Below are 57671 nucleotides of genomic sequence, written 5' to 3'. Positions count from 1 at the left end.
AATTATTGAATTAAATATACCAGTGATTGCTGTAACAGGACGTGATGTTGAAACAGCTAGTAAGCTATTTCAGTCTATTGAAATTCCTATAGCTGGCTTACATGGTTTAGATATTTATTTTGATTCCGACAATTATATTCGTCCAGATTTAAGCAATATTAATTTCAAAAAATTAAAAGAAGATATTATAAAATCTTGTGAAAAATATCCCGATTTATTAATTGAGGATAAAGGACATTCTATTGCTTTACATTATCGAAAAAAACCAGAATTAGAAGATAATGCATTTTATATTATGCAACAAATTAAATATTTCTATCCTCAATTAAAATTAAACAGAGGTAAATTTGTCATTGAGTTATTACCTAAACAGGCAGATAAAGGTAAAGCAATTCAAACAATATTAGACCATCTTAATTTACCATTAATTCATCCAATATTTATTGGAGATGATTTAACGGATGAATCGGGTTTCACTTTTATTAATCAACAATTTGGCACTTCAATTAAAGTAGGTTCTGGTGAAACAGAAGCTCAATATAGATTAAAAGATATTAACAGCGTTTCTAATTTTCTTTTTTTCTTTCTAGAAAAAATAAAAAAGTTATACGTCAAAAATAGTCAAGATCAGAATGGAGAACAAATATGTCTAAATTAATCGTGTTATCGAATCGAATAAGTATGCCATCAGGTAAGGCCTCCGCAGGTGGCCTTGCAGTAGCTGTACAAGACGCATTAAATGACAGTAACGGCATTTGGTTAGGCTGGAACGGTCAGCAAATTACCGATACTGAAGCGCCTGAATTCGATCAGGCATATTCTCATGGAATTGACTACATTACCTGCCCTCTTACACATCAGCAATATGCACAGTACTACTGCGGTTTTGCTAACAAAGTTTTATGGCCTGCCATGCATGATCGAGATGAACTGATCGAATATGATGCTGAAGAATATAATACTTACCAAAGGGTTAACCGTTTATTTGCTGAAAAATTAAAAGAGATTGCTCAGCCTGATGATCTGATTTGGGTACATGACTATCACTTTTTTAGTGTAGCTCGTCATTGTCGTGAATTAGGTATGCAAAATAAAATCGGTTTCTTTTTGCATATTCCTTTCGCAAGCTTAAACATTTGGCGCAAAATTCCAGTTGCACTGCAGTTGGTACAAGACCTTTGCCAATATGATGTAGTTGGCCTACAAACCCAAGCCGATCAAAACACCTGTATGCAAACGTGTATGGGCTTACTTGAAGCTCAAAAAATATTAAGTGACCGAATCAGCTATAAAAAACGTCAAGTACTCATAAAGTCCTACCCTATTGGCGTGCAACCAGAACTTATTCAGCGCCAAGCACAACAGGCATTTCATACTCCCTATGTATTTAACTTTGAAGATATACCACGTCAAAAAACCATTATTGGCGTTGACCGGATTGATTATTCAAAAGGTCTGCTTGAACGCTTCAATGCATTTGCGACCTTCTTGGAAACTAACCCTGAATATCATGGACTGGTACGCCACCTTCAAGTTGCAACACCTTCACGTACAGATATTCCGGCTTATCAACGCTTATACCAACGTTTTAAAACTAAGTTAGAACTGATTAATGAAGAGTTTGCACACGAAGACTGGCGTCCAATTGATTGTTGCTACGACACTGTTCAACATGACAGTCTCATGCATATTTATCGTCGCTCTGATATTTGCTGGATTAGCTCATTACGGGATGGTATGAACTTGGTCGCAAAAGAATATATTGCGGCTCAAGATTCAGAGAACCCAGGTGTGCTGATCTTATCTAAATATGCCGGTGCTGCTGAGCAAATGACTCAGGCCTTAATTGTTGACCCATTAGATCGGGCAGCGATGATGGATACTCTAAAAACCGCTCTAGAGATGCCTAAAGCTGAACGTATTAATCGTTATGAACAGTTAATAGAAGGTCTGGCAGCCACTGACCTTAGCGATTGGAGAAATAATTTCTTGAAAGATCTTGAAAATGCTCCAACCTTTACGAAGACTAAGTTGTCATTACAAGACAAGTATCAACCCACTTATCATGTTTTGTAATGATTTAAGCTTATAGAACATCGAGAAGTTTTTCTCGATGTTCTATCGGTTGGTAAATTGACTTAAGTTATTTTGCCTTTACAAGAGTAAAGCGATTGAGTATGGCAATCATAGTTAATAAAACCGCTACCCCAGATAACACTGTGGTTAGACTGGTCCACTGGCCAATCAAGCCAATTAAGGCGGGACCACTTAATGAACCTGTATAAGCAATCGTTGACACTAAAGATAGTGCCGCAGCCTTCGGCATATCATTTTGGCGTCCAACACGAGAGAACATGACTGGTACAATATTAGAACAGCCTAAACCCAAAAGTGCATAACCCAATACGACAACTTGCCAAACAGGTGCCATCACAATAGTAACCATAGCAAGGGCTGCAACAATTGCACTATAAGTCACAATAGTTTTCTCACCCCATTGTTTTAACAAGAGATGCCCTGCAAAACGACCACTTGTCATACTAAGCGCGAAGAAAGTATAGGCCAGCCCAGCAAAAGCAGGGTTAAGATGATATTTACTGGTCAAATAAATACCACCCCAGTCCATTGCTGCACCTTCTGACAAGAAAGCAATAAAACACATCATTCCAATCAACAGGATCGCACCATTCGGGCGCGAAGTTTTTTTAGGTGCGTCAGTTATTTCAGCTGCACCTTGTTCATCTTGCTCAAATGTTGTTAAAGCAGATGGAATAGCAACAAAGCTCACGACCATTAAAATCATGACCACAGATAGCGTACTCATGAGTGGTGAAAGGCCAATTGCTAGTAGCGTGGTGACGAGCATGGCGCCTATTAAACCACCAAGGCTGCACATACCATGGAAACTAGACATAAGCGCACGTAAGCTGTGTTTTTCCACCACAACTGCCTGCAAATTAATAGCAACGCCAAGGCTGCCTGCTGCTGTACCAAAAATAAATAACGCCACAGCCATCGATACAAGACTATGCCAGATCGTTAAACTTGGTAGTAATACCATTAAGAGTATGGTCGCCATAGCAATTAATGGACGACATCCCCAACGCTTAACTAAAGCCCCTGTCGCAGGCATAGCAATCATTGAGCCGATTCCCATACAAAGCAGCAATAAACCAAAATTTGCATGATTTAGGTTTAAACGTTGCTGTGCATAAGGAATGAGTGGTGCCCAAGCAGATATCGCAAAGCCCAAGCTAAAAAAGCTAAGACGAGTTGCTAATCGTTGTGTGCTTAAGAGAGTAGCTGTATCTAAAACAGCAGGTTTGGAAAATAACATATACGCGAAGCTCACCATAAAACCATTGGCGATCCATACCAACCGATTCCCCATAGAAAAACCCCTGCCTTATTAAGTTCCAGGCAAGGGTTTTTGTTGGCGAAATTATATCCAATTCCACAAAAAAAACATGGGGTCTGATACAAATTTTCTGACTTTTTTGTAACTGCCAAAGCCTTATATAGTAAGGCTTTGAATATATTCAATTTGACATTATTAACATCTAATCATTGACTTCATTTTATTAAAATAAGCAAATAAAAAACCCAGCTTAAGCTGGGTTTTTCACATCATTAAATTTGAGACTGAATATAATTTTGCAGGCCAATCAGTTCAATTAAACACAACTGTTTTTCAAGCCAATAAGTATGGTCTTCTTCAGTATCTGATAATTGTTGACGTAACATGTCACGACTGATGTAGTCGCCTTTTTCTTCACAAAGTTTAATACCTGTCGCTAATTTTTCACGCACATGATATTCAAGTGCTAAATCAGCTTTTAAGCAAGATACAACGTCTGTACCAACATTGATATCTTCACGGTGCATGTTTGGTTTGGCACCTAAAAACAATACACGACGAATGATTGCATCGGCATGAGAAGCTTCTTCTTGCATCTCATGGTCAATACGCTCATAAATCTTGTTTAGACCCCAATCTTCATACATACGAGAATGGATTAAATATTGATCACGGGCAGCCAACTCTCCGCCAATGAGCATATTTAAATAGTCTATGACTTCTGGATTGCCACGCATAATAAATCTCCTATCGTATGAGTCTATTATGGGCAAACTTAAAAATGATTGCAAAATAAAAAATAGTTAAGTTTATGATTTTTATCAAATTAAAATGAGAAACATACGCATTTGCAGTTTAAGTTATTTAAATTTCCTTTGCAAAAAGAAACGCTTGTCCGATTTATAGGCTCAGACAAGCGTTCAAATATGGCATAAACCATCAATTTATAAATTTGTAACTAAAATCAATGGTTCTTATTTCGCTAAGTCTTTTAGCTCAAAGTCTGCCCATAACTCGCCATGAGTGATAAGAAATCTGTTTCATTCATGACAGGAATACCTAATTTCGCAGCTTTTTCTAATTTTGAACCGGCCTTTTCACCTGCAACCACACACTTCGTTTTGCTTGATACGCTACCGCTTACGCGCGCCCCTAATGCTTGTAGCATTTGAGTGGCCTGATCACGAGTCATTTGCTCTAATGTGCCTGTAAGTACCCAGCTTTCACCATTTAAGGGCTGGCGTGTTGGTGCAGTTGGCGCATCCCAATGAATACCCGCGACAATTAAACGATCAAGTACTTCAATGTTATGCGGTGCCAAGAAGAAATCAGCAATCCACTCTGCTGTAATATCCCCTACATCTGGGGTTTTCTTCAAAGCTTCTACATTCGCAGCTTTAAGGGCCTCAAGCGTTTGGAAGGTATTTGCTAACATTCTAGCCGTTGTTTCACCTACTCCACGAATACCTAAGGCATAAATAAAACGTGCTAGAGTTGTTTTCTTACTTACTTCGATCGCATCTATTAAGTTCTGTACTGACTTTTCTCCCATTTTTTCAATGCCCAACAGTGTTTCTCTGTGTTCATGCAAATGGTAAATATCAGCCACATCTTTAAGTAAATCGAGACGTAATAAAGATTCTACCCAACGATCTCCCAAACCTTCGATATCCATCGCTTTACGCGATACAAAGTGGCGAATGGCTTCAATACGCTGTGCAGCACAATATAAACCGCCTGAACAACGTGCGAGAGCCTCACCTTCAGGCATCACTACAGGAGATGCACATACTGGGCAGGACTCTGGTAAATGAACAACTTCTGCTTCAGCAGGACGGAACTCTGGCCAAACTTTTTCTACTTTAGGAATTACGTCACCCGTACGGTAAACACTTACAGTATCTCCAACGCGTACATCTAGACGGTGAATTTCTCCAATATTATGCAAAGTCACGTTAGAGACAGTCACACCACCCACAAAAACAGGGTTTAAGCGTGCTACAGGCGTTAAAGTCCCTGTACGCCCTACTTGCCAGTCAATTTGCTCAACAGTCGTAAGAGCGGCTTGTGCAGGGAATTTATAAGCGGTTGCCCAGCGTGGTTCTCGGCTTAAGAAACCAAGCTGCTGTTGTTGTTTTAAGTCATCGACCTTTACGACCATGCCATCAATTTCAACTTGGAGGCTTGGACGTTCTTGCTGAATTTGCTCATAACGCTGCTGTACTTCTTGAATTGAATTACACAAGTACTGACGCTCAGCAATTTGGAATCCAAGTTCCGTTAACCATTGCAAGCTATCATGCATAGTGGTGAGGCCATGATTTGGTTCACATTGTGCAATTCCATACGCGTAAAATGCCAAAGGTCGGCCAGCAGCAATATTTGGATCAAGTTGTCTTAAACTTCCTGCAGCTGCGTTTCGAGGGTTAGCGAAGGTTTTTTCCCCTTTTGCTTCCTGATCGGCATTGAGTTTTTCAAAACCAGACTTGGGCATGAGTACTTCGCCCCGTACTTCAAGTAGACGAGGTATTTCATATTTTTCTGAATGCAGAACTTTAGGTAAGTTACGAATGGTTTTAACGTTTTGAGTAATATCTTCGCCAGTTTCACCATCCCCACGAGTTACACCACGAACCAGTACGCCATTTTCATACCATAGTGAAATCGCAAGACCATCGAGTTTTAACTCAACTTCATATTGTACTTTCTGGTTTGGTAGTCGCTCTTCTACACGGCGTGCAAATGCAAATAAATCTTCTTGGTTAAATACGTTACCAAGTGAAAGCATTGGCACCACATGCGTCACAGTCTCAAATTTTGAAAGCGCTTGACCACCTACTTTCGTAGTTGGTGAATCGGTTTGTACAAGTTCCGGATATTGCTCTTCTAAAGCTTTTAACTGATGAAATAAATGATCATATTCACTGTCCGAGATTGTCGGCTGATCCATAACATAGTAGGCATGGTTATGCTTTGCAATCAGTTGAATAAGCTGACGCATCTGTTCGATCACGGAAGTTATTGCCATTATTTTATTCACCATAAAAAAGGGTGGAAATTTCTCCACCCTGAGCTGCGACTAGATATTTTGCAATTATCGCAACCTATACCAAAAATTTAAACTAGGCTGTTGCCTGTGCTGGACGATAATCAATCACATGATGGCGCCAATGTTCTTTTAACTGCGGCGTAAATTCAAGATTATTTTCATCATAAACCTTACCATCAATTTCACGAGCAATCAGGCCTGCAATACTGGTCATCATGTCAAAACCTGTCACGGCTTTACTGTTTGGAAGTGCAAGGAAAAATGCCAAGCCTTGAACTTGTTCAGTAGATAAAGTTTCTAAATCGAAACCAGCAGGACCATTATCGGTCATACGAAGTACAGAGAACATGAGTGCACTTGGTTCATCTGTATTTTCATAACGATGGAAACAAGACATTTCACCGTAACGTAAACCATATTTTAAAAGTACTTTCAGTGCTTTATCGCCCGATAATGCACGGCGCGGATTTGGATAGACATTTAATGCAATAATCTGTTCAGCCATTGCTAATGCACTTTCGTCGTCAAAACGCTGTTGCTCATGTAGATGTACATCCAGAATATTACTTTCACCTTCAAACTCGGCAATTTCAGCCGTTTCAATATTCGGATTTAAGCTTAATTCAGGTTCTGCTTTAGAATGCTCTTCTATCACTTTTTCTTCTGATGAGCCAACAACTTCTGGTTCAGCAGAAACGGTATCAACTAACTCAACTGAACTATTTTCACTTACAGTTGGGCTAACAGTATTTTCTTCAGCTTTAACTTCTTCTACTGGCGTATTTTCAACGGGTACTTGTGTCTGGACTGTTTGAGCTTGGGAAGCCTGTTCTAGTTCTTTTGTTTCCTTTTCTTTTGGCTGTTCCTGCTCGCTTAAAGTTGGTTCCACGCGTTCAGCAACGGCTGCTGACGTAACAGCAACTTCTGGCTGTTCAAGTTGATCTCGCACATGACGAGGGATAACTGGTTGATTACTTTCAGGATTAATATGTAAATCACTGTCTAGCGAGGGTTCAGCATGGTTCGGCTTTTTTAAAATCATTCTTAAGCCAATTAGCATGATAATAATGGCAACAACGATGCCAATAATCGTATTGATTTCCATTCTATGACTCCGAAACTAACCCGTATTCTTTTGCCTGTTCTAAATTGACAGTGACTAATTTTGATGTACCCGGTTCAGGCATGGTTACACCCAACAAGTCAGTTGCCATGGTCATCGCCAGCTTATTATGTGTAATGTAAATGAATTGTACATGTTCAGAAAGCTCTTTTACCAAATTACAATATCTCTGTACATTCGCATCGTCGAGTGGAGCGTCCACTTCATCGAGTACACAAAACGGTGCCGGATTTAACCTGAAAATAGCAAATACTAATGCTAACGCTGTTAATGCTTTTTCTCCACCGGAAAGTAATGCTAGAGAACTGTTTTTCTTACCCGGTGGCCTTGCCATGAGCTTAACCCCAGATTGCCAATCATCCTCAAGACTTAAACTGGCTTCACCACCATTAAAAACTTTTGGAAATAGATTTTGTAACTCTTGATTAATCTGATCAAAAGTCGACATAAACAACTTACGGGTTTCTTGGTCAATGCTCTTCATCGCATCTTTTAACTGAGTTACCGTATTTTCCAAGTCTTGAATTTGATGGCTCAACTCATCAAAACGCTGAGAAACCTCTTCAAACTCTTGTGAAGCAGCTAAGTTAACTGCACCGATTTTTTCAAACTGTTTCTGTACTTTTTCCAGTTTTTGCTGGTGGTCGGTTAAATCTATTTTCAAGCCCGTTTGAAGCTCGGCATTTAACTCTTTGAGCTGTTCTTGATAGTGCTCACGATCAGACTTAGCTGCTTGCCATGCTAAACGTTTGGCTTCAAGTTGCTCTCTAAGCTTTTCATCTTGCTGTTGGTATTGATGACGTTGGTCTGTAAGCGTTTGTTGCTTCTCTTGAACACTATTAAGCTCAATCTGCCATTCATTCCATGTCTTTTGCAGCTTTTCGGTTTGAGCAAATTGTTGTTGAAACTCTGACTCAAGGTTTGGCAACTCTAACTGAATAGGTTCAACAAACTTTTTCGCCTGTTCCATTTGCGCTGTAATTTGTTGATATTGGCTCTGCAAGAACGAAATATCTTTTTCAAGTAGCTCAATCTGTTGAGTTGTCTGCGTACTATTACGGCGTAAAATCTCACGTTCTTGTTGTTGCTGTTGTAAGACTTGTTGCTGTTCTTCAAGCTGCTCTGTTAATTCTTCTACCTGAAATTGCAAAGTTTTATAGTCAGGTAAAATGGTTTCAAGCTTCATTGCTAATGCATGCAAATCAATTTCAAGATCGTCTTTTTGCATTGCATCTTCTTCAAGCTGCATATCTAACTGAGCGAGTTGATCTTTCAATTGTTGTTTTTGCAATAAAAATGCTTGTGCTGCTGTTTGCTGTTTAGCAATTTGAACATCTAGCTGTTGCAAGTCTTTTTGCTTTTGTTTAATGGTTTGTTGTTTCTGCTGTAAGTCAGCTTGTAGCTGTGTAAGTTTTTCTTTTTCCTGAACTACCGTTTCATCTAATGCTTGTAGTTCAGGTTGCTGCTTGTGAAGAACTTGTTCAATTTCGTCTAGACGAATACGATGACTGAGCATACCTTGCGCACTTTGACTTTCGTCATCATACATAAGAGCAATTACCCAATCTTGCCCAACATGATAACCATCTAAAGTCAAAATAGACTGGCCATGTTGCAATTGCTTTTGTTCATTTAAAGCATGAGATAAATCTTGTGCAATCGCCACATTGGAAAATATTGAAAGCTGCGGTGACGCAATCCAATCATTCAAGCAAGTCAGGTTGCCCTTAAATTTGCTTGATTGCTCTGAAGGTTTTAACTGGCGAGCAATTCCTTCCTGAAAGGCTTGTTCAGTTTCAACAATATGTGCCTGCAACCATTTTGCTAAAAACTTTTCAATAATCTGTGCATGTGGCTTACCCTGCTCCGTTAACTCTAGAGCCTGCATTAAACGTAGCGTATCTTGGTTTTGCTTTGGACTTTGTTTAGCAACAAGCTGGTTTAAGTTTTTCTGCTCAGATAATAAAACTTGTATTTCAGTTTTCAGTACTTGTTGCTGATTTTTAGTTGCCTGATGCGCTTGTTGAGACTGTTCAATCTGTTGCACATACTTCTCAATATCAGCCTCTAAGGTCGAGATTTCACGACAAAGCTGCTGTTGCAGTTGCTCAAGCTCGCCTTGTTCATCTTCATGTACTTGCGATTGGATCTGGTTGGCTTGATGTTGCAGTGTTTCTTTTTGCTGTTCAATACGCTGAACATTTTTGCCTAATTGCTCGATTTGAGCAGACATTTGCATTTTTTGCTGCTGTTGTTTTTCAACCTGAGCTTTTACTTGCTCAAATTGTTGCTGCGCTTGCCGCTGCTGTGATTGTAAACCGGCAAAATTTTGCTCTGCTTCAGCTGCTGTATGCTCAATTGCCGTTAAAGCTTCAGTTTGTTCTTCTAACTGACTATTCAGTGTTTCAAGCTGTAGTTCGGAAAGTTGTAAACGCTCTTTCGTCTGAGCTTTTTGTTGTTCTAATTGAACAAGAGTTGTACTGTTTTGCTGAAATAAACTCTGTTTTTGTTCTAGAGTCATTTTAAGTTCAGACAATTTTTTTTCAGCTTGTTGCCATTCTTGTTGTAGTGGTGAAGATTGCTGAATAAGTCTCTGAAATAAAGCACTGGTCGATTCTAAATCATGTTCAATCGTACTTAGCTCAGAACGAACTAATTTAAATGTTTCCCCCAGTTCGTTCATTTGAACCGTATATTCTTCTTGTAGGCGTACACTTTTCTCTGCCTGAAAAGACAAAATTTCAATTTTGAGTGTACGAATCTGGCTTTCTAACGTTTTATATTGAACCGCTGCTTCTGACTGACGCTTAAGTGTTTTGAGTTGTGATTTTAACTCAAGCGCAATATCTTCCAAGCGTGAAAGGTTTTGCTCCGTATGTTCAAGGTGCTGCAAGGTTTCGCGGCGACGCGCCTGATAACGCGAAACACCTGCTGCCTCCTCAATGAAAATACGCATTTCTTCAGGTTTGGCATCAACCAAGCGGTTGATCATGCCTTGTTCAATGACTGCGTAAGAGCATGGCCCTAACCCTGTTCCCAAGAAAATGTCAGTAATATCACGGCGGCGACAACGTGTACCATTTAAGAAATACTCAGATTTACCTTCGCGAGTTACCTGACGACGAACTGCGAGCTCATTATAAGCGTTATAAGCTCCACCTAATTTGCCATAGGTATTGTCAAAACGCAGTTCTACACTGGCAACACCAACTGGCTTACGCTTGGATGTTCCGGTAAAAATAACATCTTGCATGCTACCACCACGCAGCTGACGAGCGTTTGACTCCCCCATCACCCAGCGGATCGCATCAATAACATTGGATTTGCCACAACCATTTGGACCAACCACTGCTGTGCGGTTCGCCTTAAAATTTAAAGTTGTACTATCTGCAAAAGATTTAAAGCCGGAAAGTTTTAAACTGCTTAAACGCATAATGCCCTAACTAGCGGCGTGAGCGTCTCGCCCAAGCCAATTCAATCTGTTTCATTCGTGTCAGCGATTCCAACACAAGGTTACGTAAGTGTCGACAAAAATCTTCCATAAATAAAGCGGCTTGTTGTGATTTTCGGATCAAAATTGCATCAGTCACGAGTTTAAATAATGCAAACGCTTCTTGCAGTTCCCTTTTAGAGGTATTTAGCGTCAAAAAATAACTACGACGTAATGATGGTAATAATTCTTTATAAAATTTCATTAAATAAGGATTACCGACCATATCTTGCTGTTCAGCCAGATATTGGAAAATGGCATCGTAGAATTTTTCGATATCGCCTGCTTTTACATGTTCAAGAAGCTGTTCTAACAAGAGCTGTAATTGATCAGCTTCATGGGCGCGCCATGTTTCACTGATGCGTTGTACAATATGCCCCAATAACATCATATTTGTATCAAACAGTGCTTTCACTTGTTGTGCCGACATTTCTGAAACAATTGCACCCCGACGCGGAAAAATCTCAATAAGATGCGTACGTTCAAGCAATAATAATGCTTCACGAACTGACCCCCTACTTACATCAAGCTCTTTCGCAATACGAAGCTCTTGTATGCGTTCGCCTTCGACCAATTCGCCGCTAATAATCTGTTCGCTAATATATTTGACAATTTGCTCAGAAAGACTCTCTGTCTCTTCGAGATTCATAAATCACCCGCTACTTTTTATATGCATTAATCCATGCTTTTCTTTCGCATCCTTGTTTTTAACTGATCCCATCCATTAAAAACTATGTCATTGTCTGACAATTTTATTGCATTTTAAGCCAACCCGCCCAAAATCCATACAGAAATCGGATGAAAAACTCAGCTTTAGTCTGTTTAAATCTTCAAATAAAAAAAAGCTTAAACTGTGAGAGTCTAAGCTTGCTTTTCTATATTTTTTAATAAAACGTTTTTAATTCATAAAACCTTTATAAATAAAATAACTGCCTACCACGACTAACAAACAAGCAAAGCATTTTTTTAGCATTTGTGGTGACAATGCGTGTGCAACCTTGGCCCCAAGTTTAGCGGTCACAAAACTCATGACACTAATACCAATAAAAGCATAGATGTGCACATACCCAATCGTATTAGGTACAGAAATGTGCTCTTTAGCACCAAACCACATAAAGCCAATTGCACCCGCTACAGCAATAGGTAAACCACAAGCGGCAGAAGTAGCGACTGCTTTTTGCATGACTACACCATGACGGTTTAAATATGGAACAGTTAAGCTACCGCCTCCAATACCAAAAATTGCAGAGGCAATTCCAATACCACCACCTGCCATAAATTGCATAGGTGTTGAAGGGAGCTGACGTGTTGGGTCAACAACCACATTTGCGCCTTTAAACATGCGATAGGCCATCACAACTGCAAAAACACCAATCAGAAGCTGTAAATGTTGACCAGATAAAAGATCGGCAATGCCTGCGCCTAAAAATGAGCCTAGAACAAGACCGGGTGCTAGATTACGAAAAACAGGCCAAAGAACTGCACCTTTTTTATGATGGGCAGAAACAGAACTAAAAGACGTCACAATAATGGTTGCTAAGGAGGTTCCGACTGCAATATGCATGATTACTGCCGGGTCATAGTGCAACTGGGTAAAAACGACATAGAGGATTGGTACAATAATTAGTCCACCGCCAACTCCAAACAATCCGGCAGTAAAACCAGCAATTGCGCCAATGAGTAAATATATGATTAACTCCATAAATGTTTTACCACTCTGCTCATATTCAACATGGATTTAGAGACTCGCCAACTACAACAACTTTTAAGCGCAAAAAACCAGCTTCCAGAAGTGGTTTTATTAAAAGCAACCACAACTTCGACCAATGATGATATTCGTGAAATTGCCCAAAAAGGCATTACAACGGGCTTGGTTTGCAGTGCTCAACAAACTCAAGGGCGAGGACAACATCAACGGCAATGGATTTCACCTGAAGGAAACATTTATTTAAGCACATTGGTGCAAACTCGAACACCCTTAGATGGTCGCTTAGCACTTGAAGTTGCTCTAAATATTCTGCAAATCCCACAATTGCAACCTTTGAGCTTACAAGTGAAATGGCCAAATGATTTGTACAGTACGCAAGGAAAATGGGGCGGAATTTTGGTCGAACCACTTTCCCAGCATCAAGCCATTGTAGGTGTAGGGATTAATTTAAAAACACCTCCAGTAACTGATAATGATCAACCAATTACTTCTTTAGAAGATTTAGGCTTAGAACAAAATAGTCGTCTTGAGTTAATTTCAGAACTCTATGTGGCAATTCAAAATGCAGCTCGCTGGTTTGATCATGGTTGCTACAACTTGGCAGGTCGTTTTAACCATCATGCAGCTTGGTTGAATCAGTTAGTTCAATTCGAACATAGTCAAGGATTGGTACATGGCCGTTTTGTTGGAATTTCTAATGAAGGTGCGGTCATTCTTGAAACTCCAGAACCACAGCAGTTTTATCAAGGTCGTTTAAGACCACAATCAACTCAGTAATCAGGTATTTTCCCCATGAAAAGTTTATGGCTTGATATCGGAAACACCCGTTTAAAATACTGGATTACTGAGAATCAGCAAATAATTGAGCATGCAGCTGAGTTACATTTGCAGTCGCCTGCCGATTTATTACTTGGATTAATCCAACACTTTAAGCATCAAGGTTTACATCGTATTGGGATTTCTTCGGTTCTCGATACCGAAAACAATCAGCGTATTCAGCAGATTTTAAAATGGCTTGAAATTCCTGTTGTTTTTGCCAAAGTCCATTCGGAATATGCAGGCTTACAATGTGGTTATGAAGTCCCGAGTCAGCTCGGGATTGACCGCTGGTTACAAGTATTGGCTGTTGCAGAGGAACAAGAAAATTATTGCATTATTGGTTGCGGAACAGCGCTCACGATTGATTTAACCAAGGGCAAACAGCATTTAGGCGGTTATATTCTACCTAATTTGTATTTGCAACGTGACGCACTGATTCAAAATACTAAAGGTATTAAAATTCCAGATTCAGCTTTTGATAATCTAAACCCGGGCAATAACACAGTCGATGCAGTGCATCACGGCATTTTGTTAGGCCTTATTAGTACGATTGAGAGCATCATGCAGCAATATCCTAAAAAGCTGCTCCTCACAGGTGGAGATGCTCCTCTTTTTGCTAAATTTCTACAGAAGTACCAGCCAACTGTTGAAAAAGATCTTTTACTTAAAGGGCTACAACAATATATTGCTCATTATCCTAAAGACTAAAATACAGAATAAAATAAAAGGCGCTCTAAGCGCCTTTTATTTTATGGTTTTATTTCTTTTGGTCATTGTTACCAAACAGTGGTCCCATACCTCCACCACCGCCAAATTGTTTTTGCATATTGCCTAATGAACGCATCATTTTGCTCATACCAGATGGATTCGCAAACTTCTTCATCATTTTAGCCATTTGAGCTTGTTGCTTAATAAGCTTATTCACTTCAGCAACATCCATACCACAACCTGCCGCAATACGTTTTTTACGACTTGGGTTCATCAGGTCTGGGTTACGGCGTTCTTTAACAGTCATCGACTGGATAATTGCTTCCATCTTTTTGACTTGTTTTTCAGGATTCGCTTGCTCAATCGCTTGCTGGATTCCTGCACCGCTCATGCCAGGCAACTTGTCTAAGAAGCCCATCATGCCGCCCATTTTTTTCATTTGCTCAAATTGCATCAGCATATCTTCAAAGTTGAAGCTACCGCCTTTTTGCAATTTTTTCGCCATTTTTTCGGCTTTTTCTTTGTCGATTTTACGTTCAACTTCTTCGACTAAAGAAAGTACGTCACCCATACCTAAAATACGTTGAGCAACACGATCCGGATGGAATGGCTCTAAGGCATCAAGCTTTTCGCCCATACCCAAGAACTTGATTGGCTTACCAGTAATCGCACGTACAGAAAGCGCTGCACCACCACGTGCATCACCATCAGTTTTAGTAAGAATCACGCCCGTAAGTGCCAAAGCATCGTTAAATGCTTTAGCAGTATTTGCAGCATCCTGACCTGTCATAGCATCAACCACGAACAGAGTTTCAGTCGGCTTAACTGCTGCATGCAATTCTTTAATTTCGTCCATCATGTCTTCATCGACATGTAAACGACCTGCTGTATCGACAATCAACACATCGGCAAACTGGATCTTTGCCTGTTCAATTGCACGGTTAACGATATCAATAGGCTTTTCAGAAGGATCTGAAGGAATAAAGCCTGCACCAACTTCTGCTGATACAGTTTCTAACTGTTTGATCGCTGCCGGACGGTAAACGTCGGCAGAAACGGTCATTACTTTTTTCTTTTGACGTTCTTTTAAGAAACGTGCCAGCTTGGCAGCAGTTGTAGTTTTACCTGCACCTTGTAAACCAGCAAGCAATACAACAACTGGAGGCTTAGCACTTAAATCCAGTGTTTCATTGGCCTCACCCATCATCTTGGTGAGTTCGTCATAGACAATTTTTACAAATGCCTGGCCTGGAGATAACTGGGTCATCACTTCTTGGCCCAATGCCTCTTCCTTAACTTTCGCGATAAATTCACGAGTTACAGGTAACGCGACATCGGCTTCAAGAAGAGCCATACGTACTTCACGTAAGGTATCTTTAATATTGTCTTCGGTCAGCTGCCCTGAGCCAGTAACATTTCTTAAACTCTGCGTGAGTCGTTCTGTTAAGGTATCAAACATTGCAAAATCCGCTTAAAATGGCTAGTTGCAAAAAAATCTTTCTCGAAATAGAAAATTTATGCATAGAATGCTATAGGATACTTTAGTTCGCAGCGAATTTATATCTTATCTAGATGAATTAATCCTGAAAAAGGTTTGACATGATTAGCCTCCCCTTGGTTTACACAATTTTGGCACTCATCGCATATACCACTTCTTTCTGGTATCTGTTCATACGTTTAATGTCAAAACGTGAACCAAACCCATGGTTATTTGCTCTTGTTACGACCTTGGCCCTGCTACTGCACGGCACAGTTCTATGCCATGCAATGCTCACGCCTTTAGGAATTAACTATGATGTTTTTAATTTAGTCTCTTTTACATCATGGCTTATGTTGTTGTTAAGTTTAATTTTTAGTACTTTTCGTCCGATTGTACCTTTAAACTTATTAGGCATTCCTGTAGCAGCCATTGGTCTTATTTTAGGTTTTGCATTTAGTAAACCAAATCAGTTTATTGAGCAACACTCATTAGGCTTAGATACACATATTATTCTTTCACTTTCGGCCTATGCGGTTCTACTCATGGCAACCATACATGCAATCTTGATATGGTTCCAAAACCGTGAACTCAAAAAGAAACAAAAAAAACGCTTCTGGGTCAATTTACTCCCGCCCATTCAGGCCATGGAGTCCTTGTTATTTGATTTAATTATTACCGGTTTTATTTTATTAACCATTGCTCTGGCGTTTGGTTTCTTAACTGTTGATAGTTTCTTTGCTCAGCATCTCGCTCATAAAACCGTATTTAGTATTATTTCATGGATTATTTATGGCTCATTACTCATTGGCCATTACAAACTCGGATGGCGCGGTCAAAAAGCGATTCGTTTTACCCTAATTGGTTTTGCATTATTAGCGATCGGCTTTATTGGCAGTAAATTTGTGCTTGAGATGATATTGGGCCGATAAAACAATTAAAATTTCAGCACTACTAGACAGCGTTATACATATCCCGTATAACGCTGTTTTTGTTTTAATCAGGTGACTCAGACTGTGAAACTCATACTCGCTCCAATGGAAGGTTTAACTGACCCGATCATGCGGGATACGCTCACATCTGTTGGTCATTTCGACTGGTGTGTAACCGAGTTTATTCGCGTTACAGACAGTATTTTGCCAGACCATATTTACTATAGTTTTTGCCCTGAGTTAAAAAACGACGGTAAAACAGCTACTGGAACACCTGTGCATGTTCAGTTCTTAGGGAACAACCCAGATATGCTGGCAGCAAATGCTGCAAAAGTGGTTGAACTAGGTGCTCCTGCAATTGACCTTAATTTTGGTTGTCCAGCCAAAACAGTTAATCGTCATAGAGGTGGTTCGGTACTTCTTGATGAACCAGACGTGGTACATATGCTCATTAAAGCTGTTCGCGATGCAGTACCAGCACATATTCCGGTCTCAGCAAAAATGCGTTTGGGTTATCTCGATGAAAACCACACCATGGAAAATGCGCATGCGGTCGAAGATGCTGGCGCAAGCTGGCTAACAGTACATGCGCGAACGAAAGCAGATGGCTATACGCCACCAGCTTATTGGGAAAAAATTCTACCGATTAAAGAAGCTTTAAAAATTAATGTGATTGCTAACGGCGAAATTTGGACAAATGCCGATGCTAAAGCCTGCCAACAACAATCTGGTTGTAAAGATTTAATGATTGGCCGTGGTGCTGTGACGACTCCCGATTTAACACAATGCATTCGTAATAATATGGATGAGGCATTATTTAGTTGGGAGCAACTGGTTGACTTACAAATTCGATTTTTAAACGGTCAAGCAAAAACAGAAATTGGAATGGTTGGTCGTTATAAGCAATGGTTAGGTATGATGACCAAAGCCTATCCACAAGCGAAAGAATTATGGGACCAAGTGAAACGTATTAAAGCTTTAGATGAAATTGTTCAACAGTTACAACAAACCAGTTCATCACATAGCTAATCACTTAAAATTTATAAAAGAGGGTGGCTGTTTAGACAACCACCCTCTTTTATATTTCAGGTTAAGTAATTAGTTTTAAAAACCACTTACTTTCATTTTAAAGTCAGTTACCGAAGCACCTATAACTCCGAAACTTCCTATCGACCCATTAGGCAAATTATTAAACGTTGTTGGACTTTGTATTCCCGCATTTCCTAAAGTTATATTGTTAAGTGATGCATCAAATTTACTAGAGACACCTGTATTGCCAAAAGTTAGCCCTGTTGGGTCAACTCCAGCATAAAACCCATCAAGAACAAATCCTGTAGATGAATTTGTTCCCGCAAATTTAAATCCAAAATTCGCGCCAGTATTATCAGACACTAAAGTAATTGGACAACCAGATGCAGCAGAACAAATCGATTGAATAGCTCCACCAAATTTGACCATGACAGACTGGGCAGCATGACCCAATTGAATGTTTAAACGGGGCTTATTGGTCTGTACAAAGTTAATATCCAAATTTCCGGTAGAGCGAATAAGTTCTTTCACTCCTGTATTTACCGTGGTTCCCGAGCTAAAAATTGATTTGGGTGCATAACTAGTCACCGCATAATCCGAAGGACTAGAAACTGATGTATTAGGCGCTAAATAAACTGAAAATGGTGTAAGCCGAATACCATTGACGTCACTTCCCATTGTGACAGCCAAGTTCACAAAAGGCTTACCTGCACCTGCATCGGTATCTATAGCAATATTGAAAGACGGATTGGTCGATACAGCTGCTTTAATAAATTCTATACTTGGAACAGGATTAGTAGAGTTCCCCGCAATGACGAGACCAGCTTTGCTGTTGTAAGACGTAGACGCAATACCATTGGTATCAATCAAGGCGACTTGATTAAATTTAACTTTATCAGCCTGAATGCCTAGCGTTAAACCATTTTGACCCGTCGTCGCTGAAAGACTTTGGTCATCTAAAGGCTGCATCGCAAAAACACTTGAACTACTGGCAAATAATAACCAGCAGGCTATATTTTTATTTTTCATGTTGCTCTAATCCTTAAGAGACAAACGTTTATTATTTGTTCAGATTATCAGAATAATAGATGAGTACAAAACAATTATCCCTATAACCCGACGAATGTAAATCCAATCACATTCAAAAATTAAATTTTAAAAAAGTGGCGATATCGCCACTTTTATTTATTAGTTAAAAGCACCATTTCTCGGCACAATGCTAAAGTTACTATTTAAACGTCCACCAGTAATTGCAAGTTCACCTAAACGTGCGCCCGCCCCTGTTGAAGGTGGATAGAAATTAATATCTTTAACACGTAAAGCACCATCAATGTTCTTATCAGGGTTAAAGTACACTGCGGTATTTACACCCACTTTGCCTAGTCCGCTCGCACTGTCTTTTCCAACAACTAATGCTGTGTTGAACGCAAGCTTTCCAGTCATGTTCTCCAGACCAATTGCAGAGCCATCAATCGGGTCACTAATTTGAACTGAGTTTCCGGTTGCTGTGGCAGGCATTGTAAAATCACCCAAAACAGTGAGCGCACTACCATCGGCAATTGAACTGTTTGGCACTATTGATAAATTAAGATCTCCGCCTAAACGCAGCTTTAAACCAAATAAAACATCGTTATTTCGAGCAAAGTTATCAATTGGTGAGGTACAAGATCCTGTTGCTGGACAAGATTTATATTTAGCCCCAGGTAAATAACCCGCTGCAATTTCAGTTGATAAGGCAAGTAACATATCTTTTAAACCGATATTTAAACTGCCATTTTCTAAACCGATAGTGCCATTACCTTTTAAGAACATATCGATATTACGTAAGCCCATATAGTAGTCGGTAGGATTACCCGCATTATTGGCATTTGGAGAACCATCAATTAATAAAATTGAAGTTGTTTTTGTACCGCCTGAGTCACGTCCTGTTGTGCCAACAGCAACACCAAATCCTAAACGCGAAGTCGTTCCCGAGGTACCTACAGCATTCTGAACAGGTCTACCATTAGCATCTTTTGTATAGTAAAAAGCGCTATTCGCAGGTGCATCTACCCCATAAATTGCGGCATTAGCATTTAAATTATAAAAAGGTAACGCCAAGCCCCATTGATTACTTAAGCCATTATCTGCAAATTGATTAGCTGCAGCGACATTTGCACTGGTAGTAAAGCGACCACGTCTAGAAAATGCCTGAAACTCTGCTCCACGCATCGCAAGAATTAGACTAAATGGATTAGTCACCGTATCCCGGTGAATATTATGTTGATAATCGGCAGCGGTTGTTAAAGTGCCAGATCCTAAACGAATTGCATTTAACGTTGCGTTATTCGGCATTAATAAAGTTTTTGTATCAGCAAGATTTAGATAAATATTCCCGCTATCAAAGTAACCACGTGTAGCTGAGTTCAGCCCAGTTAAATTACCAAACTCAAAACCATAAGCATTCAGCCCTGCCCCACCAATTTCTAAAGTCGTGGCTTTGCCATCGGCGCCTAGCATAGAATCGTTATCTTTAGTGAACTCACCTTTCATACGAAAGGCAATTCCAGTATTACCCAAAATACTATTACTTGAGGTGGTGCCTGAGGCAGTATTTGCTGTACCTAAGGTTGTCGTGTCCGAAGAGCCATCCATACCACGGACTTGTAAATAACTATTTACCATACGTCCGCTTGCGCCTACACGAATTAAACCTTTTGAATTTTGCGGTGTATTCGTAGCATCTAGCCCATAAGGATTGGTTTTATCTACATTAGAACTGAGCATTACTTCAATGTTCAGACCTGAATTAGTCACTTTGCCATTGCTATCAACATAAGTACCTGCAGTTAAACCCGAAGCTGAGTCTGCCACCCGATTAAAGTCGACATAGCCATATGTACTATTTGGTGTTTGTCCTATAGCAGCCACATTTGACCCAGTATTAGTTTGTAAAACTAAGCCACGGATAGGGTCAATAAACATGACACCTTTACCCACAAAATTAAAGTTAAAATTCTTTAAAATTAGTTGGTTGAGTTGACTACGAGCATCTAACTGTCCTAAATAAATATTTGCGTTATTTATACCCAATGTCATATTTGACTGGCTATTTGGAGTAAACAGGCCATCTTGAGTAGTCAATGCTAAATTTAAAGGTGATGTTGTTTGGATAGCCAACTGCCCTAATGTAGGTGAGCATGTAGCAGAATTATTACAAACTTTAACGCTATTTACCGTAATGAGGGATGGACTACTTTGCATAGAAAAATCAACACCAGCTTTACCTGTAGTCGTATTACTCCCCACATCTAAACGGTAGTTCGTTCCTAAAGCTTGTGTAGAGGCATTACTTTTTTGTATTTTTACACCGCTCGCTTGAGCTCTTAAAACCTGATCAGCACTTGTTGGCGTGCCCGCATGATCATCCCAATAAGCATTATCAACATTAATTTCGTTGAAAGTCGTTTGAATTGAGATCCCATCTTGACCATTGACTGCACTCAGATCGGCATCGGTTAAAGCTTCTAAAGCAAAAACTTGTCCACTCACTAACAACATACTGGCTGTTAATGTATTTAAAATAAACTTTGAGCCGTGACTTTCTTTATTTTTGTTCATCACTTCAGTTCCTTTGAAATCTACATTAACCGTTAACAACGGGGATGGCTACCATCACAGCTAAACACCATGACTTTTCCTTGAATAGCCAAGTTGCCGTTCATCATTAAACCCATAAAACCTGTTTCACGTCCATAGTCATAGGCTGAAGGCGTTGCTGTGGCCACTTGCTGAGTCGCACTGTTTGCAGTTGCAGCATACGTTGGTTTTTTGAAATATGCATAATCATACATATTCGTACTCGAGCCTTGGGTCGTTGTTGAACTTGTAAAGTTATCTTGCTCAATGGATAAAGCATTAAAACCAAAGTTACGAATTAAAATCGGTTGTGCTGCACTAAAACTAAGTTGAATAGCAGGTTTTATAATTTCGGTATTGGTTTTATCAAGATACTTCAAATCAGCACCATCCAAACCCATTTTTTGGATGTTTAAAGTTCCTTGTACACCTTTAAACACCAACCAAAGCTTATTACCACTATCACTATTTTCAGCCCAACCACTTGGCTTAGTTGCATCTGCTTGCACAAAACGTTTATTAATTGCTAAACCAATGTGGCAGAACTCTACGTTTTCACAAACGCCGCCGCTACCATTATCAAATATACCGTTACTGGTCTGGTTTAAATTAAGCATTAAAGACAAATCAGCACCAGCTTGGCCATTAATCGCTTGTAAAGCGTCGTTGTCCAAAGTTTGTAATTCTGCATGACTCACAGTTGCACAAAGAGCAAGAAGTAAAGCAGTTATTTTCTTCATCGCATTATTCTCCTCTTATAGCCCTTTTGTGGTGAGTTTTAAATGCTGAATGAGCAAGCCATCCACCACAGCAGAACCTAAATTATTGAGAGGAGTAATGTTATTTAATGCAGGTGCCTGATTGGCAGTTGGAATTACATAGCCAGTGGTTCCATTACTGCTTCCAATAAAATCGTTGACGACTGCATTTCTTGATGTGAGCCATGGAATAGCAGAATTACTCCAGTCACGGTTTGAAACCGTTCCATACATTGGAGTTGAACCAGATGTACTTGTACATCCTAGCGCACCAGAACAAGTTGCTGCATCAGCAGGTTTTGCTGTTGGGTTTGTAATCACCCAAGTACCTGTACCTTGGTTATATTCCCACTGATATAAATAACCAGCTGTTTTATAACCGCAGTTTGAATTAAACAAACCACAACTATAAGTTTGATTCCATATTTGAGTATTCTGTTGTCTTTGTTTGTAGCGGACTTCTGTCATGGTTGCAGATGTTGTTCCAGACACTGAGTTGGTCAATGACACTAGGCTACCAGCAGAGGTTCCAGAAACTTGTGTACCAGCTGAAATTAAGCGGCCAAAGGAGACTCCAATTGCACCTTCACTCGTATCTGCTAACAGAGTTTTTCCATTATCAGGACTGTAAACTGTCCCGATTGCGATACTGCTGTGTGTTGGATTAGCACAAGAATAAACGTTACAAGTGGCACCTTTATATGTGGTGTCAGCTCCAGTGTAATCGGTATAAATCTGCTTATATATTTCTGGCTTATTGGCAATTCGCGCAATTTCTATACTAAAGTTTTTGCCATCAGAACCCAAAATAAGGGGTTGATATAAATTACCTAGTACTAAGTTAATATTTGGATTGTATAGATATAAACCTTCAGTATCAGCAAACTTCGGTGCGATAGCACCAGTTGCATCTAATGCTGGTGTATATAGATTATTGGATGCATTTGGTGAATCTGAAGTTTCACGAGTACTCAATCGTAAAACTTTACTAGTATCATTAAAATCACTTCGTGTCTTACTTGATGTTTTTGTGTCTGTTCTTGTGCGATTTTCTACGTAATAGCGACATCCACGTAGTGTACTAAAACTTCCTGTACCACTATTACCACAGTCGCCACTACTGCTTGTACTTAAGGTTGAATTTGCACCAGCATGTACTGTTTGCCAACCATTATTCGCACTCGTTGCATAGGTTTGGGTTTGGCTCGTAACATTTTCAGTCACAATACTCGTATTTTTACTATCGCCCGTATTTAAGCGCACTAAACCAGACATTCCCAAAGTATTGTTATAAAAAGGACTCATTCCACCAGCAGAGGTTGCTCCTCCTAGCGTTTGGAACATGCTAATCTGGCTGCCATTGAGACTAAAACCATTTAGAATACCTTGTAAACGTAAACGGTTCGCACGACTTGTATCAATACTGGTACCAATTAATCCATTACTATCACCATATTGAAATTGTGCTAAAGAACCATTTGTCGTTGCTACAATATTAGGGTTCCGTACAAATGCATCTGCCCATAAACCTAATTTTAAATTATATGCGTCTGCTCCGGCTGCACCATCAATTGTGGGTTGGTATAAAGGAGCTTCTAAAGATAAATATGTAACAGGATAAACACCACTATCGGTAGTACTAAAGTTAGGAACATTGTTCGCAGTTTTTACTTTAAATACCCAAGGGTTTGCACCTGTTCCCCAGCTTGAAATCGCTGCTGCTGTTGCAGTATTGGCAATACGTGAGTTGGCATCACCATCTGACTTAGAAAGTGCTAAACCATAAAGAAAGATATCCGCTTTCCCGACTGCTTTATCTTCGGGTCCAACAGTACCATTGCCACTTGTGTCTGCAGCGGCGACACTCAAAGGCCCAACAGGTACATAGTTAATGTAACCTGTATCTTTACTACGATCGGTAATTATTTGATTTACAGATTCATTTGGACCAGCACCACGAAATACCATGAATGCATTTTGAGGTAATATTGCAATACCCTCTCCCGTAGTTTCACTTAAACCGGCATCAGAAAGCTCTTCAAGAGCAAAACTCGATTGACTTAAACAGAGGCCAATTAAGCTTGCTAAAACGGTTTTTTGAAAACTGACCGTATAATTAAGTGTAGTCATCGTGACCTTCCTGTTTTATACGATGCCGCGCACCATATTTCTTTTTCTTTAACAGTCCTTGAAGTGTGATGAAATTATTTCCTTTTCCATCTCACAAGGGGCAAACTTCAAAATTGCCAACCTTTCCACATTTCCATTATGCTGAATATTTATTCAAATGCAAAATTAAATCAGCAAAAATGCATTTTTCCGATGAATGAAAAATGGTTAAAACACACAAATTAATCAACAGAATTTTAAAGAACCATAACAGTTAGCAGAAAAACTCTGTTTTTGTAAAACAACATTGGTTAGGGTCATGGAAGCAGGTGTTTTACCAGTTAAGTCAACCGTCCCCACAGGAAGATTTCCTGCAATTAAACAACTACTTGCTAATAAACCACAATCTACAGGATTTTTATCTAAATACTTGCTTACCTGTCCTAAAGCATCAACAATTGTAGAAAGTGCAATATCAACACTGCCAGCAGGAGTGATTTGACCAATATCAATCGGATTTGTAAGCTCTAGCCACCATCCAGTTTGTGCAGTAGAGGCAGCTTCTGGCCATAGAATATTCACGCCCTGTACAGATAAATAACCAGCAGATCCATTTAATTGCGCAGCATGGAAATAGCCCAGACTTTGTTTAATTGCTACATTTACATCTAAATTATTTACTGTCCCAGTTACATTACCTGAAATGGGAATAGGAAGTCCTAGTACAGTGGCCGTTGCATCTAAAGTTCCAGTAATAGCTAAACCACCAACTGTTGCTTTTGCATTTAAATTGGCCGTATTTATACGTTTACCCGTAATAACCTGCTGTCCCATAGACAGTGTTCCACTGCCTGCTCCCAAATTCAGATTATACCCAGTAGATGTAAATGGAACTGTATATACTTTACCTATAACTGTTGCCTGACCAGTAATTGCCGTGTTTGTCTCATCTTGAGTAATACCATAGTATGGGTTGGTGGTTACCGTGCCTCCCGTTGGTTTAGTTACCATATATCCACTCAAAGAGTTAATACCACTCGCAGCATCCCCATTTTGTAAACCAAAAGTAAGTAGTCCAGAAAGAGATTTAGCACTTAATCGGAAACCTTGTATTTCACGTGTAGATGCAGAATTTGGGTTTTTAACAGCGAACTCTAAAAATGGATTGGTAATAACGGCGGAGGACGCAGCTCGTTCCGCACTAGTACTATCGACAGTGCCGCCACTTAGGCTCAAATAATCGATATCAATATCACAAGCCCCTGCTCCATTAACACCACCACAACCTAATTGTAATTTTTTAATGTTGGCATTCAGTTCTAACTGGGCATCTAGGGCAAGTCGATAAAAGCCCATGTTTCCGTTAGTACTTGAGTTACTTGCAGCATCGGTAGGTGCGATATAAGACATACTCATCAAGGCTTGGCCACGAGTAGCTGACAACTCAGCATCTGACATTGGAACTAAGGTAGAACCAGCATAAGCTGAAGAAAAGCATAAACTTCCAAGTGCTAAAATAGCTAAATGAAGAGACTTAAACTGTCGCATGACCGACCTCCGTATCCTTGGGGGCATAATCTAATTTAATTTCTTTTTATTTGGCTTTCCTTTCTTTAATCTAATCTTAAATTGAATAAACAAAGAAATGCCTATAGCTGATTTTTATGATTTAAGTCCATTTAAATTGTGTGATACAACTCAAAAAAACAAATCAATTATTGATCATTTTATATCATTTTTTACAAAAGAAAACGTTCATTTATAAATATTCCGATGAATGCCACTTTCTTTATTTTTCAATAAAAATGGGCCACTTCAAGTGACCCATTTTTTAGAATTTAATCCAAGTTAGAACAACTTAGGTTTTAGGAAGTGTAACGCCAGTTTGTCCTTGGTATTTACCACCACGGTCTTTATAAGATGTTTCACAAACTTCATCGCTTTCAAAGAACAACATTTGTGCAACACCTTCACCCGCATAAATACGTGCAGGTAAGTTCGTAGTATTTGAAAACTCTAAAGTAACGTGACCTTCCCACTCTGGTTCCAAAGGCGTCACATTTACAATAATTCCGCAACGTGCATAAGTTGATTTACCCAAGCATACAGTTAAAACATTACGTGGAATGCGGAAATATTCAATTGTGCGCGCCAAGGCAAATGAGTTTGGCGGAATAATACAAACGTCAGACTCAATATCGATAAAACTTTTTTCATCGAAATTTTTCGGATCAACAATTGCAGAATGTACGTTGGTGAAAACTTTAAATTCACGTGCACAGCGTACGTCATAACCATAGCTAGAGACCCCGTACGAAATCAATTTTTCGCCATTCTTATCAAAACGGACTTGATTTTCTGCATAAGGTTCAATCATGCCGTGTTTTTCGCTCATTTCGCGAATCCAACGATCAGACTTAATAGCCATGTATTTTCTATCCAAAAGGTAATTTCATTAATTGCGACGTACTTTAACGTAAAAAAGCAATTATGAAAACAATGGTGGCTACTCTTCGTGACAAGAATAGCCCAGCAAGACTTTTAAAGGTTTAATAAAGCAGAATAGCTAATCGGAATTGAGAAGCTGACCAAAACCAGCGAAGCTGTTTTTTGTAAATTCGTCTGATTTAACCAACTTACTTTATTAGCTGCCAAGATTGATCCTAAAAAAATCCAAAATAAAGCAATCGGTGTAATTAAAGCCAAATAAGCCAGCATATGAATGAGATAAATATGAAAATCAGTCCATGCTGTAACAGGAAAAATTGCAGAAGCAAAAAGTAATGCTTTAGGATTCAATAGAGTTGCACAAAACAATTCACGTGGTCGAATAGTTGGCTGATCTAACTCAAATTGTTGATTTGCTGTGTGCCATAACTTAATCGCTAAAAAAATAATGTAACAAGCACTTAGCAATTTAAGCATAGGAGGTAAGAAAGGAAGTGTTGCAGAAACTTTCCCGATTAACATGCCCCAAGCGGAAATCGAAATAATATATCCAAGAACTTCTGCTGGAATTAACTTAGCAGACTTCCTAAAACCAACTTGTACACCAGATGATGCCAGTAAAGTATTGGTTGGGCCTGGGGTAAGTAAAATTGTGGCAACTAAGCCAATAAAAAGCCATGAAATCATTGAATGACCTCACAATGTAGTCATCTCAGATTAATAGATATCTTTTATGAAGGCAAAATCTAATTGTAAGACGATTTTTTAAAACACTAACACGGTAAAAGTAAATATTATTATTAAACAAATGGATACAAAAAATTAAAGAAGCTTAAGCTAAAAAACTTTAGAGTCAGTTGTCGAGCTTTGCGTGCCAAATTGTATTAAGTAATATAAGTATTTTTATTTTAAATCTATTTTTAAGTTGAAAAGATCTATAATGAATTATTACAGCAGTAAGTTTAATTTTTAAGCTTTTAATAAGTTTCAATTAATATATTGTTTTTTTGTGTTTATATGAGTCACCAGACTCTACTATTCTATGATTATGGCAAAGCAATTTTTTCAGTCTTGGCTTCCTTCTCCAGAGAAAGTTTCAAATATGAAATTTTTAAGGATTTTTGGGCAAAAAACCCTTAATCCAGTGCTTTGGTATGTCAACCGTAAATCGATTACAAGAGCGGTTTTTGTAGGAACATTTTTTGGTTTACTGCCTATTCCATTTCATAGCGTTTTTATTGTGATGGCCGTATTGCTGTTTGAGGTGAATTTACCCATCAGCCTAATGCTTGCTTGGCTTAGTAACCCTCTCACATTAGTTCCTATTTTATATGTTGGATTCTGGTTTGGTTCACATATTTATCATGTACATATGATCAATAAAAAGATGCTCCTAGGCGTACTTCATCAGATTTCTAGATGGATTACTCATTTTGGTCATGGTCATATAGATTTCAGCCTCGCTAAAATTTTAATGACCGGGCTTATAGTTGAAGCTTTTGTCTTTGCAATCATACTGTACATAGTGACTGAAGTTTTCTGGCGTTGGATGGTCATCCGAAATTGGAAAAGTAGACCTGGTCATAAAAGACAAGAAGATGCCCTATAAGAACCCATCTTCTTGCCTATAGTTAAATTATTATTTTGGTAGTTTAGATTTCATATATTCTTCTGCCACATTAAGCACATAGTCTTGGCAAGCCTCTCCTGTACCAGGATCATACGCTCCATTATTAGTAATATTATTAGATAAAATCCGAATTCCTAAGAAAGGAACATTAAACTGACTTGCGATTTGTGCAACAGATGCTGCTTCCATTTCCTCAACAGAAGTACCATAACGCTGATGGAAAAATTGAATTCGGTCAAGCTCATTATTCCACACATCTGCCGATCCAATCGTTCCTTCGACTACCTCACCTTTATCATAACGGACTTTATGCGCCGCCATTAATAGCTCTTGATCACCTTCAAATTTGCGTATTGCGATCGGTTCTGGGTCAGATTCATCTGTTGGCAAAACATCAAAGGCCTCAACCCATGTAAGTGAGTTTGAACCGCCACCTAATGGCTGTTTAGGCGTTCTAAACGCACCAATATTAGTTGCATATTTTCCTAAAACAATGTCATAAACGTGTAGATCTGGGTCATGACCACCTGCCGTCCCCTGATTAATAATTGCAATCGGCTTATAGCGCTCAATGGCCAAAGCTGTTGCAGCAGCAGAGTTACTCATGCCCATGCGTGTTTTAGAAATCACCATTGGGTAACCATTGTAAGTTCCTTTCCAGAATGTCCACCCACCTACTGTTTCAACAGTCACATTCTGCAATTTAGAAGCCATCTGTTTTGACTCTACAGGTAAGGCGCCTTGAATAATAATCGGCTGTAATTTCTGTTTTTGCTCTTCAACTGGCGTTGTTTGGGACACTGTTGAGTGATCATCGTTGCATCCAACAAAAAATAAAGCGCTACATAAACTGATAACGCCAAAAGTATATTTAAATTGCATTTCTCACCTATTTCTTTTTAAAAGCGTAAAGTAGCAATCTATATGCCAATTTCAAGTTCAGCTTTGTTATTTAGATTCAGTAATTTAATTTTTTCTTTTAACCAAGCAATAAAAAACCCAGCTTAAAGCTGGGTCAGTTGAATCAAAAGATTCGTTTATCATTACGCGTGCGTTGAGGAATTTTTTCAATTTGTTGCCACACAGCTTTCGCAATATCAATGTAGCTATCGGCTGCGTCATCCATTGCTATAACACTTGGTTTACCCTCATCAGCATGTTCACGTATTTGAGCATTTAAAGGCAAACGACCTAATAATGGAATATGGTATTGCTCGGAAAGCTTATCACCACCACCAATGCCGAAAATTTGTTCTTCATGTCCACAATTCGAGCAAATATGAGTCGACATATTTTCAACTACACCCAATACAGGTATGCCAACTTTATTAAACAGCTCAATTCCTTTGGTCGCATCCAGTAAAGCAACATTTTGTGGTGTAGTGACAATAATTGATCCTGTAACCGGAATACGCTGTGCAAGCGTAAGTTGAATATCACCGGTACCCGGCGGCATATCAATCATGAGTACATCTAAATCTGGCCAAAGTGTTTGGTTAAACAATTGCATTAAAGCACCGGTTGCTTTTGGTCCACGCCATGCAACAGGAGTATTGTTGTCACCTGTTAAATGTCCAATAGAAAGCACAGCCATACCATATGCTTCCAAAGGTACAAAGTTTTCACTTTCAATAAGAGGTGTTTTACCTGCATTACCCAGCATGGTTGGAATACTTGGGCCATAGATATCAGCATCTAATACCCCAACCTTAAGCCCCATTTTCTGTAAGGCAAGTGCTAAATTGACAGTAGTGGTCGACTTACCAACTCCACCTTTCCCAGATGAAACTAAAATGACGTTTTTGATCCGAGGATGAAGTGGAACATCTCTTTGTTGTGGAGCAGCTTTTTGAATCGGAGGATTGTTTGGATCAGGTTCAGATTTAGGTGAGGCATCAAGCACAGGAGGTAAGTTCGCACTTTCTTTAGGTGCTTTAGATGAGCAGCCTTGGCCTGAACTTTCTTGAGCAGGACGCTTTTGTTGAACTACATGTAAGTTAAGTTCTTCAATACCACACTTTTGCAAAGCTCCAGCCAAATCATCATGAATTTGTTGCAAATACTCTTTTTCATCTGGAAAGGTATTAATAGTGAGTTGTAAAACTCGGCCTTGTACCTGAAGCTGACTAATGCGCTCTTTTAAGGCATCTTTTGAATGGGGTAGTAAATAGTTTTGGAGTACGGTTTGGATTTCATCTTCTTTCACTTCTTGTGCGGGTGAAAAAACGGACTTTAATGAAGAAAGCCAAGACATATTGTTTACTCCAAAAACAGATCATTACAGCTTGTTGGAGCTAGTGTAACAGTATTGATCCGCACTCGCTCAACTCGAAATGAATAATTGCTAATTTTAAAGCCTCATCATTTGAGTGAGGAGCACGAATTTTTATTTAAATCAGCTTATTCAGCAGAATCGTGATTTTTCAATTTATTGAGTTTATCTGTTGCCGTTTTCTTCAATTCATCAAACTTTGCAGTTGCTTGAGTTTTTAACTCATCTAATTTTGATGCAGCTTCTTCCTTTAATTCTGCTGCTTTTGCTTTAGCATCATCAAGTTTATGAGCTGCTTCAGTTCGCAGGTGATCAAATTTGTCTTGCAGACTATGCTGAGCATCATCAAGTTTGCTCTTCAAATCACTGGCTTTCTCTTCCACTACTTCTTTTGCAGCCGCCTGTTTCTCTTTTACATTATCCTTCAAATCATCTAAGGCTTTTTCACCTTGGGCTTTTGCATCTGCTGCTTTTGCCTTTAGTTCATCTACTTTATCTTCAACAGCTTCTTTACCAGCGGCCTGTTTCTCTTTTACATTTTCTTTTAAATCTTCCAAGGCTTTTTCACCTTGCGCTTTTGCATCTACTGCTTTTGCTTTCAATTCATCTACTTTATCTTCAACTGCTTCTTTGCCAGCAGCTTGTTTCTCTTTTACATTTTCTTTTAAATCGTCCAAAGCTTTTTCACCTTGTACTTTTGCATCAGCCGCTTTTGCCTTTAATTCATCTAATTTATTTTCAGTAGTCATCGTTGTTATCCTCATCGTTAATTAAAAAAATTACCTGAATAAGTTATTAGTTATACATCGTTATGGCTTGTTTTCTGACCGTAACTGCAATTTGAAACAAAGACAATACAGGAAGATTCAAATATTTTTTGATTTGTTTATCTGTTCTAAAGAGAAATCCTTTCTGGCTTTAGGCCCATTTCTGTAGCTACCTCTTCTCTTTAGACAAAGATTATTAATCTTTGCTTATCTCCCTGCATCAGTTAAAATCTTCCACCTTATAAATACGAATGAGAGAATGAGATCCGTGCGTAAAATTTTAGTCACCAATGCCCTCCCTTATGCCAATGGTCCAATTCATATGGGTCATTTACTCGGTTATATCCAGGCAGATATCTGGGTTCGTGCCATGCGGGCAATGGGTCATGACGTGACTTATGTATGTGCGGATGATGCTCATGGTACAGCGATTATGCTACGTGCCGAAGCAAATGGTATTAGCCCAGAAGAGCAAATTGCGAATGTTCAAAAAGAGCACATTCGTGATTTTGACGGTTTTGGCGTACATTTCGATCATTATGATTCAACTCATAGTGATGCAAACAAAGCTCGTTCAACAGATATCTATATTAAAAACCGTGAAGCTGGAAATATTGCAGTTCGCCCTGTAACTCAATTATTTGATCCAGAAAAAGGTATGTTCTTGTCTGACCGTTTCATTAAAGGCACATGCCCGAAATGTAAATCAGAAGATCAATACGGCGACTCATGTGAAGTTTGTGGTACAACTTATAACGCAACCGAATTACTTAACCCGCGTTCGACTTTAAGTGGTGCAACACCTGTTGAAAAATCATCAGATCACTATTTCTTTAAACTACCAAACTTCTCTGAATATTTACAAAAATGGACGCGTGATGAAGGTCGTCTGCCTCTTTCAATTGCCAATAAATTAGACGAATGGTTTGAAGCGGGTTTAGCAGACTGGGACATTTCTCGTGATGCACCATATTTTGGCTTTGAAATTCCAGACGCCCCAAATAAATATTTCTATGTGTGGGTAGACGCCCCAATCGGCTATATGTCTAGTTTTGAAAACTATATCAAAACTAAACGTCCAGACTTAAACTTTGATGATTTCTGGAAAAAAGATAGTCAAAATGAGGTTTACCATTTTATTGGTAAAGATATTGTTTACTTCCATGCTTTATTCTGGCCTGCAATGCTTGAAGGTGCGAACTATCGCACTCCAACAGGCTTGTTCGTAAATGGTTTCTTGACTGTAAATGGACAAAAAATGTCTAAGTCTCGCGGTACTTTCATTAAGGCCGAGACATATTTACAGCATTTAAACCCAGAGTATTTACGTTACTACTTCGCTTCTAAACTTTCAGATAAAGTTGAAGACTCTGACTTGAACCTTGATGACTTTGTTCAGAAAGTAAATTCAGATCTAGTTGGTAAAGTCGTCAATATTGCAAGTCGCTGTGCGAAGTTCATTAATAGTAGCTTTAACAATACTTTATCTGCTGAATGTGCAGAATCTGAGTTAGTACAAAGCTTTATTGATGCTGGTGATTCAATTGCTAAAGCATATGAAGCACGTGAATTCTCTACAGCCATTCGTGAAATTATGGCGCTTGCTGACCGTGCAAACCAATATATTGATGAGAAAAAGCCTTGGGCTCTTGCTAAACAAGAAGGTCAAGAACAACAAGTTCTTGATGTCTGCTCTGTTGGTATCAACTTATTCCGTCAACTCGCAGTGTACTTAGCGCCAGTTCTTCCAACTTTGGCTAAGCAAGTTCAAGATTTCTTAAAACTTGAAAGCTTCGATTTCGAGTCACGCAAACAAATTCTTGTAAGCCATGAAATTGCGCAGTTCCAGCCACTTATGCAGCGTGTTGATCCAAAAGCTGTTGCAGCAATGGTTGATGCTTCGAAAGAGTCTTTAGGTGCTCCAGCTCCACAAGCAACTAAAGCAACAGCAAAGAAAGAGAAATCTGCCGAGAAAAAAGCAACCCCTACTCCAGCAGTGGGTGAAGCTGAAATTATCGGTATTGAAGATTTCTTAAAAGTTGACTTACGTGTTGCTCAGGTCATTGAAGCAGGCACAGTTGAGGGTTCAGATAAATTGCTACAACTGACGTTAGAGGTAGGTGAAGCTGAACCACGTAATGTATTTAGTGGTATTCGTAGCCAATACGCACCAGAAGACCTCAAAGGCAAATTAGTCGTGATGGTTGCTAATCTCGCACCACGTAAAATGCGTTTTGGTATTTCAAACGGTATGGTACTTGCTGCTGGAAATGGTGAAGGTATTTTCATTATTTCTCCAGATAGTGGTGCAAAACCTGGCGATAAAGTGTCTTAATTTGCCTTCATAAAAAAGCTCCCTAATTGGGGGGCTTTTTTTAACTATAAATTTTCTAGAAACATCTATAAGAAGATTTAAATTATGTCCATGGCCGCCCTTCACAAGGGTTACTAAGTAAAACGTGTATATTCCCCAATTCCTCATTTGTTAAATAACCATTCTTATTTTTATCTAAATAATGAAATAGTTCTGTTTGCTTATTCTCTCCCTGAAAACGCTTATCCGTAGGCCAACGATAAGGATAGAAATCTTGTACCTGTTGAAACTCTTTTAAGCTGTACAAACCATCATGATTTACATCATATTTTTCTTGAAAAAGCTTCCAATCTAAAGATGCAGGCTCACAGGCACCTACTACATTTAAAATGCAGTAAGTGATGCAGCCTATGAGTAACTTAATAGTTAGATTGCTCATGATTGTTGGCTTGTAAATCAGAAATTTTGTAATCTTTTTCATGAACAGGAGTACCAACTATGCTCATAGTCCGCTCATTGGCTGGCTGTTGCTTGCTCATTGTTCTCATCTCACATCCTGTCGTTAAGATAAGAAAAGCTACAGAAATGCTCACCATCAATTTTTTCATAGCGTGACCCTCATTTCTTTTTGTTTTATTTATTAAGTTACCACTTTTTAAATGGTTAAGAACTAAAAAAGATATTTCAATTTGTATATATTTTACCCAAAAATAAAGCCAGTCTATAAACAGCTGGCTCTGCATTTTTTAGATATTTTAATTAAAGACTTATCATTTGAAGAAAATTAACTTTAAGCCCAATATACTCACAATACTTCCAGCTATCCGGTCAACGCCAGTTTTTGCTTTTAGGTACATTGTTCTTGGCTTCTCTGAAGATAGCAGCATTGCAACACATGAATACCACCCCGCATCGATCATAAAACAAATCACTGGCAATGCAACATAGTAATAATTTGGGATTTCTTTGGGCAATAAAGCAGTAAATACACTCGCCAATACAACAGCAATTTTCGGGTTACTTAACTGTGTAATCAGGCCATATCGATATGCCTGTTTATAGGTCATTTTTGATTTGCCATCATTTTCCATGGCAATTGGTTCTTTGGCATGTTTGATAATTTTAAAAGCAAGCCAAAGTAAATACAGTCCACCACCAATTTTTAAAATTAGATAAGCTGAAGGCACTGCCAACAAAACTGCCTGCAATCCCATGACAGCTAAAAAACCAAAAAGAGCAGCCCCCGTACCTGTACCCAAAGCAGTAAACAAACCATGTTTACGTGATTTAGAAATTGAATTTTGTGCTACATAAATAAAGCTCGGCCCAGGGCTTATTGCTCCAAGCATCAATGCCATCGCAATTGAAAAAAGAGGAATAAGGGACTCAAACATTGTATTGACCTAGCATCATGCAATTTGGCGATATTCTAGCAGCTTTTTATGACACATATAAAAATGGAAAAATATAAATGATAAAAATTGAATTTTCATGTTTTTACAATTTATCTCTTCACAACGGACAAAAATGTCCGTTAAATATATCATCTTTAAATCTCCCCCAATCCATGACATGAGTAAGCGTCAAAAAATTGCAGCCCATAATCGGGATGAATTACTCACTGCAGCCGAAGAATGTTTCCGTATTCATGGCATTAATGTGCCTTTACAAGTTGTCATTGACCATGCAGGTGTAGGTAGAGCAACCTTTTATCGAAACTTTTGTGATCGAAAGGCTTTAATTAGCGCTCTTTTAGAGCGCGCGATTACACAGCTAGAGCAAAAAGCTGCTCATTTTCAACAATTCGAGGATGGATTATTTCGTTTAATTGAAGGACATATTGCACAGCTTCCTAAACTCGCAATTTTGCAAGATTTTTGGAGAGTGATTGATCGACAAGATCCAATTATGTTAAAAATTTATGAAAGGCGAAATAATGCACTTAAACCACTGATTGAAAATGCGATAGAACAAAAATTGTGTCGAGCTGATCTGACTGCTAATGACTATGCAATGGTCACTGCAATGTTAGGTTCTTCATTTCAAGGACATGAGCCAGAAGAACAGACTCGCTTAGCAAAACGAGCAATTGAATTACTATTTAATGGTATTCAAATACAAAAAATTCGAGGGATAGAATGAGTAAAACGCCTCGTTATTTAGAAACACCACCCGACTGGACACCAGAGGAACAACCGACTCTACCTGGTTCACCAGCAGCGATTGCACATTCTGTACCTAAACGTTTTATCTATTTTTTCATTGGCCTATTCGTTGCTCTTTCGGCAAGCTTAAGTAATGGCTTTATCACGGCAAATTTACCTTTAATTCAAGGTGAGTATGGCCTAACCCCTTCCGAAGCTGCATGGCTGCCAGCTGCATATGTTATGGCAAATGTCAGTTCAAACCTGATTTTGTTTAAGGCCCGTCAACAATATGGTCTGAGAGTATTTTCAGAAATAGGTCTCGTCATTTTTATTGCGGTTCTTGTTTTACATATTTTTGTACATACCTATGAAATGGCGCTGTTCGCACGGGTTGTAGCTGGTTTAGCTGGTGCACCACTAAGCTCCTTGGGCATGTATTACACCATGCAAGCTTTTAAAAAAGCTGACATGGCAAAAGGTATATACATTGCCTTTGGTTTTCAGCAGTTAGGTGTTCCTCTCGCCTGGATTATTTCTCCATTTCTTGTTAGTACAGACAGTTGGTCTGTTCTATATACCTTTGAGCTTGGTTTAGCACTTTGTTGTTTAGCCATGGTTGTTTCATTGAAACTACCACGCAGCTTACGTATTTATGTGTTTGAGAAGCAGGATTTCTTTACCTTTGCTTTACTGGCTCCTGGTTTTGCATGCTTATGTATTGTGCTTACACAAGGCCCAATTCTGTGGTGGTTTAATAGTGAGTGGCTTGCTTATATATTAATTGCAGGTTTTAGCTTGGTTGTTTTAGGTTTACTTTACGAACACTACCGTGCCAATCCATTAATTATGACACGTTGGTTAGGTACTGCTTCGACACTACGTTTTATTTTTGGTGCTTTTGCGATTCGGCTTCTAATGTCAGAGCAAAGCTATGCTGCTGTTAACTTCTTAAAAGCCATGGGAATGGGGCCTGACCAGTTTGTACCTCTTTATGTTGTGATATTCATCGGGATTTTAAGCGGAACATTATTTAGTGCACTGACTTTTTCACGCGAACGAATTATCTTCCACTTACTTTTTGCAGAGTTCTTGATTCTGGTTGCCTGTGGACTAGATTATCACTTAACCAGTGATGTTCGACCTGTGAACTTTTTTGCAAGTCAATTCTTAGTGGGTTTTGCAGGTGGTTTATTTATTGGGCCATTACTGCTTATTGGCTTTGCTCAAACTTTAGCAAAAGGTCCTTCATATGTAGTGACTTTTATTGTGCTGTTCTCTGCAACTCAAACCTTTGGTGGTCTGGTCGGGTCTTCTTTCTTCTCGACCTATCAACAACACCGCACGCAAAACTATCAAGTCGAGATTATTAAAGATTTAGAACAATCCGACCCGTTAGTTTCTCAAAGGCTCTCCACTTATCAGCGTAGTGCAGCCATCACAACAAATGACCCGGCATTACAAACGGCTCAGGCCATGCGCACACTCAATCAAGTGGTCACCCGTGAAGCACAAGTGCGTGCCTACAATGATGTTATTGCGTTAAACGGTATTTTTGCTATCGCATTGCTCTTATGGGGTGGATTTAATATTGCCCGTAGTAAATATCTACAACGCAGAGGAATTAGCCGTCCTTAATGGCTTTCGTTATTGATGAAACAGAAATTGAGATTGATATATGTCAGATGATCAAAATAAACCGGAACAAAGCCCTGCTCAAACATCTAATAATGAGCCAACACCTGCACCTGCACCTGCACCTGCAAGTAAACTGATTCCAACAAAACGCTCAACCCTATTATGGATGTTAGGTGTTCTTATTATTGGTATTTTAGTTATTTTATGGGCATGGAGAATTGGGCCTTTTGCAACGAGTGTACAGCAAACGGACAATAGTTATGTTAAAGGTAAAACCACTGTTTTATCTTCACAAATTAATGGCTATGTTAAAGATGTATTAGTGAAAGACTTTGACCATGTTAAAAAGGGTCAAGTATTAATGCATATTGATGCCACTACTTACGATCAAAAAGTAGCACAAGCGGCTTCAGGCGTTGAACAGGCTAAAAATACTTTAGCTAATCAAACCCAATCCATCGCACAAAAACAAGCTGATATTGTTGCGGCGCAAGCCAAAGTAGATCAGGTGAAGGCTCAATACGAACTCTCTTTAGCACAGCTTAGACGCTATCAGCAGTTAGGAAATAGTGGTGCAGCCTCTAAATCTGAGCAAGATAAAGCCGCAGCAGACGCCGAAAATAATCTCGCAGCCCTTAAGCAAGCAGAAGCTAATGTATTAGTTGCAAAAGAGGCTTTAAAAACCGCACAGGTCGCAGAAGCAGGTTTAGAAGCACAAGTTTCTAGCGCTAAAGCACAATTAGATCAAGCACAAACCACCAAAGACTATAGCGTTATTGTTGCTCCTATGGATGGTCAACTTGGGGAAGTAAATCCTCGTGTTGGGCAATATGTCGCAGCAGGTTCACAGTTGCTCTACTTAATTCCACAACAAACTTGGGTGATTGCTAACTTTAAAGAAACCCAAATTGCCAATATGCGAATTGGACAAAAAGCATGGTTCACAGTCGATGCGATGAACCACAAAAAATTTACAGGACATGTTGAGCAAATTTCGCCTGCTGCAGGTTCCGAGTTCAGTGTGTTAAAGCCAGACAATGCGACAGGTAACTTTACTAAAGTTGTGCAACGCATAGCTGTACGTATCACCATCGACCCAAATCAGGAAGGAATGGAACACTTACGCCCTGGTATGTCAGTGATTACTTCTGTCGACACAAGCTCTTAATCAGCTTTTTAAAGTTCTCTTTAAAAAGTTACAATGTGATCATTCATTATTTTTCTCAATTTCTAATGTTTGATCACATTGCCCAACCTATTTCTTACCAGCACATTGAACTCCCATCATCTGTTCATCTCGAAATTAAACGTTTAGATCTCATCCATCCTCAAATTTCGGGCAATAAGTTTTTCAAATTAAAATACAATTTACTTGCCGCAAAACAACAAGGGCTATCAAATATTTTGACTTTTGGTGGGGCTTACTCAAATCATATTGCTGCAACAGCTTATGCAGCTCATATTTTTGGCTTAAACAGTATTGGAATTATTCGTGGTGAAGAGTTAGTGAATAAGCCGCTTAACCCTACTTTGGAAAAAGCACAAAGTTTAGGAATGCAGCTACATTTTGTCTCACGCAATGAATATCGTTTGAGAGATGATGAAAACTTTCTTCAACAGTTAATTCAACAGTTTCCTGAAACATACATAATCCCTGAAGGCGGCACCAATAAGTTAGCAGTTCAAGGTTGTCAGGAAATTCTTAGTCAGAGTGATTTAGAGAAATATGATGTGATTTGCTGTGCGGTAGGAACTGGCGGAACAATTTCAGGTCTTATTGAAAAAAGTTCAACACATCAAAAAGTCTTAGGATTTTCAGCTTTAAAAGGCGACTTTTTACAACAAGAGATTCGTCGGTGGACTAAAAAACAAAATTGGTCGCTAACAGATGCTTATTGCTGCGGTGGTTATGCCAAAACGTCACCTGAACTATTTGCATTTATTAAAGGTTTTGAAGCGCAATATGCTGTGCCTCTTGAACCAATCTATACGGGAAAAATGATGTTCGGTTTATCCGACCTTATAAAAAATAATTACTTTTCCGAAGGAACTCGTATTCTCGCTATTCATTCTGGTGGTTTACAGGCAGATATAAGAAATAAAACGGACCAATAATTCACTCTTTTTTAGTTAACGTTTTCTCTACCATCATAAATGTCTTTAGCACGAGTAAGGGCTGACATGGTAGTATATGCCCCTTTTTAATTTTCACGATTAATCGAGAATCTCTTATGTCTAACAGTCATGTCGATGTCATTGTCTTAGGTGCAGGCGCTTCTGGACTCATGTTGGCTGCACATGCTGCTAAACGAGGACGCTCGGTTTTAATTTTAGAAAAAGCCAATAAAATTGGTAAAAAGATTTTAATGTCGGGTGGAGGTAAATGTAACTTTACCAACCTGTATGTAGAGCCTGACAACTATATTTCTCATAATCCACACTTTGTCATTTCTGCCCTGTCACGCTATAGCAACTGGGACTTTATTGGTCTGGTGTGTGATTATGGAATTGCCTATGAAGAACGTAAACACGGCCAATTATTTACCCTAAACGGCGCTAAAGAAATTTTAGAGATGTTGGTGAGTGAGTGTAATAAAACCAACAATGTTGAAATCCAGACCCATTGTGAAGTTGGGCAGATTGATCCATTAGAACAAGGCGGTTTTTCTGTACACACCAACCAAGGTCGATTTAGCTGTGAGTCATTAGTCGTTGCTACAGGCGGTTTATCTATTCCGACTTTGGGTGGGTCTGGTTTTGGCTATGAATTGGCACAAAAATTTGGGCATACAGTTTTCCCAACCCGCGCTGGTTTAGTTCCATTTACTTTTTCGGATCATATCAAAGAAGTCACCACGCGCTTAAGTGGTAACGCTTTAGATGTCACGTTAAGCAATTCAAAAAATAGCTTTACTGAAGCGTTATTATTTACCCATCGTGGATTAAGTGGGCCAAGTTCTTTACAGCTTTCTAACTACTGGAATACCGGTGAAAGTTTTAAAATTGACTTTTTCCCAAGCCAAGATTTAACGACTTATTTAAAAGATAAAAAGAAAGCACAGCCTAAAGTTTTATTACGTACCCTTCTTAATGAGTTTACTGCGAAAAGTATTGTACAAGAGCTACAACAACTCATATGGCCCGAGCATAGCGAAATGGCAATTGGTAATATGAGTGATGCACAGCTAGAACATATTGCCGAGCAGTTACATGGTTTTTCAGTTAAACCATCAGGCACTGAAGGATATCGTACTGCCGAAGTTACCTTAGGTGGAGTTGATACAACCGAAGTTTCATCTAAAACACTCGAAAGCAAAAAGCAGAAAGGACTGTTCTTTATTGGAGAAGTACTTGATGTGACCGGCCACTTAGGAGGCTATAACTTCCAATGGGCTTGGTCTTCTGCTTATGCAGCAGCACAATATGTTTAACTGTTGAATACGCTAATTTGCTGCTTTCGCATCACTTGATGATTTGTCAGCATCACGTATATGGGTTGTTGCCTGTTTTGATGAATCAGATTTGCTAAATACAAATTTATAAGCACTTGCTAAAAAACCTACGGTAATCCCAGCAATTACAACAGGTGCTAAAAAACGACCAGGCTTCTTCATCGTATTTTCCTCACTTATTTGTTTTTATAGCTGTCAAAGACAGAACGACCACTCAATATAGAGTGGTCGAACTTATCACAAAAATCAAAGATTTTTTGTACTGTTTATCTGAAAATTAGTTACACCTACTAAATTTCATCATTTTCGCCAGTAGAACCAAACGGTTTATTTACTGGTGGTTGTGATGGATTTACTTGTGCAGAATCAGCTGGTTTTGCATCAGATGAAACTGTTGTTGATGGTGCAGTTGTAGTCGTTGACGGAGTTGAAGCCGAAGACGTACTTGCTGTTGTAGTAGAAGGTGGTTGATATAAAGGATTTGGTTGATTAGCTTCTTTTTTCGCTTTATCAAGCAAGTCAGACAGCAATCTTTCAGCTGGTTGACGACCACCTAAACCAAATGCAAGTGCGAAAGCCACTGCAACTGCACCTAGAGTTAAGCCAAATGCAAGGTTCACAATCGAATCAGCAATACCCATCGCTTTTAAACCAAGCGCAAGGACTAAACCAATAATTAAGACACGAACCAAACTACCTAACCAACGTGAACTATTATATTCACCGCGTTGCACCACATTTGCCACAACATTGGCAAGCCAGAAACCAATAACCAAAATTACAGCGCCCAATAGAATGTTTGCACCGAAATGGATAAACATTGCAATTAGACCACTAATCTGTTCAAAACCAAGACGGTCAGCAGCTTCTGAAACTGCAAACAGCATCGTAAAGAACACGATTAACCAACCCACAGCGCCAGAAACTTTAGTTTGACCTAAAAAGCGTTGTACATCTAATTTTGCAGGGATTTCATCAACACCTGTTCCCGCAATGAGTTCGGCAACCAAGCGTCCAACAAAACGAGAAACAATATAAGCAACCAGTAAAATTAATCCGGCAGCGATAATGTTTGGAATCGCTTGCAAGATTTCATTAAGCATTGCTGTCGCTGGCTGAGAAATAGTCTCAATACCTAAAGCTTCAAATGCCACAATTAATGTCGTAATGATAATAATGGCAAAAACAAAAGAACCTAAGAATTTGCCTACATTTGAGTTTTTGAAAAGACCGATTTTTTCAGCTTGCGCTTGAACACCTAAGCTATTGATTAGACCCTCAACAATACCGCGTACAATTTTTGCCAAGATATAACCAACAAAAACGATAACGCCAGCAATAAAGATATTTGGTAGGAAGGCGATTGCCTCATTCACCATATTTTGAACAGGAATAAGTAAACCTGTTAATCCTAAGATTGAGAGAACAATAGGAAGGAAAAGTAATAATACAAGCCAGTAAAGAATTTCACCAATATTCTGGCTAATTCCCCCTACCCCTACTTCACTACTTAACTTGTCATCAAGTTGCGTTCTGGATAGCACATTGGTAATTCCTGCCCGCACCAGTCGAGCAACGATCCAGCCAATGAAACCCACCACCACGGCAGCAATGATATTTGGAATATAGACGAGTACCTGATTCACCATATTGCTAAATGGCCCACTCACTCCACTAATGTTGAGCACATTTAAAGCGGCAACAACAGCAAGAATCAGAATAAACCAGAATACGACTTTGGAGACGAGGCCTTCTATGTTGGGAGTACGTCCTGTAGCTGAAGATAATTTGGCATTTGTATTTAATTTTTGCAGAAGTTTTTTTACCCCTGCCGCAACTAATAAAGCGATTATCCAGCCAACCAGTAAGATGACAATTGCAGCTAAAATAGGATGAAACTGATCCCAGTAATACATCGCATCAAACTGAGCGCCGCGAGGCCCATTAAAAAATTCATTCATATTGTTATGTCCTCAATTGTTATGTTCTTTTCAGTGTTATCAATAAATGAAAAACACCAGTTCGTTGTAAAAAATGACGATAAATGCGGTCTATGTCACCTTATGTTTTGAATATTTTTCAATCAACATGCTTCTGCATAAATACAACAAATTGATGCAAAAGATTGCAAAAAAAGCCTTCAGGGCACATCCTAAAGGCTTTTTATAGATATATACTGGTGAGCTTACTATCCTTTGTAAGTTTTCAAATCAGAATTACCCATCATGACATGTGGTGTAGTCTCATGTTGAAAAGCCGCTTCTTGTTTTGGTGATTGGTTATGTTCAGCAACCATATAAACAATAAGCGCAAGAAGAAAAAGCCCTACAATAATTAAAATATAAACTGGCAATCTTCTTTTTTTTGCAGTCTCTTCAGGACTCGTCACATGAGGTGGTTTTGAAAAATCATGCATCTTCTTTCCCCTATTCTATTATCATTAACTTTATATTCATCATAACAATTTGATTTGTTGCATTGTGTGAAAAAGCATTATGCGAAGGTGACTAGGTTTGCAAAACTCTACTTTAAAAAAAATAATTTTAGTATAAAATTTAGCCACTTTATTTTTGACTATATAAAAAAATATTCTGACTTTATTCAAATTCTTTTGCGAAGTTGGATTTGTAATACAATATGTTTTAGCGCTTACTTTTTATAAAATAGGCTATAATAAGCCCCCTTGTTTTAAAGCTACTCAATTTTATGATGTATCGTCAGCAAAGCGTAACTCTTGATCTCGACACTGACGTCACACATCAATGTTATTTGCATCAGACAAGAGATGACCATCTCATTGGTATTATTGAATTTAATAAGCCAAGCTATGAGCTCAAATGGGGTGATCTTGAGTATTTCCGTCGCCGTACCGAAGAGTTCTCGGTCATGCCATTCCCTGAATGTGTTAATGCGATGATTGTTGATATTCGTAATATCAATGTATTTCTGGACAACGAAGTGCCTATTTTACCATGGCGTTTACTTGAAGAAGACTGCCCTGTTCGTTTGGTTGTTCCTCAAGATCGTCTTGAATATTATGCGGGGCTTTTTGAGCCAACTTGGCTTTCAACAGATGTAGACAGTGCAATTTCAGAAATTCGTGAATTTATGGATATGTTTGTCCATTAATAAACATATCCATAAAAATTCTCTTAAAATATTTTTACTTTCGGTTTTTACCAATAATTCTCTACTGCAATATTTCCCTCACCACGACGATTCATCGTCAAACCGCGGCGTTTTAAAGCCTCTTTGGTATCGTCAACCATTTGTGGGTTTCCACATAGCATGACATGACTGGTTGCTGAATTAAGTTCCAGACCTGCTGCTTTTTCTAACTCACCATTTTCAATTAATATCGGTAAACGTTCATGCAACGGCGCAGATGGATCTCGGGTAATAATTGGAATAAATTTAAAACCTACATGTCCTTCGCCAAAAGTTTCGGCAATCTCTTGAATACGGTCAACATAAGCCAATTCATCTGCTGTACGTACACTGTAGACCAAATTGATCTTTTGATAATTAGACCAAGTTTCAAAGTCTTGTAGCATCGACAAAAATGGAGCCAAACCAGTACCTGTTGCCAATAACCATAAATCATGCGGTAAAGGTTGCTGATAACGCGCCAAAGTCAAATAGCCATATGGAATTTTTTCTAAATATAGCTCATCACCGACTTTCAAATGCTGTAGATTCGAAGTGAAGGCACCGTCTGGTACAACAATTGAGAAGAACTCTAGCGTTTCATCAAATGGAGAAGACACCACCGAATAAGCACGAACAACCAGTTCCTCCCCCACCTTTAAACCTATACGCGCAAACTGACCTGCGGTAAATTTAAAATGTGAAGGGCGAGTCATGGTAAAGCTGAAAAGTGTTGGGGTCCAACGATGAACAGATAAAACTTTTTCTACGCTAAATTTTTCAATTGACATGATTTCAACGTGGCATGAAATAGTGCGCTCATGTTAGCATGACAGCCGAAATAATGAATACTTTTAAACGTTAAGGCTTTTAAACATGCGGATGACATTACGCCAGTTGGCTGTTTTTGTAGCAGTCGCCCAAGAAGGAACCGTTACTAAAGCCAGTGATGCGGTCAGACTGACGCAAAGTGCAGCAAGTATGGCTTTAGCTGATTTAGAAGACGGCTTAGGTGCTCCTTTGTTTGATCGTTTAGGGAAGCGCTTACAACTAAATGATCTTGGACGTTTTTTACTTCCACAAGCATTAGAGATATTAGGGCGCTGTGAAGCTTTTGAACAAGCTGCAAAAGGTGAGTTACAAAGCATTGACCTTCGTATTGGGGCGACCTTAACTATCAGTGACTATTTAATGCCTGATTTAATGGCTAACTTTTTACAGCGTCATCCGCAAGCACATTTACAACTTCAAGTAGGTAACACACGCCAAATGATTGAAGCTGTGAATCAGTTCCAATTAGATTTAGCTTTAATTGAAGGTTCTTGTCACTTACCTCAACTCCAATGTATTCATTGGCGCGATGATGAATTAGCAGTGTGCTGTTCACCAGATCATCCTTTAACACGTTTAAATCGCCCACTTACGCCTCAAGATTTTCATGACATAGAATGGATATTACGTGAGGAAGGTTCTGGTACTCGAGAAGTCTTTGATAATGCTATTTTGCAAGATCTACCCGATGCCAACATTCGCTTAACGCTTGGTCACAATGAAGCAATCTTAAAAATAGTGGCAGGTGGTTTAGGAATGTCTTGTATTTCTAGATTAGCAATTGAACCTTTAAGTGAAAAAGGTCAGCTCGTCATTTTAGATACACCATTTTGGCAACTGACTCGTCCGCTTTATATGCTGGTGCATCGCCAAAAATATCAAGGTCCGGGCCTTAAAGCATTTTTAAAATTCTGCGATGAAGATCAGGCTTAAAGCCTGATTTTCTAATGCCATCGTGAGTCATTTTCACACGGCTCACCGTCATGATCACCATCCATTTTAGTGTTCGGACAATTTCTTACAAACCAACGTGCTTCTTCTAAAGAATGCATTTGCGAACAATACTCACGCCCATCACAATGAAAAACTGATGTTTCATCATTTACTCGTTCCGGGGCTGGAGCTGTTTGAGAAGCAACTGTTTGAGGAGTAAATGCTAAAGCCTTTTTCGTTTTCTCAGATAGTTGAATATCCGGCAATTTACCCAAAGCTGCGCGCTGTTCCTTAATAATCTGCTTCTGTTGCTGTATTAATAATTGCACTTTTTCATGTGATGCACGTTGTTGAGCCTCCTGACGATAGTGCAATACCATAAAACTCACACACGCAACAATGACTAAGACCATAACGGTAAATATACTGATGTATTCACTTGAACTCAGCTTGAATTTGCTGCGTTTGATTTTTCCCCGTTGATTCATATTTCCCCTTTTTTTAATTTTATTATTCGTTTTAAGAAAATTAAGGGAAACTTATATCTCCCTTAATGCTAAATCTCTTAATTTTTTTAAACACCAACCAAAGTAATTGCTTAATACATTATTTAAGTAATTTTAATGCATAAGACTTAGTTCACCTAGCGTCGGAAATTTGACAATAACTCACTGGTAATCGCCTTATTGTGTTCCGAAATTTTATTTTTTTTAGTTTTTGCAGGGTTTGGGTCCACACGCTCAATTTTGATCGCTTTAAATTTCCCCTGATTATCCGCTGCAAGAAATCTTACTTTTTCATTTCTTTTTGGCTCACCTTCTGATGCAGGGAAATCAGAAATATGAAAGAAAATATCTCCTTCAGTGGTTGAAATAAAACCAAATCCCTTATCGGCGTTATATTGTTTTACTCTTCCAACATAAAACTCTTGCTTCATGATCTTTCCCCTATTTTTTCCCATCCAATCGTTGCGGTAAATAAAAAGAGACTTTCAATTCCGCTCTTAAAAAAATATACGGTTTGATGAAGTCTCTTTTTATTGCTATGTCAAAAATTAATCTTTTTGAACACTACCAAAAATCTTGTCGCCAGCATCGCCTAAACCAGGAACAATATAACCATGTTCATTTAAGCCATCATCAATAGATGCAGTATAAAGCTGAATATCGGGATGTGCTGCTTCTACTTTTGCAATTCCTTCAGGAGCTGCAACTAACACCATAACACGAATATCTTTACAACCACTTGCCTTTAGCACATCAATGGCAGCAACTAAAGAATTACCCGTTGCTAACATTGGGTCAATAATCATCGCAATACGGTTAGCCACATCTGGAACTAACTTCTTATAGTAAGTACGTACTTCTAAAGTAGCCTCATCACGTTCAAGACCTAACACACTGACTTTGGCACTTGGAATCAGGTTAAGTACGCCATCAAGCATACCAATACCTGCACGTAGAATTGGTACAATCGTTATTTTTTTACCAGCAATACGCTGAGTAGTAACATTGCCAGCCCAACCTTCAATCTCACAATCCACAACTGGTAAATCTTTGGTTGCTTCATATGTCAATAACATAGTCACTTCTTGAGCAAGCTCACGGAAATTCTTAGTACTGATGTCAGCACGACGTAATAAACCTAATTTATGACGAATAAGTGGGTGACGAATTTCTTGAATGGCCACAGATGTTACCTAAAAATATAAAAACGTATTTATTATAATCTTTTTTTAACTATCAATAAAAAAAAGCCTCCATATTTGGAGGCTTTTTTGTACACAAGAATTATTGCTGTTGTGAAAGCATGAAATGTAATGGAGATAAAATTTCTGCTTTTAATGCCAAATTAATCATTGGATCTGGATATACACCCAAAATAATCACTAATGCAGCAGCAGCCAACACCATTAAACCACCCACTTTTTGTCCCCAATGTGCATCAGCATCAATACGAGGAGTTTCAGGTGGAGTCATATACATAACAACCATCACACGTAAGTAGTAATACAAACCAATACCACTACCTACAATAATCATTGCAGCTAAGAACCAGTGTTGAGTCGTTACAGCAGCCATAACAACCAAGAACTTACCAATGAAGCCCGCTGTTAATGGAATACCAGCCAAAGATAACATCATGACTGTTAATGTTGCTGTAAGTACTGGACGACGCCAGAACAAACCACGGTAGTCTGCAAGGCTTTGTGCTTCATCTACGTTGTTATATGGGCTAGACATTAACGCTACTGCACCAAAGGCACCAATAGTTGTTAATACATAAGTCACCACATACACAGTTACGCTACCTAAGCTTGCATATGTCATGCTGATTAAAGCAATTAACAAATAACCAAAGTGAGCAATAGATGAATAACCCAAAATACGTTTTAAGTTCACTTGACGAACAGCGAGCAAGTTACCGACTAAAATTGACAATACGGCAATGATTGTCAAAACAGTCACTAGCGAGTTCACCATGATTGCGCCAGAAGCAAGCAAATAACGTACGAACAAACCAATAGTCGCAACCTTAGCAGCAGTCGCTAAGAAAGTTGCCATTGGAGCCGGTGCACCTGCATATACATCTGGTGTCCATTTGTGGAACGGTGCAAGCGATAATTTGAATGCAACAGCAAAGATAATAAGTGCTAAACCTAATAACACCATTGGCTGTTTGATTGCGCCAAATAAAGCTTGAACAGAATCATAGAATGAAAGCGAACCAGTATAAGCGTAGATATACGCCATACCCATCAACAACATTGCAGAAGCTGTTGCAGAAAGCACAAGGTACTTAATGCCCGCTTCAAGCGATTGACTACGTTGATATGTATAAGCAAGTAAGCCATATACAGGAATCGACATTAACTCAAGGCTAATGAAGAAAGATGCATAATGAGAACTTGCAACCATCAACATTGCACCAGCTACAGAAGCAAGTAATAGAAGATAGAGTTCTTCGCGGTTGTCTTTATAAGTCTCGATATATGCATGAGACAAAGTACAACAAGCCAATGATGCAACTAGAATCATGAACTGATAGAACAAAGTAAATGGATCAACCATAAACATGCCCATCACATTTGCCGGTACAAATTTACCGCCAAATAGTTCTAGCAAGATATAAAGTGCAGCAAGGTTTAAACCGACAACAGAAGTTGTTGCGATTAAATTATGGTTACGTTTAATTGAAATTAACAACATGACGACGACTGTTGTCAAAGCAACAATCATCACCGGTGCTAAAGGCATAAGCGTAGAGAATGATACTGTGAAGTTCATGATTATTGGATCTCCACATGGTCAAGTTGAGTAGCTGTTTGCTGAACAGTTTCAACGACTTCTTGTACTGGCACATAACTATTGACCAACCACTGCATACTTGAATGAGATACATCCAAGAATGTTTGCGGGAAGATACCAAGCCAAACGAGACCAATCGCACAAATCATCAAAATAACAACTTCACGAGCAGATAAGTCTTTTAATGGACTAGTGTAGTGTTGCTTTTGTTCAGGGTTTGGCTCACCAAATAAAGCACGGTGAATCAAGATCAAGCCATATAAACCTGCAAATACAAGGCTGATAGAAGCAAGAATCGTGAAGGCAGGATATTTATTAAATGAACCCATCAAAATCAGGAATTCACCAATAAAGTTACCTAAACCTGGCACACCAACAAGAGCAGCTACGAAGAACATTAAGAAGAATGGTAAGTATTGGAGTTGACCACGAAGACCACCCATCAAACGCAAATCACGTGTATGCAAGCGCTCGTAGATTTGACCAGACATAATGAACAATGCAGCAGATGACAAACCATGTGCCAACATCATGATCATTAAACCTTGGAAGGTCAAAATATTACCTGCATAGATTGCAAGTAAAATGAAGCCCATGTGTGAAATCGACGTATACGCAAGTAAACGCTTCATGTCAGTTTGCTGATAAGCACACCAAGCGCCGTAGAAAATACCAATCAAACCGAAAATAATCGCGATATCTGCAAACTGTGCAGAAGCTGCCGGGAAGAATGGAATTACAAAACGGAGCAAACCGTACGCTGCAGTCTTAATCAAGATACCAGCCAAGTCTACAGAACCCGCTGTAGGAGCTTGAGCATGCGCATCTGGTAACCAGCCATGCAATGGGAAAACTGGTAACTTCACTGCAAAACCGATAAAGAAGCAGATCATGAAACCATACGCGAAGCCAGCAGGTAAACGATTCGCTACAGCTAATAAATAGTTGTAATCAAAACCGATCATACCAGTCATCATGTAGCCATAGACCACAAGGCCAAGGATACCGATTAACATCACTAAACCAGCGATTTGTGTATATAAGAAGAACTTTGTTGCAGCGTAAACACGTGAACGACCGTTTGAACCCTTATGACCCCATAACGCAATCAAGAAGTAGATTGGTACAAGCATCATCTCCCAGAAGAAGAAGAATAGGAACAAATCAATTGCCAAGAACACGCCAATAACGCCACCTAAACTCCATAATAAGTTTAAGTGGAAGAAACCAACATTCTTTTGAATCTCGCCCCATGAACAACCAACAGCAAGTACACCCAGTAAAGCTGTTAACAACACCATGAGTAAAGATAAGCCATCCACTGCTAAGTGAATACCAATACCGAGAGACTTAATCCATGGTAAATAGAACTCAGCTGACCAAGTTGGGACTTTCGAGCCCAACTCGTAGCTATAAGTACCATTTTGCCAAAGTGCAAGACCTAAGCCCAATGTAATGAGCATACCAATTAAGGCAATCCAGCGTGGCAAAGTTTTGTCGAGTTTATCGACTAACCAACAAGTAAAACCTGCAATGAACGGAACAAGGATCAGCGCGGGTAAAATTAAATTGTTTTCCATTTTATTTCCCCACTACCTGAATAACGATCAAGATCATCAATAACACCACTACACCGAGTGACATGCTTGATGCGTATTCACGCAATGAACCTGTTTGACGTGAGCTTGTGAAACTGTTTCCGCCTTTAACAAGCGCAGGAAGAACAAGCCATAAGCTGTCAATCGGATCACGACCAAATAGTTTGGCGAAGAATAAATAAGGTTTAACAAAAACGATGTCATACAACGCATCGAAACCAAATGCAGTACGACAAATATGAGCTAAGCCAGCACCAAGACTTGTTTGAGCAAACGATTTCACTGCACCGTAAGCAAATGCAAATAAACCAATACCAACAGCTAAACCAACAAGCGCAATGCCTACAGCTAAATGCTCTGCCCCATGCATGCCTTCTACAAATTGTTCAGCAACATGGAATTCAGGAATTTTTGCTGTATTTAAAATACCAGCTACTGGACCTTTTAATGCAGCACCCACAAAAGTAGACAATACTGCCAAGATACCTAATGGCGCCCAGTAAGTTGCACCTTTAATCTCATGGTAATGCGTATTTTCTTTACCGAAGAATACAACCCAGATTAAACGGAAGGTATAAATTGAAGTCAGGAATGCACCTGCTACACCAGCCCAATATAAAGTGTGGTATAGAGCAATTGATTGACCTTGTACCCAAACTTCACCAAGAATCGCATCTTTTGAGAAGAAGCCGATTGTTAAGAATGGAATCGCTGCTAATGCACCGCCACCAATCGCGAAACATGCAAATAGGAATTTGTTTTTGTAGAACAAACCGCCCATTTTGAAAATGTTTTGTTCGTGATGGTAAGCAAGAATAACTGCACCAGAAGACAAGAATAATAATGCTTTGAAGAATGCGTGAGCTAACATGTGGAACAGGCCAGCTTGATACGCTTCTGCACCTACAGCCATAAACATATAACCAAGCTGACTCATTGTTGAGTAAGCCAAAATACGTTTGATATCTGTTTGCACGAGAGCAGCAAAACCTGCAACTAATAAAGTTACAGCGCCTGTTACCGAAATGAACTGCATCACTTCAGGTGCAAGCTCAAATACGCTAAATAGACGGCAGCATAAGTACACACCAGCCGTTACCATTGTTGCTGCGTGGATTAATGCAGAAACAGGTGTTGGACCTGCCATCGCATCTGCCAACCATGTTTGCAATGGAATTTGAGCAGATTTACCAGCAGCACCTAAGAACAACATTAATGCAGTCCAGATAGTAAGTGACGAACTCTTCGTCATGACTTCTGCTGCGTGTTCAACGATGTACTGAGTATTAAGCGTACCAAATTGTTGGTAAAGCAAGAATAAAGCGATAAGTAGGAATACATCACCTACACGGGTAACTGTAAATGCTTTGATCGCTGCCCAACCATTTGCAGGGTTTGCATAATAGAAACCAATCAGCAAGTAAGAGCATAGACCTACGCCTTCCCAACCTAAGAATAACAACGCTAAGTTGTCACCCAATACAAGCACAAGCATGCTTGCAACGAATAGGTTGAAATAAGAGAAGAAGCGCGCATAACCTTCTTCACCACGCATGTACCATGATGCAAAGATGTGGATTAGGAAACCAACACCTGTGATCATGCCCATCATGAGTAAAGATAAGCCATCTAAATGTAAGCTAATGCCAGGAGCGAAACCACCAACATTGAACCATGTCCAAAGGTTTTGAACAAAAACCTGTTGGCCGCTACTGGTAAATGCCATACCAGCAATCAATGCAAATAATGCAGATAAACCTACAGAACCCACACCAATAATTGCTGCAACATTTTCAGAGAGCTTATCACGCCCTGCCGCCAATAAAATAAAACCGATTAGCGGAAATAATACTGTTAGATATAAATAACTCATCCGCGCATCTCACTAGCAGCATCCACATCCAAATGATGGAAGCGATGATAGAACTGAAGGACAATCGCAAGACCGATACACGCCTCTGCCGCAGCAAGGGTTAAAATCAGAATGAACATGACTTGTCCATCTGGTTGTGCCCATACGCTACCCGCAAGAACGAATGCTAACGCAGCAGCATTCATCATGATTTCAAGGCTCATTAACATAAATAGTAGGTTGCGTCGCACCATTACACCGTAAAAACCGAGTGCAAAAAGAATGGTTGCAACAATCAAACCATGTTCTAAAGGGATCTGGCCCATTATTCTTTTTCCTCTTCTGCACCTGGTTCACGTTTACCTAAGTGGTATGCTGCAACAAGGGCTGCTAGCAATAACATCGCGGCAACTTCAACCAATAATAAGTAGTGAGTAAAGAGCGCTTGACCAACAACTTTTGGTCCAATTACTTGTGCTCCAAGTGGTGCAGAGATGGTTGTATATTCACCACCAAGCATCCAAACTAAAAGCAAGCCAAGTAAAAAGCTCATGAGTGCTGGATATGCCCAAGCATCTGAAGAAAGCCATTTACGCTCTTGTTCCACAGTGTGTTGCCCTAAGTTAAGCATCATCACAACGAATACGAACAAGACCATAATCGCACCAGCATAAACAATGATTTCGAGGGCGCCGGCAAACGGCGCACCTACGATCATGAAAATACCAGCAACAGCTAGTAATGAAACAATCAGACTAAGCAATGCATGTACAGGGTTCGTGTTAGTCACTACACGAACCGTAGAAACGATGGCCACGAGCGCCATCAAATAAAACGGCCACATCATGGTAATAGACTCCGTACATCGATTGGTGCACTTTCTTTTTGTGCTTGACCTTTCTCTTTACCGTTAATTGCCATACCAGTTACACGGTAGAAGTTGTAGTCTGGGTATTTACCTGGACCTGAAATGAGTAAGTTTTCTTTCTCATATACGAGGTCTTGACGTACGTATTCGCCCAACTCGAAATCTGGAGTTAACTGAATCGCTGTCGTTGGACATGCTTCTTCACACATACCGCAGAAGATACAACGAGAGAAGTTGATACGGAAAAACTCCGGATACCAACGACCGTCTTCTTTTTCAGCTTTTTGCAGTGAAATACAGCCAACTGGACATGCAACCGCACAAAGGTTACATGCCACACAACGCTCTTCCCCATCTGGGTCACGTGTCAAGATAATACGACCACGATAGCGAGGTGGTACAATTTCCTCTGCTGGTACTTCTGGATAAAGAATTGTGTCACGTTTACGGAAACCATGGGTAAATACCATGAATAACGTCCGAACGATTGACCCAACTCCAGCTAGAATTTTATACATTTTGTACTCCCTGCTGTCTTAGGCCTGATTCATCAGAATCACAGCACCAGTTACCAATAGGTTAACCAACGCCAGCGGCAAACAAATTTTCCAACCGAAGTTCATGACTTGGTCGTAACGTGGACGCATTAAAGAACCACGTGCCAATACAAACATCATTACGAAGAATGCTGTTTTAATCACAAACCAGAACACTGGTGGAATAAATGGAATTTCTAAATTGAATGGCGCTAACCAGCCACCAAAGAATAAAGTCACGATCAATGCAGAGATAAGTACAACGTTTACATATTCAGCAACGAAGAACATACCCCATTTCATACCGCCATATTCAACATGGTAACCTTCAGCCAATTCTTGTTCTGCTTCAGGTTGGTCAAATGGGTGACGGTGAGTTACCGCAACACCAGCAACCACGAAAATCAAGAAACCTAAGAATTGTGGAATGATGAACCAAACGTCACGTTGAGCTTCAACAATTTCACGAAGGTTAAATGAACCAGCGATTGCAACTACGCCCATTAACGAGATGCCCAAGAACACTTCATAAGAAATTGTTTGAGCAGCTGAACGCAAACCACCGAGTAATGAATATTTGTTATTTGATGACCAACCACCGAATAACACTGCATAAACCGCAATACCAGCCATAGCCATAAAGAACAACAGACCGATGCTCATGTCTGCAACACCCAATGCAGGGCTTACAGGAATAACCATGAACGAAAGCACCGCAGTTGCCATCGCAACTGCCGGAGCTAAACGGAAAGTTAATTTATCGGCAAATTTTGGTGTCCAGTCTTCTTTGAACATGATCTTAAGCATGTCGGCAACGATCTGGAACATACCACCAGGACCAACACGGTTTGGACCATAACGGTCTTGCCACCAAGCAAGTAAACGACGCTCAATAAAAGACATCAATGCAGCAACAAGTACAACGACAAGCAAAATCACAACTGCTTGAACCACTGCATAAGCAATTGGCCAGTTCTCAGCCCAAAGTGGCGTTTGACGTATAATTTCTTGATTCATGAATTACACTCCTAATGCCACTGAAACAGGCTCAGCTAAGGATACTGTCGGTGCTAAACCAACTGGGTAACCGATATAACCTGTAGGTAAATATTCAATTACTTGTACAGGTAAGCTCACTGTAGTTTCGCCTGCTTTAACTGTAATACGTTGACCTTCTTGTAGGTTCAAACGCGTTGCGTCTTGTTCGCCTACAGCAAATACAGCTTCAGGAATACGAGTTTCCATTGCAGGTGTTTTAATCGTGAATTCACCAGAACCAAAAATATGGTGCATTGGTACAAGACGGAAGCTTTCAGGGTTTGCAACTACTGCAGTTGGAGCAACATAGCTACGTGCTGGACGTTTTGCTAAACGGTCAAATAAACGAACGCCTGAATCACCACCTTTTAAGTGACCACCCACTTCATCTTGGTATTTGTTCCAAGATTGTGGAGAGTTCCAACCTGGCGCCCACGCAAATGGTACAAGCGAAGAAGCTTTTTGCGGACCTACATAACCTTCCATAGAGAATGTTAATGCTGAGTCTGGGTCTGTCGGTTGCTTAGGTTCATGAACAGATAAAGGTGCACGAATTGCTGTACGACCAGAATAGCGACGTGGTTCACGAGCAATTTTCAAACCATGTACACGATAGCCTGCATCTGGTGCAACATCTTGAATTGCTTCAAGTACCGGAACATTTTTAACGATACTTTCAATCACGTCATCAAGCAATGTCCAATCAACTGGCTTACCTTTAAGACCAGTTTCAATGGCATGCAACCAACGCCAAGATTCTTTAATCGCGTATTCAGGTTTGTAGTAGCTTGGATCGTAAACTTGATAGAAGCGCTGAGCACGACCTTCTTGGCTTACAACAGTACCATCACCTTCGGCAAAGCTTGCTGCTGAAAGCACAATATCCGCCTGTTTCACAGTTTCTGTTTCGCTGTGATCAAGTACGATTACTGTTTCAGCTTTATCAAGTGCTGCTTTAACTTGAGCAGCTGGTAAACGACGGAACAAGTCATTTTCAACAATAACAAGCGTGTCGTAGTCTTGAGCAAATGCTTGTTCAAGGCTTAAGCCACCAAACAATGCCAAGCCCATAGAGTTCACTTCAGGAACTACAAGGCTTAAACCAGCTTTTGAGCCAAGGTTTTGCGTTAACTCTGCTGCAGCTTCCATAATTGAAGCATCTTGCAAGCTCGTACCCGCAATAATTAACGGTTTGTTTGCTGCTTTTAAAGTGTCTGCAATAGTTTGAGCAAATGCTTTTGCATCGTCATCTAAACCATTAACTGTTTCACCTTTAACTGCCGCAGCAACTGCAAAACCTAAACGCGCAATGTCATTTGGAGAGGCAACAACTTCACCAGTTGCAACATCAGCAAGACGAGTTTGAGTTGCAGCCAAAATATAGATCGGAGATTTCGCTTCCTGACCAATACGTTGTACTGGTTCAGCCAACCAATCTGGCGTACGTGTTTTTGCAGCCATTTCGCGAGCTTTGTTTTTCGCAGCTTGACGAACTGACAAAGCCATACGTGGTGCAGTTTGGGTTAAATCTTCACCCAAAATTAATACTGCATCATAGCTTTCAATTTCACGCATGTTCGGGTTGTAAACACCTTCTGTTTGCATGATTGAAGCAGCAAGTTCAACAAGTTTTTGCTCTTTTTGTGCAACACCTGTTGAGTAGTTTGCTTGGCCTACAAGTTCACGTAATGCATAGTTTGATTCTAAGCTTGCACGTGGTGAACCGATACCTAAAACTTTTTTACCTTCAAGTTTCGCAATTGCTTGATCTAAAGCTTGGTCAACAGAAACAGTTGCTACTGTTTCGCCATTACGGAACTGAGGTTGACGTGGACGATCTGCACGGTTTACATAACCTGTGCCAAAACGGCCTTTGTCACAAAGGAAGTATTGGTTAACCGAACCATTGAAACGGTTTTCTACACGACGGATTTCGCCATAACGCTCACCCGGAGAGATGTTACAACCTGAAGAACAGCCATGACACACGCTTGGTGCATATTGCATATCCCATTTACGGTTATAGCGCTCTGAATGAGTCTTATCGGTAAATACACCTGTTGGACATACTTCAGTCAAGTTACCAGAGAATTCAGATTCTAAAGTGCCTGATTCTGGACGACCAAAGTAAACACGCGATGCATTGGCAAACACACCAAAGTCTGTACCGCCCGCATAGTCTTTGTAGTAACGAACACAACGGTAACAAGCAATACAACGGTTCATTTCATGCGCAATGAATGAGCCTAGTTCTTGGTTGTAATGTGTACGCTTAGTAAAACGATAGCGACGACGGTCATGACCAGTCATTACAGTCATATCTTGTAAATGACAATGACCACCCTCTTCACACACCGGACAGTCATGTGGGTGGTTGGTCATTAAGAACTCAACGATAGATTCACGAAAATCCGTTGCTTCTTTGTCTTCAATCGAGATATAGGTATTGTCAGATGCTGGTGTCATACATGACATCACAAGACGTCCGCGCGTATCTTCAGGATTTGCATACTGAGTTACGGCACATTGACGACATGAACCAACAGAACCTAAGGATGGGTGCCAACAAAAATACGGAATATCAATGCCAAGGGATAAACATGCTTGTAGCAAGTTTTCTGATCCATTGACTTCGTACGATTTTCCATCGACATGAATTGTAGCCATAGTCGAATCCCTTAAGCTTGTTCTACGTTGCTAGTTTGCACGACAGGACG

General features: G+C 39.5%; 52 protein-coding genes (2 of these 52 only partly in view). 15 read left to right on the top strand and 37 right to left on the bottom strand.

Annotation, left to right across the window (positions count from 1 at the left end; genetic code table 11):
* Both otsB and ABLC00_RS04065 read left to right on the top strand, forming a co-directional pair.
* Positions 1–658: the 3' portion of a trehalose-phosphatase gene (otsB, locus tag ABLC00_RS04070; protein ID WP_033846739.1), read on the top strand. It extends 194 nt beyond the left edge of the window; the window shows 658 of its 852 coding nt (coding positions 195–852); its start codon lies off the left edge, out of view; the stop codon is at positions 656–658.
* Positions 646–2076 (top strand): trehalose-6-phosphate synthase, encoded by a 1431-nt coding sequence (locus ABLC00_RS04065; RefSeq protein WP_033854328.1) that lies wholly within the window; start codon positions 646–648, stop codon positions 2074–2076. The genes otsB and ABLC00_RS04065 overlap by 13 nt, the downstream gene beginning before the upstream one ends.
* 67 nt (positions 2077–2143) lie before the next feature.
* Here the strand turns inward: ABLC00_RS04065 and ABLC00_RS04060 are convergent, their stop codons facing one another.
* The 7 genes from ABLC00_RS04060 to ABLC00_RS04030 form a co-directional block, all read right to left on the bottom strand.
* Positions 2144–3337 carry an MFS transporter gene (locus ABLC00_RS04060; RefSeq protein WP_080775612.1) on the bottom strand — a complete coding sequence of 398 codons (1194 nt, stop codon included), beginning with the start codon at positions 3335–3337 and terminating at the stop codon, positions 2144–2146.
* A gap of 293 nt (positions 3338–3630) precedes the next feature.
* Positions 3631–4095 (bottom strand): bacterioferritin, encoded by a 465-nt coding sequence (bfr, locus tag ABLC00_RS04055; protein WP_348941189.1) that lies wholly within the window; start codon positions 4093–4095, stop codon positions 3631–3633.
* Between the two features lie 254 nt (positions 4096–4349).
* Positions 4350–6386, bottom strand: coding sequence for an NAD-dependent DNA ligase LigA (ligA, locus tag ABLC00_RS04050; RefSeq protein ID WP_033854327.1), 2037 nt, complete (start codon positions 6384–6386; stop codon positions 4350–4352).
* A 94-nt stretch (positions 6387–6480) separates the two neighbouring features.
* On the bottom strand, positions 6481–7512 hold the full coding sequence (locus tag ABLC00_RS04045) for a cell division protein ZipA C-terminal FtsZ-binding domain-containing protein (RefSeq protein WP_033846734.1): 1032 nt from the start codon (positions 7510–7512) through the stop codon (positions 6481–6483).
* A 1-nt stretch (position 7513) separates the two neighbouring features.
* The gene (gene smc, locus ABLC00_RS04040) at positions 7514–10963 is read right to left on the bottom strand and encodes a chromosome segregation protein SMC (RefSeq protein WP_348941187.1); all 3450 of its coding nucleotides are present in this window, start codon (positions 10961–10963) and stop codon (positions 7514–7516) included.
* 10 nt (positions 10964–10973) lie between these two features.
* A complete protein-coding gene (locus ABLC00_RS04035) occupies positions 10974–11669 on the bottom strand; it encodes a GntR family transcriptional regulator (RefSeq protein WP_001047228.1) in 696 nt (231 codons plus the stop codon).
* A 249-nt stretch (positions 11670–11918) separates the two neighbouring features.
* Complete coding sequence (locus tag ABLC00_RS04030; RefSeq protein ID WP_004710335.1) at positions 11919–12722, bottom strand: sulfite exporter TauE/SafE family protein; 804 nt, start codon at positions 12720–12722, stop codon at positions 11919–11921.
* Between the two features lie 30 nt (positions 12723–12752).
* Between ABLC00_RS04030 and ABLC00_RS04025 the strand changes: the two genes are divergently transcribed.
* Positions 12753–13505: a biotin--[acetyl-CoA-carboxylase] ligase gene (locus ABLC00_RS04025; protein ID WP_032041307.1), complete on the top strand. Its 753-nt coding sequence runs from the start codon at positions 12753–12755 to the stop codon at positions 13503–13505.
* A gap of 15 nt (positions 13506–13520) precedes the next feature.
* On the top strand, positions 13521–14255 hold the full coding sequence (locus tag ABLC00_RS04020) for a pantothenate kinase (RefSeq protein ID WP_004888554.1): 735 nt from the start codon (positions 13521–13523) through the stop codon (positions 14253–14255).
* 49 nt (positions 14256–14304) lie between these two features.
* On the opposite strand, the gene ffh is transcribed toward ABLC00_RS04020, so the two are convergent.
* The gene (gene ffh, locus ABLC00_RS04015; RefSeq protein WP_000460622.1) at positions 14305–15714 is read right to left on the bottom strand and encodes a signal recognition particle protein; all 1410 of its coding nucleotides are present in this window, start codon (positions 15712–15714) and stop codon (positions 14305–14307) included.
* A 140-nt stretch (positions 15715–15854) separates the two neighbouring features.
* Here ffh and ABLC00_RS04010 point away from each other — a divergent pair, with 140 nt between their 5' ends.
* Together ABLC00_RS04010 and ABLC00_RS04005 are read left to right on the top strand one after the other, a co-directional pair.
* Positions 15855–16664 carry an inner membrane protein YpjD gene (locus ABLC00_RS04010; protein WP_000624644.1) on the top strand — a complete coding sequence of 270 codons (810 nt, stop codon included), beginning with the start codon at positions 15855–15857 and terminating at the stop codon, positions 16662–16664.
* An 84-nt stretch (positions 16665–16748) separates the two neighbouring features.
* Positions 16749–17693, top strand: a complete 945-nt coding sequence (locus tag ABLC00_RS04005; RefSeq protein WP_033846732.1) for a tRNA-dihydrouridine synthase — start codon at positions 16749–16751, stop codon at positions 17691–17693.
* 75 nt (positions 17694–17768) lie between these two features.
* On the opposite strand, the gene ABLC00_RS04000 is transcribed toward ABLC00_RS04005, so the two are convergent.
* The 7 genes from ABLC00_RS04000 to ABLC00_RS03970 form a co-directional block, all read right to left on the bottom strand.
* Entirely contained in the window at positions 17769–18722 is a 954-nt protein-coding gene (locus tag ABLC00_RS04000; protein WP_033846731.1) for a DUF6160 family protein, read from the bottom strand.
* A 159-nt stretch (positions 18723–18881) separates the two neighbouring features.
* Positions 18882–21293, bottom strand: coding sequence for a DUF6160 family protein (locus ABLC00_RS03995; protein ID WP_033854326.1), 2412 nt, complete (start codon positions 21291–21293; stop codon positions 18882–18884).
* A gap of 32 nt (positions 21294–21325) precedes the next feature.
* The gene (locus tag ABLC00_RS03990; RefSeq protein WP_033846729.1) at positions 21326–22051 is read right to left on the bottom strand and encodes a DUF6160 family protein; all 726 of its coding nucleotides are present in this window, start codon (positions 22049–22051) and stop codon (positions 21326–21328) included.
* Positions 22052–22066: 15 nt separating this feature from the next.
* Positions 22067–24199 (bottom strand): hypothetical protein, encoded by a 2133-nt coding sequence (locus tag ABLC00_RS03985; protein WP_033846728.1) that lies wholly within the window; start codon positions 24197–24199, stop codon positions 22067–22069.
* Positions 24200–24424: 225 nt separating this feature from the next.
* Entirely contained in the window at positions 24425–25726 is a 1302-nt protein-coding gene (locus tag ABLC00_RS03980) for a hypothetical protein (protein WP_020992185.1), read from the bottom strand.
* A gap of 310 nt (positions 25727–26036) precedes the next feature.
* Positions 26037–26606, bottom strand: a complete 570-nt coding sequence (gene dcd / locus ABLC00_RS03975; protein WP_000985728.1) for a dCTP deaminase — start codon at positions 26604–26606, stop codon at positions 26037–26039.
* A 113-nt stretch (positions 26607–26719) separates the two neighbouring features.
* The gene (locus ABLC00_RS03970) at positions 26720–27313 is read right to left on the bottom strand and encodes a LysE family translocator (RefSeq protein WP_022575894.1); all 594 of its coding nucleotides are present in this window, start codon (positions 27311–27313) and stop codon (positions 26720–26722) included.
* A 355-nt stretch (positions 27314–27668) separates the two neighbouring features.
* On the opposite strand from ABLC00_RS03970, the gene ABLC00_RS03965 reads away from it, so the two are divergent.
* The gene (locus ABLC00_RS03965; RefSeq protein ID WP_001979937.1) at positions 27669–28235 is read left to right on the top strand and encodes a DUF2062 domain-containing protein; all 567 of its coding nucleotides are present in this window, start codon (positions 27669–27671) and stop codon (positions 28233–28235) included.
* 30 nt (positions 28236–28265) lie between these two features.
* Here the strand turns inward: ABLC00_RS03965 and ABLC00_RS03960 are convergent, their stop codons facing one another.
* The 3 genes from ABLC00_RS03960 to ABLC00_RS03950 form a co-directional block, all read right to left on the bottom strand.
* A complete protein-coding gene (locus ABLC00_RS03960; RefSeq protein ID WP_033854325.1) occupies positions 28266–29138 on the bottom strand; it encodes a 5'-methylthioadenosine/S-adenosylhomocysteine nucleosidase in 873 nt (290 codons plus the stop codon).
* A gap of 142 nt (positions 29139–29280) precedes the next feature.
* Positions 29281–30510 carry an iron-sulfur cluster carrier protein ApbC gene (apbC, locus tag ABLC00_RS03955; RefSeq protein ID WP_033846726.1) on the bottom strand — a complete coding sequence of 410 codons (1230 nt, stop codon included), beginning with the start codon at positions 30508–30510 and terminating at the stop codon, positions 29281–29283.
* A gap of 146 nt (positions 30511–30656) precedes the next feature.
* Positions 30657–31277 (bottom strand): hypothetical protein, encoded by a 621-nt coding sequence (locus tag ABLC00_RS03950; protein WP_227517039.1) that lies wholly within the window; start codon positions 31275–31277, stop codon positions 30657–30659.
* A gap of 286 nt (positions 31278–31563) precedes the next feature.
* Between ABLC00_RS03950 and metG the strand changes: the two genes are divergently transcribed.
* Positions 31564–33630, top strand: coding sequence for a methionine--tRNA ligase (metG, locus tag ABLC00_RS03945; RefSeq protein ID WP_033846725.1), 2067 nt, complete (start codon positions 31564–31566; stop codon positions 33628–33630).
* Between the two features lie 82 nt (positions 33631–33712).
* Here metG and ABLC00_RS03940 read toward each other — a convergent pair whose 3' ends face one another.
* The 3 genes from ABLC00_RS03940 to ABLC00_RS03930 all read right to left on the bottom strand — a co-directional run bounded on the left by ABLC00_RS03940 (position 33713) and on the right by ABLC00_RS03930 (position 35003).
* Positions 33713–34048, bottom strand: a complete 336-nt coding sequence (locus tag ABLC00_RS03940; protein ID WP_033846724.1) for an EF-hand domain protein — start codon at positions 34046–34048, stop codon at positions 33713–33715.
* On the bottom strand, positions 34029–34217 hold the full coding sequence (locus ABLC00_RS03935) for an NF038215 family lipoprotein (RefSeq protein ID WP_004888592.1): 189 nt from the start codon (positions 34215–34217) through the stop codon (positions 34029–34031). Before ABLC00_RS03935 ends, ABLC00_RS03940 begins: the two co-directional genes overlap by 20 nt.
* A gap of 162 nt (positions 34218–34379) precedes the next feature.
* Positions 34380–35003 carry a LysE family translocator gene (locus ABLC00_RS03930; RefSeq protein WP_033846723.1) on the bottom strand — a complete coding sequence of 208 codons (624 nt, stop codon included), beginning with the start codon at positions 35001–35003 and terminating at the stop codon, positions 34380–34382.
* 178 nt (positions 35004–35181) lie between these two features.
* Here ABLC00_RS03930 and ABLC00_RS03925 point away from each other — a divergent pair, with 178 nt between their 5' ends.
* The 5 genes from ABLC00_RS03925 to ABLC00_RS03905 all read left to right on the top strand — a co-directional run bounded on the left by ABLC00_RS03925 (position 35182) and on the right by ABLC00_RS03905 (position 40822).
* The gene (locus ABLC00_RS03925) at positions 35182–35751 is read left to right on the top strand and encodes a TetR/AcrR family transcriptional regulator (protein WP_022575897.1); all 570 of its coding nucleotides are present in this window, start codon (positions 35182–35184) and stop codon (positions 35749–35751) included.
* Entirely contained in the window at positions 35748–37391 is a 1644-nt protein-coding gene (locus ABLC00_RS03920) for an MFS transporter (RefSeq protein WP_002050275.1), read from the top strand. The genes ABLC00_RS03925 and ABLC00_RS03920 overlap by 4 nt, the downstream gene beginning before the upstream one ends.
* A 40-nt stretch (positions 37392–37431) precedes the next feature.
* Complete coding sequence (locus ABLC00_RS03915; RefSeq protein ID WP_002050331.1) at positions 37432–38559, top strand: HlyD family secretion protein; 1128 nt, start codon at positions 37432–37434, stop codon at positions 38557–38559.
* A 65-nt stretch (positions 38560–38624) separates the two neighbouring features.
* A complete protein-coding gene (locus ABLC00_RS03910) occupies positions 38625–39506 on the top strand; it encodes a 1-aminocyclopropane-1-carboxylate deaminase/D-cysteine desulfhydrase (protein ID WP_033846722.1) in 882 nt (293 codons plus the stop codon).
* Between the two features lie 116 nt (positions 39507–39622).
* The gene (locus ABLC00_RS03905; RefSeq protein ID WP_000071488.1) at positions 39623–40822 is read left to right on the top strand and encodes an NAD(P)/FAD-dependent oxidoreductase; all 1200 of its coding nucleotides are present in this window, start codon (positions 39623–39625) and stop codon (positions 40820–40822) included.
* 12 nt (positions 40823–40834) lie between these two features.
* Here ABLC00_RS03905 and ABLC00_RS03900 read toward each other — a convergent pair whose 3' ends face one another.
* The 3 genes from ABLC00_RS03900 to ABLC00_RS03890 all read right to left on the bottom strand — a co-directional run bounded on the left by ABLC00_RS03900 (position 40835) and on the right by ABLC00_RS03890 (position 43259).
* Positions 40835–41005, bottom strand: a complete 171-nt coding sequence (locus ABLC00_RS03900) for a hypothetical protein (protein WP_348941185.1) — start codon at positions 41003–41005, stop codon at positions 40835–40837.
* 128 nt (positions 41006–41133) lie between these two features.
* Positions 41134–42804 carry a mechanosensitive ion channel gene (locus ABLC00_RS03895; protein ID WP_044423219.1) on the bottom strand — a complete coding sequence of 557 codons (1671 nt, stop codon included), beginning with the start codon at positions 42802–42804 and terminating at the stop codon, positions 41134–41136.
* Positions 42805–43031: 227 nt separating this feature from the next.
* Positions 43032–43259: a hypothetical protein gene (locus ABLC00_RS03890; RefSeq protein WP_002050410.1), complete on the bottom strand. Its 228-nt coding sequence runs from the start codon at positions 43257–43259 to the stop codon at positions 43032–43034.
* Between the two features lie 293 nt (positions 43260–43552).
* Between ABLC00_RS03890 and ABLC00_RS03885 the strand changes: the two genes are divergently transcribed.
* Positions 43553–43972 (top strand): hypothetical protein, encoded by a 420-nt coding sequence (locus ABLC00_RS03885; RefSeq protein ID WP_170318166.1) that lies wholly within the window; start codon positions 43553–43555, stop codon positions 43970–43972.
* Positions 43973–44019: 47 nt separating this feature from the next.
* Here the strand turns inward: ABLC00_RS03885 and ABLC00_RS03880 are convergent, their stop codons facing one another.
* Positions 44020–44781, bottom strand: coding sequence for a ferredoxin--NADP reductase (locus tag ABLC00_RS03880; protein WP_033846720.1), 762 nt, complete (start codon positions 44779–44781; stop codon positions 44020–44022).
* Positions 44782–44866: 85 nt separating this feature from the next.
* On the opposite strand from ABLC00_RS03880, the gene gigC reads away from it, so the two are divergent.
* The gene (gene gigC, locus ABLC00_RS03875; RefSeq protein ID WP_002050411.1) at positions 44867–45754 is read left to right on the top strand and encodes a LysR family transcriptional regulator GigC; all 888 of its coding nucleotides are present in this window, start codon (positions 44867–44869) and stop codon (positions 45752–45754) included.
* Between the two features lie 11 nt (positions 45755–45765).
* On the opposite strand, the gene ABLC00_RS03870 is transcribed toward gigC, so the two are convergent.
* The 12 genes from ABLC00_RS03870 to nuoF form a co-directional block, all read right to left on the bottom strand.
* Positions 45766–46242, bottom strand: a complete 477-nt coding sequence (locus ABLC00_RS03870; RefSeq protein WP_004710373.1) for an excalibur calcium-binding domain-containing protein — start codon at positions 46240–46242, stop codon at positions 45766–45768.
* Between the two features lie 155 nt (positions 46243–46397).
* Complete coding sequence (locus tag ABLC00_RS03865; RefSeq protein WP_002050402.1) at positions 46398–46691, bottom strand: cold shock domain-containing protein; 294 nt, start codon at positions 46689–46691, stop codon at positions 46398–46400.
* 117 nt (positions 46692–46808) lie between these two features.
* Positions 46809–47444, bottom strand: a complete 636-nt coding sequence (gene upp, locus ABLC00_RS03860; RefSeq protein ID WP_002050313.1) for a uracil phosphoribosyltransferase — start codon at positions 47442–47444, stop codon at positions 46809–46811.
* Positions 47445–47544: 100 nt separating this feature from the next.
* A complete protein-coding gene (gene nuoN / locus ABLC00_RS03855; RefSeq protein WP_002050422.1) occupies positions 47545–49041 on the bottom strand; it encodes an NADH-quinone oxidoreductase subunit NuoN in 1497 nt (498 codons plus the stop codon).
* A 2-nt stretch (positions 49042–49043) separates the two neighbouring features.
* The gene (gene nuoM / locus ABLC00_RS03850) at positions 49044–50642 is read right to left on the bottom strand and encodes an NADH-quinone oxidoreductase subunit M (protein ID WP_002050326.1); all 1599 of its coding nucleotides are present in this window, start codon (positions 50640–50642) and stop codon (positions 49044–49046) included.
* Between the two features lies 1 nt (position 50643).
* Positions 50644–52533, bottom strand: a complete 1890-nt coding sequence (gene nuoL / locus ABLC00_RS03845) for an NADH-quinone oxidoreductase subunit L (protein ID WP_032041324.1) — start codon at positions 52531–52533, stop codon at positions 50644–50646.
* Positions 52530–52838, bottom strand: coding sequence for an NADH-quinone oxidoreductase subunit NuoK (nuoK, locus tag ABLC00_RS03840; RefSeq protein WP_000529822.1), 309 nt, complete (start codon positions 52836–52838; stop codon positions 52530–52532). Before nuoK ends, nuoL begins: the two co-directional genes overlap by 4 nt.
* Complete coding sequence (gene nuoJ / locus ABLC00_RS03835) at positions 52838–53356, bottom strand: NADH-quinone oxidoreductase subunit J (RefSeq protein ID WP_014205902.1); 519 nt, start codon at positions 53354–53356, stop codon at positions 52838–52840. Before nuoJ ends, nuoK begins: the two co-directional genes overlap by 1 nt.
* Positions 53356–53898 carry an NADH-quinone oxidoreductase subunit NuoI gene (nuoI, locus tag ABLC00_RS03830; protein WP_000276693.1) on the bottom strand — a complete coding sequence of 181 codons (543 nt, stop codon included), beginning with the start codon at positions 53896–53898 and terminating at the stop codon, positions 53356–53358. Before nuoI ends, nuoJ begins: the two co-directional genes overlap by 1 nt.
* Positions 53899–53916: 18 nt before the next feature.
* On the bottom strand, positions 53917–54933 hold the full coding sequence (gene nuoH / locus ABLC00_RS03825) for an NADH-quinone oxidoreductase subunit NuoH (protein WP_002050372.1): 1017 nt from the start codon (positions 54931–54933) through the stop codon (positions 53917–53919).
* Between the two features lie 3 nt (positions 54934–54936).
* Positions 54937–57621 carry an NADH-quinone oxidoreductase subunit NuoG gene (gene nuoG, locus ABLC00_RS03820; RefSeq protein ID WP_002050437.1) on the bottom strand — a complete coding sequence of 895 codons (2685 nt, stop codon included), beginning with the start codon at positions 57619–57621 and terminating at the stop codon, positions 54937–54939.
* Positions 57622–57632: 11 nt separating this feature from the next.
* Positions 57633–57671, bottom strand: the 3' end of a protein-coding gene (nuoF, locus tag ABLC00_RS03815) for an NADH-quinone oxidoreductase subunit NuoF (RefSeq protein WP_017394179.1). Its footprint extends 1293 nt past the window's final position; the window shows 39 of its 1332 coding nt (coding positions 1294–1332); its start codon lies beyond the right edge, outside the window; it ends in the stop codon at positions 57633–57635.

The organism is Acinetobacter nosocomialis (assembly GCF_041021905.1).
GTDB lineage: Bacteria > Pseudomonadota > Gammaproteobacteria > Pseudomonadales > Moraxellaceae > Acinetobacter > Acinetobacter nosocomialis.
Note: the sequence above shows the minus strand (reverse complement) of the source record. Positions and strands in the feature narration are given on the sequence as shown.

Bases quoted from the DNA above. Each gene is read 5' to 3' on its own strand.
- ABLC00_RS04065 (WP_033854328.1), top strand. From the start codon at position 646: ATGTCTAAATTAATCGTGTTATCGAATCGAATAAGTATGCCATCAGGT.
- ABLC00_RS04060 (WP_080775612.1), bottom strand. From the start codon at position 3,337: ATGTTATTTTCCAAACCTGCTGTTTTAGATACAGCTACTCTCTTAAGC.
- bfr (WP_348941189.1), bottom strand. From the start codon at position 4,095: ATGCGTGGCAATCCAGAAGTCATAGACTATTTAAATATGCTCATTGGC.
- ligA (WP_033854327.1), bottom strand. From the start codon at position 6,386: ATGGCAATAACTTCCGTGATCGAACAGATGCGTCAGCTTATTCAACTG.
- ABLC00_RS04045 (WP_033846734.1), bottom strand. From the start codon at position 7,512: ATGGAAATCAATACGATTATTGGCATCGTTGTTGCCATTATTATCATG.
- smc (WP_348941187.1), bottom strand. From the start codon at position 10,963: ATGCGTTTAAGCAGTTTAAAACTTTCCGGCTTTAAATCTTTTGCAGAT.
- ABLC00_RS04035 (WP_001047228.1), bottom strand. From the start codon at position 11,669: ATGAATCTCGAAGAGACAGAGAGTCTTTCTGAGCAAATTGTCAAATAT.
- ABLC00_RS04030 (WP_004710335.1), bottom strand. From the start codon at position 12,722: ATGGAGTTAATCATATATTTACTCATTGGCGCAATTGCTGGTTTTACT.
- ABLC00_RS04025 (WP_032041307.1), top strand. From the start codon at position 12,753: ATGGATTTAGAGACTCGCCAACTACAACAACTTTTAAGCGCAAAAAAC.
- ABLC00_RS04020 (WP_004888554.1), top strand. From the start codon at position 13,521: ATGAAAAGTTTATGGCTTGATATCGGAAACACCCGTTTAAAATACTGG.
- ffh (WP_000460622.1), bottom strand. From the start codon at position 15,714: ATGTTTGATACCTTAACAGAACGACTCACGCAGAGTTTAAGAAATGTT.
- ABLC00_RS04010 (WP_000624644.1), top strand. From the start codon at position 15,855: ATGATTAGCCTCCCCTTGGTTTACACAATTTTGGCACTCATCGCATAT.
- ABLC00_RS04000 (WP_033846731.1), bottom strand. From the start codon at position 18,722: ATGAAAAATAAAAATATAGCCTGCTGGTTATTATTTGCCAGTAGTTCA.
- ABLC00_RS03995 (WP_033854326.1), bottom strand. From the start codon at position 21,293: ATGAACAAAAATAAAGAAAGTCACGGCTCAAAGTTTATTTTAAATACA.
- ABLC00_RS03990 (WP_033846729.1), bottom strand. From the start codon at position 22,051: ATGAAGAAAATAACTGCTTTACTTCTTGCTCTTTGTGCAACTGTGAGT.
- ABLC00_RS03985 (WP_033846728.1), bottom strand. From the start codon at position 24,199: ATGACTACACTTAATTATACGGTCAGTTTTCAAAAAACCGTTTTAGCA.
- ABLC00_RS03980 (WP_020992185.1), bottom strand. From the start codon at position 25,726: ATGCGACAGTTTAAGTCTCTTCATTTAGCTATTTTAGCACTTGGAAGT.
- dcd (WP_000985728.1), bottom strand. From the start codon at position 26,606: ATGGCTATTAAGTCTGATCGTTGGATTCGCGAAATGAGCGAAAAACAC.
- ABLC00_RS03970 (WP_022575894.1), bottom strand. From the start codon at position 27,313: ATGATTTCATGGCTTTTTATTGGCTTAGTTGCCACAATTTTACTTACC.
- ABLC00_RS03965 (WP_001979937.1), top strand. From the start codon at position 27,669: ATGATTATGGCAAAGCAATTTTTTCAGTCTTGGCTTCCTTCTCCAGAG.
- ABLC00_RS03960 (WP_033854325.1), bottom strand. From the start codon at position 29,138: ATGCAATTTAAATATACTTTTGGCGTTATCAGTTTATGTAGCGCTTTA.
- apbC (WP_033846726.1), bottom strand. From the start codon at position 30,510: ATGTCTTGGCTTTCTTCATTAAAGTCCGTTTTTTCACCCGCACAAGAA.
- ABLC00_RS03950 (WP_227517039.1), bottom strand. From the start codon at position 31,277: ATGACTACTGAAAATAAATTAGATGAATTAAAGGCAAAAGCGGCTGAT.
- ABLC00_RS03940 (WP_033846724.1), bottom strand. From the start codon at position 34,048: ATGAGCAATCTAACTATTAAGTTACTCATAGGCTGCATCACTTACTGC.
- ABLC00_RS03935 (WP_004888592.1), bottom strand. From the start codon at position 34,217: ATGAAAAAATTGATGGTGAGCATTTCTGTAGCTTTTCTTATCTTAACG.
- ABLC00_RS03930 (WP_033846723.1), bottom strand. From the start codon at position 35,003: ATGTTTGAGTCCCTTATTCCTCTTTTTTCAATTGCGATGGCATTGATG.
- ABLC00_RS03925 (WP_022575897.1), top strand. From the start codon at position 35,182: ATGAGTAAGCGTCAAAAAATTGCAGCCCATAATCGGGATGAATTACTC.
- ABLC00_RS03920 (WP_002050275.1), top strand. From the start codon at position 35,748: ATGAGTAAAACGCCTCGTTATTTAGAAACACCACCCGACTGGACACCA.
- ABLC00_RS03915 (WP_002050331.1), top strand. From the start codon at position 37,432: ATGTCAGATGATCAAAATAAACCGGAACAAAGCCCTGCTCAAACATCT.
- ABLC00_RS03910 (WP_033846722.1), top strand. From the start codon at position 38,625: ATGTTTGATCACATTGCCCAACCTATTTCTTACCAGCACATTGAACTC.
- ABLC00_RS03905 (WP_000071488.1), top strand. From the start codon at position 39,623: ATGTCTAACAGTCATGTCGATGTCATTGTCTTAGGTGCAGGCGCTTCT.
- ABLC00_RS03900 (WP_348941185.1), bottom strand. From the start codon at position 41,005: ATGAAGAAGCCTGGTCGTTTTTTAGCACCTGTTGTAATTGCTGGGATT.
- ABLC00_RS03895 (WP_044423219.1), bottom strand. From the start codon at position 42,804: ATGAATGAATTTTTTAATGGGCCTCGCGGCGCTCAGTTTGATGCGATG.
- ABLC00_RS03890 (WP_002050410.1), bottom strand. From the start codon at position 43,259: ATGCATGATTTTTCAAAACCACCTCATGTGACGAGTCCTGAAGAGACT.
- ABLC00_RS03885 (WP_170318166.1), top strand. From the start codon at position 43,553: ATGTATCGTCAGCAAAGCGTAACTCTTGATCTCGACACTGACGTCACA.
- ABLC00_RS03880 (WP_033846720.1), bottom strand. From the start codon at position 44,781: ATGTCAATTGAAAAATTTAGCGTAGAAAAAGTTTTATCTGTTCATCGT.
- gigC (WP_002050411.1), top strand. From the start codon at position 44,867: ATGCGGATGACATTACGCCAGTTGGCTGTTTTTGTAGCAGTCGCCCAA.
- ABLC00_RS03870 (WP_004710373.1), bottom strand. From the start codon at position 46,242: ATGAATCAACGGGGAAAAATCAAACGCAGCAAATTCAAGCTGAGTTCA.
- ABLC00_RS03865 (WP_002050402.1), bottom strand. From the start codon at position 46,691: ATGAAGCAAGAGTTTTATGTTGGAAGAGTAAAACAATATAACGCCGAT.
- nuoN (WP_002050422.1), bottom strand. From the start codon at position 49,041: ATGAACTTCACAGTATCATTCTCTACGCTTATGCCTTTAGCACCGGTG.
- nuoM (WP_002050326.1), bottom strand. From the start codon at position 50,642: ATGGAAAACAATTTAATTTTACCCGCGCTGATCCTTGTTCCGTTCATT.
- nuoL (WP_032041324.1), bottom strand. From the start codon at position 52,533: ATGAGTTATTTATATCTAACAGTATTATTTCCGCTAATCGGTTTTATT.
- nuoK (WP_000529822.1), bottom strand. From the start codon at position 52,838: ATGGGCCAGATCCCTTTAGAACATGGTTTGATTGTTGCAACCATTCTT.
- nuoJ (WP_014205902.1), bottom strand. From the start codon at position 53,356: ATGTGGCCGTTTTATTTGATGGCGCTCGTGGCCATCGTTTCTACGGTT.
- nuoI (WP_000276693.1), bottom strand. From the start codon at position 53,898: ATGTATAAAATTCTAGCTGGAGTTGGGTCAATCGTTCGGACGTTATTC.
- nuoH (WP_002050372.1), bottom strand. From the start codon at position 54,933: ATGAATCAAGAAATTATACGTCAAACGCCACTTTGGGCTGAGAACTGG.
- nuoG (WP_002050437.1), bottom strand. From the start codon at position 57,621: ATGGCTACAATTCATGTCGATGGAAAATCGTACGAAGTCAATGGATCA.